The organism is Tuberibacillus calidus DSM 17572 (assembly GCF_000430685.1).
Taxonomy (GTDB): domain Bacteria; phylum Bacillota; class Bacilli; order Bacillales; family Sporolactobacillaceae; genus Tuberibacillus; species Tuberibacillus calidus.
In genome coordinates this window covers 37,037-81,707 of record NZ_KE387195.1, presented here as the reverse complement: position 1 = coordinate 81,707, position 44,671 = coordinate 37,037, and the positions used below count along the sequence as shown (strand labels likewise).

Genomic DNA, 44,671 nt, shown 5'->3' with positions numbered 1-44,671 from the left:
TGGCTCTAAGGTTTTCTGAAATCTCCCAAAGGGAGTCATATTGGCGAAGTTGGGCATCGACGAGAAGTAAAATAGCTTTCCCTGTTAAAAGTTTTTTGGATCCGTGATCGCGGTAAGGATGCCGATAGAGAGCAACATCCAAAATCTTAAGACACTTTTCAATAACGGTTTCTTCTGGTATACTGTTACCCATGTTAATGCTCCTTTTGTAGAGGTTTTTGGGTAACTTGTCTATTATATCTCTACATTAGGAGTTTTTCTTATAAATGTCTAATAAAAAATACCTTTTTTGTAAAATTTTATTTACATTACCGTTTAAAAACATTTATTTGCAAAGTCAGTGTATTTACCGCCGTGTTTCGGGTGTTTACCGTCGGATTTTGATTATTTACCGCCGGATTTCGGCTGTTTACCGTCACTTTTTATAAATTTACCGCCATATGGGAATGATTCGGAATTTTCGAAGTATAACTCGAGAAAAGTTTTCCTATCATTTGTTTCGCCCGGCATAATGATATGTCCTTTTCTACAGGCAATTTACTCCGTTCTCTTTTAAAAAGGATTGTAAGCGCAATCCCTTGCAACGATATTTTTAAACACCGATAATAGGATTGAAAGGTGAAACTCAGCCTGGCCAGGAGATTTAAGCTCATAATTGGGAGGGATCATTATGGGTGAAAACATCGGAAAATGGCTCGGAAAAGGCATTACACCCAAGGCATTCATGGATTGGATGTCCAAAAACCAGGATCAGTTTCAAAGCTATTATCAAGGTTTTACTTGGAAAGAAGACGATGAAAAATTCTTTTCTGACTTTAGCAATACAAAAGAACTGCGTTGTGCGATCATCGCATCGGATTGGTGCGGGGATGTCGTCCATAATATGCCGGTTGTTCTTAGAATCATGGAGACAGCCAAAATCCCCGTTGAGGTTTTCATTCTTGAAGAAAATGAAGAACTCATCAATAAATTTTTGCTGTATGGTGGAAAATCGATTCCGGTCGTCTTACTCGTCACGCCGGACGGCGATGTCATTCATCGGTGGGGACCGCGCCCTGCTTATATTCAAGAACCAATGGCTAAGTTTAAAGCGCTGAATCTTCCGCGCGAATCCGATGAATATAAGGAAAAAGTTCAAGAAGTCTATGCCGAAATACATAAAAGATATGGGGAAGGCATGGCGTATCAGCAGCTAATCGTCGATGAATTTAAAGAAACTTTATCGGGTCTCTAATGGCCCGGTTTTTTTATGTCTGTTAAAAGGTGAGAATCATTTACTTGTAGATGACCAGATGTATGCTCATGTGATGTCGGCCTAGGGATTTATATGTATATAACAGGAGTGACCATAAACGGTTATATCAACCGATCCAAAATAATATTATGAATACGCTTATAAGTTATACGAGTTAAGAGGTCACATTTCCACTCAACGGTCAATAAACTAATGGTCGAAGGAGGGCTTTTGATGATTAGTGTTGAGCCGATGTTTATTGGCGGAAAGCCGTTTACGGCTGTGACCGTCGAGCTTCCGAAGACGAAGCTGATGGCTGTCTATAACGATGTGGGCTATATCATGTGCGGTGCCCTTGACGTTGCTTTACTTAACGAAAAATTAAGAGACCGAAAAATCATTGCAGGGCGGGCGGTCGGCGTTCGCACGATTGAACAGCTTTTAGATGCTCCGCTCGAGTCGGTCACGATTGAGGCCGAAAATATTGGCATAGAAAAAGGGATGACCGGCCGTGACGCGCTTTTAAAAATGGAAGCAAACCAAATCAATTAGGACGCCCTAACCGAAATCTCGCCGGCTAAGACAAGGCCGGCTCATTTTTTTACGGATTGTCGGTGAACGGCGGCTTCAACAGGTGGCATTAAAACAGGAACTCTGTGTGAAAAAACACGCGTAATCCGGGTTCGACAAGCATATACATGCTTATGGGATGCCTGGATGGAGGTGTTGATTTGCCGAAAACGTCGCTGAAACCGCGCCGGAACATACCGTTTCGCCATGTCTTTGTTTTTTCAGTTATAGTGTTTATCGGGGTTACCCTTTGGGGATTGTGGATCATCAACGAAGGCATCAAACCTGTGCTCATGAATATTGCCGAGACGAAAACGAGGCAAATCGCCCAGTATGCCATTAACTATGGTGTTAAAAATAAAGAAGTCAATGAAATGCAAAAATATATTGATAAAAATGGACTTTATAGTTTAGTGGACATCGAAAAAAATGATAACGGAGAAATCACAAACATTAACTTAAATACTTATATTATCAACCGACTGCTGACAGGAACGACGCAGGACGTTCAGGAATATTTAAGGGCCATTGAAGAAGGGGATAGGCCGATCTACACGACAAGCGATCAAATGAAAGTCCCAAGCGGAGAAAAAGGTGTCATTACATACATTCCGCTAGGAGAGGCCACGAATAATGTGCTGCTTGCTAATCTCGGGCCTCAAGTCCCCGTAAAGTTTCAAGTGATCAGTAATACGCGGACAAATATCAAACGGTTTCTGAAACAGGTCGGCATCAATAATGTGTATGTCGAAATTTCTTTGCACGTTGAAGTGGACGTGCAAGTCGTCATCCCCGTTGGCTCAAAACCGATTACTGTCAAATCCGATATACCGTTTGCTTCTTTCTTCTATCCCGGGAAAGTACCTATGTATTGGAGCAACGGCGGTAATAATGCGTCCATTACCTTGCCCGATCAACCGTTAAAGAAAAAATAGTAAGGTAAGAAAATCCGGACGTATTAGTGACTGTCGAATGAAAAGTTTTTTAAATTCAAATACCACTTTGGCAAGCTAAGCACTTAAAAATGGCAATTAGGACACAGATCATGAGAAAATAGCGATCATAACGGTAGTGTGTTTTTCCATTTTGTTCAAGCTAAAAGCCATTTTAAAATTTTTAGTAGCCTGAAATGGCCGATAGAACAGCGCTAAATGCCATTTTCGCACCGCAAGCTCTCCAAAATGGTCATTAGGATACAGATGCTGGAAAACAGCTTTCAAAACAAGCGTATTTTACCAGTAAATTCAAGCTAAAGACCATTTCAAAATTTCTAACAGCCCGAAATGGTCAATAGAACTGTGCTATATGCCATTTTCGCACTGCAAGCTCTCCAAAATGGTCATTAGGATACAGATGCTGGAAAAACAGCTTTCAAAACAGGCGTATTTTACCAGTAAATTCAAGCTAAAGACCATTTCAAAATTTCTAACAGCCCGAAATGGTCAATAGAACTACGCTAAATGCCATTTTCGGACTGCTGGCAAATCATATTGGCACCACGCAAACGTGTCTGGACTCAAGTATCTAGCTTCAATTTTCCTAATATCTGGATGCAGCGCAACGTTTCGACAGCCGCTGAACTAAAAAACGTTGCGATTCCGTTTTTTGCGCAACGTTTTCGCGTATTGGAAGCTCAAAAAAGTTGCGCAAAGACGTCTGGACCCGTGAACCGCGCTTCTTTTTTCCTAATATCTGGCTGCAGCGCGACGTTTCGCACGCCATCGAACCAAAAAATGTTGCGATTCCGCTTTTTACGCAACGTTTTCGTGAATCGAGAGCCTAAAAAAATCGCGCAAATGTGCCTGGACCCAAGAATTACGCCGTACATATGGCTCAATAGTAGCACAAGCTTGGGATCATTCATTATATTCCCTGAAGAGATGGTGATACATCAAGGCTTCTTGGCATCTTTGCGGTGTCAGAAAAATATTTTTCTACAAAAACGGCCGTTTTCCATTTGGGCTTTTAAGGCGGCTTCCTTTTCAAAAAAATATTTTTCAATAAAATTCCATTCCTACTCCCTTATTGTGATAAAAAAGACAGCCTCGGGCTGTCTTTTTCCTTATGAACCGCGACGGCTTCGGTAGGGTTCGCGCCCCAAGGCCTGTAAGTAAGGATAAGGGTAAAAGGATTCTGTGTTGCCGTTATATTTATACACGCCATAATGGGGAGGCGGAAATTTTCCTTATGAACCGCGACGGCTTCGGTAGGGTTCGCGCCCCAAGGCCTGTAAGTAAGGATAAGGGTAAAAGGATTCTGTGTTGCCGTTATATTTATACACGCCATAATGGGGAGGCGGAAATTTTCTTTATGAACCGCGGCAGCTTCGGTAAGCTTCGCGCTCCCAGGCTCGTAAGTAAGGATAAGGGTCAAAGGAATATTCTGTGTTGCCGTCATATTTATACATGCCGTAATGGAGGTGAGGTGGAAATTTTCCTTGAGTGCCCTTAGGACCGTAACCGGAGCTGCCCACATAACCGATGACTTCACCAGGCTTGACGATCGATCCTTTTTTAATGTGTTTTTCATACCCGCTTAAATGCGCATAGTAATGATACACGTTTTTCACATCACGAATGCCGATTCGCCAGCCTCCGAATTTATTCCAACCGATGATTTCAACCACCCCGTATGCCGTCGAGAGAACCGGTGTGCCATAGCCCGCAAAAATATCGGTGCCCTCGTGAATGCGCAAACCTCCCCAGCCGCGCCGTGCCCCCCATGTGGAGCGATAATCGTAGTTATATCTTAATGGAATCGGAAAAGCCCTCTTCTCCAGTTCAATGGTGCCGAAATGTTTATAGAGTTCGGCCATTTCAGTAATCACTTGGATCGTTTTTTCACTTTTATAATAATCCCAAAGGGCGGTTTTATAATCGAGCCAATCAGAACCGTAAGTACTTAAGTATTGAGCCATCGTATAGAGCACATCATCGGGGTCATTCTCATACGCTGCACCGTCACCATTACCGTCCTTACCCATCCCGTCAAATAAAGAAATAAAAAAAGGATCGCGGTCTTTTTGGGCGGGGTTAAGAGCACCGAGCCATTTATGCCTTGGAATCAGGATGGCAACGGGTCCATCAGCGTCCGGCAAATCACGTCGGGTGTTTCTGACATTGCGCTCATATTGATCGATGGCCGCAAGCAAATACCACGGCACATCGGTTAACGCGGCCGTTTTTAAATAATAAGGCATGGGGTTCTCCGCTTTTTGTTCTTTAAAAACAGGATGGGCCTGCTTTTGAAGATCTTTTTTCTGTTGTAGGTTCTGCGCTTCCTCAGCTTTCATCACATTGTCGCCGGCCAACCCGGTCAAGAAAATACTAGAGGCGAGTAAGAGCGAAATCAAGACTTTCACACGGTTCCCTCCTTTCCAAGTGATTTCCCTTGTGCCGTTTTAGCGCCTTTGATGGGTTTTCGGTGACGTCGTCCCTTGCGGTGATTGTTTCATTTGTTTAATCAAATTCTCCAACCATTGGTGGACACGGGGCGTTGAAACGTCTAGGTTTTTAAAATTAGCGATGTCGGTTTGTGCAAAAGGCTTGTCGGAAATGTAAACCTTATAATAATTGGGCACAACCGATAAAGCCGTTCGTTTGACCTGCTCGGCCGCCTCCACGCGATTATCATTTGTCGTTTTATAAGCGATGAGGACATATTGATCGGTGACCAAGGTGCCGACATCGTAAATATCCGGAAGCGACAATTCAACACGCGTGATAATGTCGGAAAGCGCTTGATAGTCGGTTTTCGGGATATGTTGGACATCCAATGCATGATCGCGGCCGGGTTTGCGCGAATAGTGGGTATAGCCGAATTCCCCGCGGGCATTCTCACTTGGGGAGTTGTTTTGAATGTTTTTCGGAGGTCCATTATATGTGACGTCCCGCACAGGATCTTGCATGCGGCTCAGACCTTGGTCATCTTGATTTTCTTTATGATCTAAACCGGCACAACCGGAGAGAAACAATAGTATGGCGACACAAAAAAAGCAAAAAACATTTTTAACCATGTCTTAGCCTCCTGGAAAAAGGTTTCAATCATATCTTTATTTTTTAGAATGACCTCTTCCGAAAATTATTTGCTAGCAAATCTTGCCTTCCCATCCATGGATTCATTTTTCTTTTTGGGATTGTGTGTTAAAATAAAGGGCGGAGGGGGATGTCCATGGACTGGCCGAAGAAAATAGCGGTAAAAGTGAATCATGTGACATATGAGGTTATTGAAAACCATCGCGATGGCTGGAACGAAGAGGCTTTTCTCAAGCGTTACAGCGAGATTTTGGCCAAGTATGATTATATTGTCGGCGATTGGGGCTATGAACAATTGCGACTGCGCGGATTTTACGAAAACAATAATCGCAAAGCCCCGCCGGAATCACGCATCGGCACCCTTCCAGAATATATCTTGGAATATTGCAATTTCGGCTGCCGCTATTTTGTTGTCAAAAAGCTTAAACCAGATGGTATAGATGCGTATACCCCCTGAAAATCAGGGGGTATAATCTTCGTATGGCGGGACTTTTTCCTGGTCGGGGTCATCGTGGGTCGGATGAGCGCCTGGAAACTGCCTTGGCAGATTTTTATGGAGGGTGCGGTCTTCATACGTGAATCCGCTGATATATTTTTGTCCCTCAACCCAAGGTGTATCCTTATTTTTTACGGGACGGTCGTCACCCGTGGCCTGACCATAGGACCCTTCTGGAAATTCTTCGGAAGTGAGAAACTGATTTTGGTCGACGACATTAGCAAAATCACTGTATTGATCTTCTTTTCGTTTTTTTACCATAAAGTCACCACCTTATCGGTTAATATAACCGTAAAATAGTGGGAATATGAAAACAACGGCAGGTGAGAAACATGTATTTTGTCGATCGGGAACGCTTGGCTGAGACGTTAAGCCATATGGAAAACTTGCTGGAAATGTTTGAAGCTCAAAAGAATTGGCAAACCCCAATTGAAAAATTGGCTTTGGAGCGCCTTGTTCATGTGCTCGTGGAATCCTTTTTAGATGTCGGTAACCAAATGATTGACGGCTTTATCATGCGCGACCCAGGCAGCTATGAGGACATTGTCGATATTCTCGTTGATGAAGGCGTTGTATCTAAAGAGAACGAGGAAGGGTTAAAGCGGGTCGTTCAATTAAGAAAAATTTTAGTGCGCGATTATACGCATATCCAACATGACTCGCTTTCGGCGGAACTCAAACGTTTTTATGAGGACTGGAAAGCTTTCCCCGAACAAGTCCGTACATATCTTGACAAAGAACTCGGACCCGTCTCGGCATTTAAACCAACAAAGGAATGACATCGCGTGAAAAAATATCAAGGCTATTTATTTGATTTGGATGGCACGGTTTACCGGGGGAGGGAACCGATTCCGGGGGCTGTCGCCCTTTTAAGACAGTTAAAAGCGAGCGGCATCCCTTACATGTTTGTCACAAATAATTCCACTAAGACGCCTGAGGACGTCGCTCAGACGTTAACCGCAATGGACATCCCTTGCACGGCCGAAGACGTCATTACGTCCAGCATGGCGCTGGCAGGGTATCTGCAGGAGAAACATCCGGAGGCGAAAGTCTATGTCATCGGTGAAAATGGCTTATGGACGGCTGTTCGTGAAGCAGGGTTCACCGTCACGGCGAATAAACCGGATTATGTGGCCGTCGGCATGGACCGCCAGCTGACGTATGAAAAATTAGCGGAAGCCTGCTTGGCCATTCGAGGCGGGGCGACCTTTTTGTCGACGAATCCCGATGTCGCCCTTCCGACCGAGCGGGGGCTTCTTCCCGGAAACGGGTCGATTACCGCGCTACTGCAAGTGGCAACAGGTGTGACCCCCATTTTTATCGGAAAGCCCGAGCCGATCATCATCCGCCAAGCCTTGGAGCGCTTGGGGCTTGCGGCGTCCGATGTGCTCATGGTCGGCGACAATTACCAAACGGATATCTTGGCTGGCCTTCGCGCCGGTGTGGATACATTGTTCGTTCAAACCGGCGTCACAACGGCTGAAGAACTCGCCAAGGTCGACGAGCCGCCGACTTATACGGTTGCTTCACTTGCGGAATGGCGCCTATAAATTAATTTTTTATAAAAAAGCTGGAACAAAACCCAGCAGGCTAATCAGAAAAGAGTGGTACCCAGCAACGTGTTGGTGGAAGTGCGGCTCTATCGCAATGTCAAATGGATGTGGAACCAGTTTTTGGATTTCTGAAGGACCATTTGGCCTTCACTCGTTTGTCAGTGAGTGACAAAAAAAGGATTTGCATTCATGGCGGTGAACTTGAGAATGACCACTACCGTGAAAAGTTATAAGGGAAGATAACACCTGAAAAAGGTTCCGACCATCAAAAAGCGATGATTGGAACCTTTTTTACATTATTTTGGGCTTGTTATGTTCACGGCCTCTTTATTTTTGGTGAAAACGGCTCAAACCGCCGCCTAAAAAGTTCCAATTCATTGGATTGCGTATCATTTTAAGGCCGCCTGTACACAGAAATGATATGCTTTTTCCGATTGCGTATTAAAACGCCGGGCTAGGCGCTCCAACCAAATTAAATTATGGGGCAATGATTAATTCTATTTTATTCGGATCATCGAACGCATCCCCACCATAAAAGACTTGGTCAGGAGATTAATTAAAGACTTTATCTTTAAACTGAATTGCGGATTTCTTGTCTCAAATCGCATTCCATCGGGGGCTTCTTTTTCAAGACTAATCACTAAACTTGCCGAATCTAGGATTATTTTCAACTTAACAATGTTCGTTATCGCACAGGGAAACGGGCTAAAGTTCACTTTGATCTTGACACTTATCTATAATGCTTCAAAACTGGCTTGTGATCGCATCAATCGTTTGTTAAATCAAAAAGTAGTTTAACGAACAACAGAAATCGCCAGATTCGAAACACGAATATACGGGGTGTTCTTTAGCTCCGCTTACTCAACGAGCTGAGCTAGAGTCCTGCCAGACGAACGAAATAGGCAAGACCCAGGCGTTTAAGGGTACGAGCTGGGGAATGTGGATTGTCCGCGGAAAGCGAGTGTATTTCCGCGAACATAGCTAACCGTGTAATTTTTTTAAAGAATACTGAAATTCTGCTTCTATGCTTTTTCTAATCAAAAGCAATTATGAAATTGATTCATATAAAAAATTAAATAAACGTGATTCACTTTTTTATAATAACGAGGAAAATAATATAAACAATTATGCCTACTATCATTCCATAAAACAGATAGCTAAATGTGAGTGAATATGCAAATAAAAAAGATAAAACGATAGTAACTATTCCACCTAGCAGGTAACTTAATATTACCCCATGAAAAATCTTATCGGTAAATTTGTAAATAAATAAACCCACAACAGCACTTAAAATTCCAATTAAAAACAAATAAAGAATAAAAATCAAAATAATCACCCATTTCCCTAAGGCCCAATTTTCACAAATTATATAATATTGTATTGACAATGTAAATAACTGGAGCGTCTGCGCAATTTTAAGGCTGAGGCGGCAAGAAAATGCGCAAAAACCGCATTTATGCTCAATTTTGGGCAGGGAGAGCCACGAAAATGAGCATACGCTCCATAATATGGAAAAATGGGGTCTAAATTTGTAAAAAACTGGAGCGTCTGCGCAATTTTAAGGCGGAACCGTCAAGAAAATGAGCAAAAACGGCATTTATGCTCAATTTTCAGCAGGAAGAGCCACGAAAATGAGCATACGCCCCAATATTTGGAAAACTAAAATTTTGCCGCGTACGCTGGCACACGGCATCCGATAAAAAGGAAAAAGCAACCGGCACCCCTGACAGATGATGGCATTAGCGTCAACGAGGGATGCCACGGGTCGCTTCCATAAATATGAAAAAGTCCAGCAATCTTTAAGTATTCTTCGGAAAGCCTTTCAATCGTCGATATGAGGAGTTGGCGCTTGGCTGTGTGCGAGGTGGTTCGATGTACCTGCCGCGATGCCACTTACAATAAGAACGGAAAGCCCATCAATCATCGATATGAGTTGTCGGCACTTGGCTACAGGCGAGGCGGCTCGATGCACTGGCCGTGATTACCCCGGCAATATCAACAAGATCGGAAAGCCCTTAAATCTCTATATCAGGTGTAAGCGCTTGGCTGTGGACAAGACAGCCCGATGCTCAGCAGCGATTGCCTCGAAACAATAACATCAAGATCGGGAAATCATTCAATCATCGATATGAGGCGTCGGCGCTTGGCTATGAGCGAGTCTGCTTGATGCGCTGGCCGCGATGGCCCCGACAATATCATCAAGGAACGTATGCACTTCTCCAGTCGACTTGTCATTCAGCCGTTTTAAGATGCCGGGTTTCATTTTGTCGATATAGCCGTAATTGGTGAAGCCGATGGAGCCATAGACATTGACGATCGAAAAGGCGATGATTTCATCGACGCCGTATAAACCTTCATCGCGCTTCAACATATCTTGCAGCGGCTCTTCCAACATCCCTTTTTCAGTGAGCCGGTCGATTTGAATGCCGGTTAGTATGGCATTTTGCACTTCGCGTTTGGATAAGACCGCTTCGACGTTTTTCCGGCATTCGTCCAATGTGAGCCCCGGTATGTATTCCGCCTGGAGAAAAAGTACTAACTCTGCTATATCATCAACCGTTACCCCGCGTTCCTTCAACCATTTGCGGGCTGTTTGGGCTATGATGTCTTCCATTTTTCCACCATCCTTTGCCTTATAGCGTGTGTTTGACGTAAAAGGTTTATGCGGGCTCTCATGCCCGCCCTGATTTTTTCATATTATACATCAGAATGCTTTTTCATGTGATATTAAAGGCTCAAATTTGCTGGAAACTTTCGGTATGTTACGGGGTGGGGATAATGTCTTTACGGGATCAACTTTTTGCCGCATATGGATTGGCGTTACAGGAAATTCGCTTTTACGGATGCGAATGGCTAACCGACGGAAACCAGCTTTATCTATTAAAAGACCTTTCCCAATTTCATCATCCGGACCTTGGGGAACTCCAATATTACAGTGAAGTCTTGTTTCGCCGGGGTGAATCCGTCGCTTACATTGTTCCGACAAACACGAATGAGACAACCGTCGAGATCGCGGGCAATTCGGTTGTGCTTTTGTTGCTGAATCATCCCGACCGGCCGCTTCGTGCCGATGGCAAGACACTAGCCCATTTTCATCGGGTAGGTGCTGAACTTCTCAGCGAAAGGCCGAGCCGCACTTATCTTCTTCCCGGTTGGCGCGATTTTTGGGCGAAGCGCATCGACGATTTAAGCGTGCAATGGAATGATGTGGAACAGAAAAACGTGCATAGTGATTATGAAACGTTGTTTTTAGAAGTTTTCCCTTATTTTTCGGGACGCGCGGAAAACGCCATTCAATATGTGACGGATCTTTTCATTGATGTCCCTGTAACCGATCAGCCGGTGATTGCCCATCATCGGTTCAACGAAGAGTGCTGGAGATTGGACGGCTTTTTTCAGGTGACGCCGGACCAATGGGTGATCGACCACCCAGCGCGCGATTTAGCGGAATGGATGCGTCGGGCACTTTTACAAAATCGCCCGACATCGGACATCTTTGCCTTTGTCGATCAATACGTCAGCCAGCGCGAACTTTCCGTTGCCGGACTCGGGCTCGTTTTTAGCCGGCTTTTATATCCGCTTTTGTTTATTGAAAACGCGGAAGCATTTTTTGATGGACGGGCGGACGAACAGAAGGCTCTGGCCACGCTTCATGAGCTTCTGGAACAAGCCGACCGTGAAGAACGATTCCTCGCCGCATTCGGAAAACGTTATATAAAAACATTGCCAAGAATTGACTGGCTGGCCAACACGCTGAAAACTTCGTTATAATGAAGTAAAAAACGAGAAGGTGGAAGTGTGGGCAAGCCGAAAGTGTTTATCACCCGGGAAATACCAGAACATTTACTCAAGCCTTACCATCAGGAGATGGAGATCTCGCTCTGGAATGAAGCATTGGTCCCAGTCCCGCGCGAGCGTTTGTTACAAGAAGTGGAAAAAAATGACGGGATATTAACGATGCTGTCGGATGCTGTGGATCGGCCATTAGTCACGCATGCGAAGCAATTAAAAATCGTCGCCAACCTTGCCGTCGGCTATGACAATATTGACATCGCCGCTTGCACCGAAAAGGGCATCCACGTGACAAACACCCCCGATGTCTTGACGGATACAACAGCGGATTTAGCGATGGCTTTAGTTTTGACTACCGCCCGGCGTGTTGTGGAGGCGGCTGAATTTATCAAAAAGGGCGAATGGAAAGAATGGGGCCCGTTTCTTTTAGCGGGTACAGACGTTCATCATAAAACGATCGGTATTGTCGGCATGGGCCGCATCGGAACGGCTGTGGCCAAGCGGGCGAAAGGTTTTGAGATGAACATCCTTTACCATAATCGCTCGCGGAATGTACAAGCTGAAACCGAGCTAGGTGCGAAATATGTTTCCTTTGAAACCTTGTTGCAAGAAGCGGATTTTGTGATTGATTTGTTGCCGTTAACCGAAGAGACCCGCCAAATCTTTAACGAAAAGGCGTTTCGGATGATGAAAAACGAGGCGATTTTCGTGAATGTCGGCCGGGGAAAAAGCGTGGATGAAAAAGCATTGTACCAGGCTGTCAAAACAGGGGAGATTGCCGGGTGCGGCTTGGATGTCTTTGCGGAAGAACCGATTGGCAAAGACCATCCGTTGCTTGCGCTGCCTCAAGTTGTCTGCCTCCCCCACATCGGCAGCGCGACGACCGAAACGCGCTCCGCCATGGTCAAACTCGCTTTAGAAAATTTGCATGCCGTCCTCGTTCGCGGGCAAAAGCCGCTGACTCCGGTGAACGAACTTGGGCATTAAGTAACAGGCGTCATGATTGGAATTGGCGCTGGTTGGCATGTATGGAATCGGAGCTAGGTGGCATGTATCGGAACGGCTTTGGGCGTCATGTATGGCGTCGGCGTCGTGTAGCATGTATGGGATCCGCGCGGACTGCGCCTTGCCTCACACCCGCTTCGCAGGATTCGCGGCCTAGGCCCTCGGAAACAGGTGTGTAGGTTATAAACTTTAAAAATAACAAAAGCAGCGAGAGCCATGGGTTGTTGCATCGAGTCCTATCTGCCATTTTGGGCCGAAAAATTTTTTGAAATGGCTTTTAGCTTGAATTTAATGGAAAAACAAGCCGGATATGAGGGGTGCTTTACCAATATCTGTATCCAAAAAGCCATTTTGGAATAGGAAGCGATCCAAAATGGCCTTTAGCACGGCTCTATCTGCCATTTTGAGCTGAAAAATTTTTTGAAATGGCCTTTAGCTTGAATATACTGGGAAAACAAGCCGGATTCGAGGGCTGTTTTGCCAACATCTGTATCCAAAAAGCCATTTTGGATTTGGAAGCGGACCAAAATGGCCTTTAGCGCTGTTCTACCTGCCATTTTGGGCTGAAAAATTTTTTGAAATGGCCTATAGCTTGAATATACTGGGAAAACAAGCCGGATTTAAGAGCTGTTTTGCCAATACCAGCTCCTTTTTCAAGAAAGCTTGCGACGGTTTTACACATCCAGTCTCGGAAAGCGATCGCCAAACCCATTTTGATGCGTATCCAGGCTGGGCAGATTCCGCAGACCCTATCATAAAATGAAAAAAAGCCGCCTCGATTAACCGAGCGGCTTTTGCCTTATTTTTAGAATACTTGTTCGAGTTCTTTAAATCCAGGTACTTCTTCCATCAAAGCCCGTTCAATACCGGCTTTAAGTGTAATCGTCGAGCTCGGGCAACTGCCACATGCACCCATGAGACGGACGCTTACAACGCCATCTTCGTCGACGTTCACAAGTTCGACGTCCCCGCCGTCACGGAGCAAAAAAGGGCGGAGTTTGGTGAGTACGGCTTCAACTTGTTCACGCATACAAGGTGCCCCCTTTCCGAAACTACTTTTATTATAAAAAATTTCATTGTAAAAATCTATATTTGTGCAAGGATTTCCGCGAAAATCATTTCTTATTCGTCTTTTCTATTGTAAAATGAAGGTGTGAAAGGATCAAACGAAAAATGCTAACGCGTTTTTCGTAAGTATAGATAAAGCCCAAAAGGCAAAAGCCAAGGATTATTCATCCGTACACCATAAAATATGAAGCACACTTTTCTATTGTAGATTGAAGGTCTGGGACGCTTTTTCGTAAGTATATAAAAAGTCCAAGCACAAGCCAAGGTTAAGTTATACCCTTAAATCATAAAAAAAGAAAACCTCCGGGGAGGGACTGCCATGATTATCACTGTCTATGGAGCGGAGGCGCCATGCCCAAGCTGCCTGCATTCCCCTTCATCAAGGGAAACGAAAGAATGGTTGGATGCGGCGATCCGCAGAAAGTTTCCCAACAGCAACATCCAAGTGCGGTATGTCGATGTTTATCAGTCAGAGACTGAAGAAGATAAAAAGTTTACGGAAAAAATCTTGAATGACGAATATTTTTATCCGCTTGTCGTCTCCAATGGCCAAGTCATCGGCGAGGGCGACCCGAAATTAAAAAACATTTTTTCTTTTATTGAACAACAAGGCTTTTAAAGCGCACCAGCGTTGGATTTGCGCCCCGAAAATACCCCCCCATTCAATAGACCTGACCAAAAGAGGTGAAAGGGGTGCGCGTGACGATTGAAATTTGTACGAGTAACTTTACCGAAGAAGCCGAGCAGGCGCTTGCGGCATTGCGTGATGACCCGGCATTGAATGTCATCGAATACACTTGCCTTGACCAATGTGACCTTTGTTATGAGCGCTGTTTTGCCTACGTCAATGGCGAGCTCATTTTAGGTGAGACGCCGCTTGATGTCATGGAACGGATATTCGACCACTTAAAAAAGATTCGGTAACTGAAAAACACCGCAAGAAGCGGTGTTTTTTGCCAAGGACGGGAGGGAGAGCCGATGTACGATTTGTCTTATTCATGGCCGTACGAACAGATGATGCAAGATGTCTATTTTCAGGAATGCCCGTTCTGCGGGGCATCGAGCATCCTTTTGCCATTTAAAAAAGAAGCATTCGAAGAGGCCAAGGACGGCGTGAAAACCCATATTGTTATGCCTTGTTGCCACGAACGGCTGGACATTGTAAAAATAGACGACGATTATATTTGGTCCGACAGCCCACTAAGAAAAATGGAGCGCTAAATCCAGGGGCGGTCATTGGTGAAATCCAAACTTTCTTGACGAAGGAGTTCGACTTTCATATGTATTGCGACCTCCTGTTTCATTGGTCAAAACCAAATTTTCTTGTTGAAGGAGAGCGGAGATGTCACAAATCCCTTTTGTTAAAATGCACGGATTAGGAAACTGTTATATCTACGTGGATTTAATAAGTCAAAAACTGGAACTGCCTGGTTTGCCGGACCTTGCCCGGAAAGTGTCGAATCCTTTTACCGGCATCGGCTCGGATGGCTTGATTTTAATGGTGCCATCGGACGCAGCCGATCTAAAAATGCGCATTTTTAATAAAGACGGGTCGGAGGGGAAAAATTGCGGAAACGGACTGCGCTGTGTCGCGAAATACGCCTATGAACGGGGCCTTGTTTCCAAGAAAAAATTTCACATCGAAACGCTCGGCGGCATCGTCACGGCCGAAGTGCACGTTACCGGAAACACAGTGGACCAAGTCACCGTGGACATGGGGCAGCCGCATTTGAATCGCGAGGACATCCCCATGGCTGGCGAAGGTGGGGCTCCAGTCATAAACGAACGCGTGACGATCGACGGAAAAAACTACGACTTGACTGCTGTCTCGATGGGCAATCCCCATGCGCTGTTTTTTGTGGACGATATCGAACAAGCACCGATTGCAGAGTTGGGCCCGCGGTTAGCTGATGGCGACCATCCGTTATTTCCCGAAGGCGTGAATGTCGGTTTTATTGAAATGAAAAATCCAAGCGAACTCGTCTACCGCGTCTGGGAGCGCGGATCCGGCATGACCCAAGCTTGTGGCACTGGAGCGACGGCTGCTGCGGTCGCGGCGATTTTAAATCAAAAGGCAGAGAAAGATGCAAACATCACCGTGCACCTTGATGGCGGCGATTTAGTAATTCGCTGGGATGCGCAATCCGGGCACGCGTTTATGACCGGACCCGCCGAAACCGTTTGTGAAGGAAACTTTTTTGTTTGAGGGTTAAAAAAGTCAAAAATGGTTCGATTGTCATGATCCTATTCCAGCTATAAATGCTGTGACAAAGAAAAAGTGAAAAATTCCCATAGACAGATAAATATTCAAAAAAGCTCCGACCATCAAAGTGCGATCATCGGAGCTTTTTCATTAACATGGGTGAGTTATGTACCAGTTTTTTTCTTCATTCCTTCTGAAGCGGTCAAAAGCTTGCGACCAATAGATGTTATTCGGTAGTATGACGGCAACCCAATTATTTCCTCAAGGAATAAACAAACAGCAACAGCACAAATGAAAAAATGACCGTGCAGGCGACCCAGCCCCAGGCGAGAGCGAGGTGATTGGTCTCGACGGCAATATAGATGGCGGTTGGCATGGTTTGTGTTTTTCCGGGGATATTTCCGGCAATCATCAGCGTCGCACCAAATTCCCCAATGGAGCGGGCAAAAGCGAGCAATGTCCCGGTCAGAACGGCGTGTTTAGCGAGCGGCAGATCAATATGCCAAAACAGCCGGCCACGACCTGCCCCATCGATTTTCGCTGCTTCCCGAATGTCCGGATTGACCGCTTCAAAGCCGTTTTTCACCGTTTGAAACATCAGCGGAAAAGCGACGACAAAAGAGGCGATCATCGCCGCCCAAACCGTAAAAACGATCGGCTGATGCAGAAGCCATTCAAAAAAGCGGCCCACCCAGCTGCTCCGCCCAAAGATGACCAATAATCCGAAACCAACGACGGACGGCGGAAGAACAAGCGGAAGCATCAAAAAGGTTTCCGCCGCGGTTTTCCCGATAAAACGGCGATGGCTAAAGAAATAGCCCAGTCCCGTCGCCGTTACCAAACAAAGAAGGGTCGAGACAACCGCGACAATCAGTGAGCGTATGATTGGATCAAGAAAAGCTTCAGTGGTCAACGCGTTACTCATTGGGTTTATTCCTTCACTAATGGTTCAAAACCGTATTTTTTAAACAGCTGCATGGCTGCTTTTGACTGCAGATAATGAAACAGCTTTTCGGCTTCATTTTGGTGATCGCTGTTTTTTATAATCGCGCAAGGGTAAAGAATCGGCTGGTGTGAGGCGTCCGGCAACACTTGTACGGTTTTGACTTTTGTGCTCGTTTTAGCATCGCTTAGGTAGACGAGCCCGACATCGGCATTTCCCGTCTCCACATAACTTAACACTTGGCGGACGTCTTTTCCGTAAACCATTTTCGCTTGGAGCGCTCCCCAGAGATGCAAGCTTGTCAGCGCTTCTTTGGCGTATTCACCGGCGGGAACGAGTTCCGGTGTGCCGATCGCGATGACTTTCGCCGCGGCCAAGTCATCAATGCTGTGAATCTCGTCACTATTTTTAGGAACAATGAGCACAAGCTTATTCGAAACGAGCGGCTTCACCCATTTTTTATCCACAAGCCCTTTGTCAATCAACTGATTTGTGTAATTTTCGGCGGCTGAAAAGAAAAGGTCGGCTGAGGCACCAGCTTCAATTTGTTTTTCCAGCGTCCCGGACGATGCGAAGTTGAGATGTACCAGTATGCCGGTTTCTTTCGTAAATTGGGTCGTCAAGGGGTTCAAGACGTCAGCAAGGCTTGCGGCAGCAGATACCGTTAACGCAGGGCTCTCGTGGCTGCTATCTGCTTTCGAACATCCCGTGATCAGTAAGGCGCTAAAAAGGACGGCCACAAAAATCCGGTACATACAAAAACCCCTTATGAACGTTTTGTCTGCTTGTATTATACAATAAAAAAAGCCTTACCGAACGATCGTGACAGTAGGTTCGTAATTTTGTCAGAAAAAAAACGATCAAAAATGTGGACAATTGGACATGAAGTTGGTTGACTTGTAGCAAGATCCGGATCCCATTATAATGATAAAAAAGGGAGTGAGGTGAAAAGTATGATTACCATTACGGAAGCGGCCAACAGTCGCATTAAAGAAATGATGGCGGAGCAAGAAGCGGATAACCTTGTTCTGCGCCTGGCGGTAAGAGGCGGTGGCTGCTCGGGTTTATCATACGGATTAGGCTTCGACCAAGAAATCAATGATGATGACAAACAGATCGAAACCGATGGCCTTAAGGTCGTGATTGATAAAGACAGCGCGCCGCTTTTGGAAGGCGTCACCATCGATTACAAACAAAACCTCATGGGCGGCGGGTTCATCATCGATAACCCGAACGCCATCGCCACCTGCGGCTGCGGCCAATCCTTTAAAACCGCAACCAATCCAGGCACACCGACGAAGGATTGTTAGTTTTCTTGGACGACTTTATTCGTGTGAATGCATCCATTCACTAGAAGCTCTTAAAGTTTGAAGGCGAATGTCGTTAAGGTTTATGTACAAAAAGCAGGCAAAGTTCCAAAGCTTGGCTACTAATATTGATTTGCCATTGGGACTTTAAGGATAAGGGGCTTCACTCTTATTTATTCCGCGTTACAACGCAATGGTCGCTCACTTTAATCGCGCAGGCAAATGACACGGTTTTCCGGAAAATGTCTATGTGCGGTGTCATAGAGGTGCCCGTGGCAAGACAAGAAATCCAAAAGGTTGTCTCCTTATGATTTGGCTACATTTCATTTTCCTAAGCCTTTCGAAAGCCAATCATAGAGTCAACCTTTCTTTTTTTTAGAACCCCAATTGTTTTTTTTGGTCGCATCCATTCGTGCGATAACTGAATGGACTTAAGTCAATAATTGATAGATACTATAGCATAAAGTCACGACCCAAAACGTCATGCAAACGAAATACGTGGTACGAATCGACCAGCGGGTGTTGCTGCGGAATGTCGATTTCGGCCATGTGACAAACATTTTGACGTCTATCTCTAATTGTTTTTCAATGTTGGCGGCGACTTTTTCCAAATGGGTGTAATACTCTAAGATGCGTTCTTCAATTGTCCAAAAAACATAAGTGGATAAAATCCCGATTAAAGCGTAAATAGCGAGCGGCAGATGGCTTTTATCAAAAGCCGCCTGGATGATCCAGCCTTGAATGGCAAAGTAAAATGGCAAAAGGGCAAAACGCAGGCTGCTATAATGCCGGCGGTTATTGCTGACCTCTTTGTATTTCTCTAAAATAAAGGTCTTATTCGACTCATTCGTCTCCATATTCTCCCCCCTGAGTAAAATATAGCCGTAAGCTTCTTTAACAAGCAAGCTTTTTTTCATGAAAACCAAACTTCAGTAAGGGCTTTTAGTATTAGCAAGATAACGTGACCAAGGCCGCCCCCGCCATAAGGGAAACGGTGTTCCTATTTGTTTTTACTCAAAAATTGAATTTATGTTGGGCTTTCGGCCAACAGGGGTGTGATAGATTAACCACGCCAGCTGTTCCATTTTTAGGACAGCTCATTTGCTAATTTAATATATAGTAAGGAAACTGCGAAATCTGTATACTTAAAGTGAGAGAATTATAGGGGGAATTAGATTGATAACAGGTGAAATTAAGAATAAAGTGGATAAAATATGGGAGACCTTTTGGACGGGAGGAATTACGAACCCACTTACCGTCATTGAACAATTTACCTATTTATTATTTATTAAAGGATTAGATGAAAAGGAAACAACGAAGGAAAAAGAAGCGGAAGTTCTAAGTATCCCATTTGAAGGAATCTTTCCGAAAGATAAGCAACATTTACGCTGGCATCGTTTTAAACAACTCGGGTCACCGGAAGAAATGTATCGGGTTGTTTCTGACGAGGTCTTTCCTTTTATTAAAAGCTTACATGGCAAAGATGATTCAGCATATTCCAAGTACATGAGTGATGCCATGTTTTTAATTCCAACTCCCAATATGTTAGCAAAAATTGTTGATGGAATTGATCATCTTCCATTAAAAGATCGAGATGTCCAAGGTGATTTATACGAATATCTCCTGTCAAAATTATCAACCTCTGGCACAAACGGACAATTTCGAACACCACGGCACATTATAAAAATGATGGTCGAACTGATGAAACCAACACCGGAAGATATCATTATCGACCCTGCAATGGGAACTGCCGGTTTTTTAGTAGCCGCGAGTGAATATTTGAGTGAACATCACAATGATTTATTCCTTATCCAAGGCTTAAAAGAACATTTTCATAACACCATGTTCTACGGCAATGATATGGATCGGACCATGCTTCGGATTGGTGCCATGAATATGATGCTCCATGGTGTGGATAATCCAAATATTGAATATCGAGATTCACTTTCCGAGGTTAACAAGGATAAAGAAAAATATACGTTGGTTCTGGCCAATCCTCCATTTAAAGGATCATTGGACTATGAAGCGGTATCAAATGATTTATTAAAAATCGCCAAGACTAAGAAAACGGAATTATTATTTTTATCTTTATTCATTCGTATATTGAAGCCAGGCGGACGTGCCGCTGTCATTGTTCCAGATGGGGTTTTATTTGGAAGTTCCAAAGCACATAAAACCATTCGTAAGGAGATAATTGAAAATCATAAACTTGAAGCTGTGATCTCGATGCCAAGTGGAGTGTTTAAACCTTATGCAGGAGTATCAACGGCTATCATGATTTTCACAAAAACCGGTGCAGGTGGAACAGACAATGTCTGGTTCTATGATATGAAGGCTGACGGATTCTCATTGGATGATAAACGCAACCCGATTGAAGAAAACGACATACCGGATATTATTGCCCGATTTAATAATTTAGAAGCAGAAAAACAACGGAAACGGACAGAACAATCTTTCTTTGTAACTATAGAAGAACTAAGGGAAAATGACTATGACTTGTCAATTAATAAGTATAAAGAGATTGAGTATGAAGAAGTTGAGTATGAGGAACCATTAGTGATTTTAAACAAAATAGAAATATTGGAAGGTGAAGTCATTAATGGTATTAAAGAATTAAAAGATTTAATTAGGGGTTAGACAAATGAAAAGGATAAAGATAAAGGATATATTTGAAATAAAAAAAGGGAAAAAGGTTGAACCAGTTGATGAATCTACTCCTAATAAAGTAAGGTACATTCAAATTGAAGATTTAAGAAATGACAGTGATCTAAAATATTGCCTACCTAATGATAATTATGTATATGCAAACAAAGAAAGTATTATTATTGCTTGGGACGGGGCAAATGCTGGAACGATTTCTTATGGTTTAGAAGGTGCTATAGGAAGTACATTAGCAGTTTTGGTAACAGACAAAAAAGATATATATATACCGTATATAGGTAAATATTTACAATCTAAATTTAATTATTTTCAAGCTACTTGTACTGGCGCTACAATCCCACATATATCGAGAAAAGCACTGGAGGATTTGCTAGTACCTATTCCTTCATTAGAGAAACAAAGGTACATTTCGAAAACATTAGACAAAGTAATTTCTTTAATAGACAAACGAAAAGCTCAAATCGAAGCTTTAGACCAATTAACGCAAAGTGTGTTTTTGGAGATGTTCGGGGATCCTATTAAGAACCCTAAAAATTGGAATACTACTATTTGTAAAAAAGTAACTGAAAAGATTGGTTCTGGGGCAACTCCTAAAGGTGGTAATGCAAGTTATAAGCAAAAAGGAATTAGTTTAATTAGAAGTATGAATGTTTACAATAACAATTTTAATTATACTGATTTAGCTTTTATAGATGAAGAACAAGCAGATAAACTAAAAAATGTAATTGTTTATAAAGATGACATATTACTTAATATTACTGGTGCTTCAGTTGCAAGAAGTTGTATTGTTCCTAACGATGTTTTACCAGCAAGAGTCAATCAGCATGTATCTATCATCAGAGTAATCAAACAAATAATTAATCCTATTTTTCTAAGTTATATGTTTACAAATGAAATTTATCAAAATTATTTATTAAGATTATCTACAAGTGGTGGGGCAACTAGAGAAGCAATAACTAAAAAACAAATTGAAAATTTACCTATTATTACACCTCCAATAGATTTACAAGAAAAATTTGCAAACATAGTGAAACAAATTGAACAACAAAAATCTTTCATACAGAAAAGTATTGGAGAAATTGAAATTCTTTTTAACTCATTAATGCAAAAATCATTCAAAGGTGAATTATTCACAGAAGAAAGGTTTCAAACATTTAATCAAAGGAGGTGGCTACGTGTCAAACTTCAGCTTTCTCAAAGATAAAAAACAGTATCAAAGTTTTGCCAATGCTTGCTTTGAAGCGGAAAAAGGTTTAGTGGTTAGCCCAGCTGTCAGCGCCATTCAGTCTCGTCGGGCGCTGGAGCTTGCGGTAAAGTGGGTTTATAGTTATGACAGTGCGCTGAAAGTTCCTTATCAAGATAATCTTTCTAGTTTGATTCATGATCGGAATTTTTTAGGGATTATTGATGAAGAATTATTGCCGATGATGAAATATGTAGTAAAACTTGGCAACCATGCCGTTCATACAAATGCTCATATAACTCGGGATCAAGCGGTATTGTCCCTCCATCACCTGTTCCAATTTATTGCATGGATTGATTATTGTTATTCTGATGAATTTACGGCTGGGGCATTTGATGAATCCTTACTTCCGGTTGGAGAAGAAAAGAAAGTACGTCCAAAAGAATTACAAGATTTATATGAACAATTAAGTGCAAAAGACCGGAAACTTGAAGAAATTATTAAAGAAAATGAACATCTTCGGAAAAAGGTAACAGAAAAACGGGTACACAATACAAAAGAAAATCATTTCCACGTTGATGAATTAAATGAATTTGAAACAAGACTTAAATATATTGATTTAGATTTGGAACTCGCCGGTTGGGAATTTAATAAAGATATCATTCGAGAATACCCAGTTGTTGGTATGCCGAACAAGGAAGGCAAAGGTTTTGTTGATTACGTTTTATTAGGAGATAATGGCAAACCTCTTGCTGTAATTGAAGCTAAAAGAACATCAAAAGATCCCAAAATCGGTCGCCAACAAGCTAAACTGTATGCTGATTGTATTGAAAAAATGTCAGGCACTCGTCCTGTCATATTCTATACGAACGGTTTTGAAACATACATTTGGCATGATCCATATCCACCTCGAAAAGTTTCTGGCTTCTACAATAAGGAAGAACTAAGCTTGTTAATGGAACGCAAGACGATGAAACGACCGTTAACAGATATCGAAATTAATGATGAGATCAGTAATCGATATTATCAAAAAGAAGCTATTTTAGCGGTTTGTGACGCTTTAAGTCGTGGTCAAAGACGAGCTCTTCTCGTTATGGCAACAGGTAGTGGGAAAACAAGAACAGCAATTTCGATTGTAGATGTTTTGACCCGACATAATTGGGTGAAAAATATTCTCTTTTTGGCAGACCGAAGAATATTGGTCAAACAAGCATATCAGAACTTTAACAAATTATTACCTGGTATAACTCTATGTAATCTTTTAAAAAACAAGGAAAATCCAGAGGATAGCCGGATGGTCTTCTCAACTTATCCAACGATGATGAATGCAATTGATGAGGCCAAAAGAAAAGACGGGAAAAAACTATTTACAATCGGTCATTTTGATCTCATCATTATTGATGAATCGCATCGCAGTATTTATAAAAAATACGGTAGTATCTTTGAATATTTTGATGGGATTTTATTAGGACTGACGGCAACGCCAAAGGATGAAGTGGATAAAAATACGTATTCGATATTCAATCTTGAAACAGGGGTTCCAACATACGCATACGAACTTGACCAAGCTGTAAAAGACCACTATCTTGTAGATTATCGAACAATCGAAACGAAGACTAAGTTTTTAGAAGAAGGTATTCATTACGATGAGTTATCAGAAGAAGATAAAGAAAAATTTGAAGAAACCTTTGACGGAGATGATTTCATCGAAGACATTGATAGCTCTGCTTTAAATGAATGGTTATTTAACGACAATACCATTGATATGGTTTTACGTGACTTGATGGAAAAAGGCATTCATGTAGAAGGCGGCGACAAGCTGGGGAAAACGATAATCTTTGCGAAAAACCATCGCCATGCAGAGCGAATTGTTGAAAGATTTGATGCACTATATCCTGAATATAAAGGGGATTTTGCGAGAGTCATCGATTATAGCGTTAACTACAATCAGTCATTAATTGATGATTTTTCAGAAGGGAAAAAGCTTCCGAATATTGCTGTTACTGTGGATATGCTCGATACAGGGGTAGATATACCAGAAGTTGTCAATCTTGTATTCTTTAAAAAGGTCCGTTCAAAATCTAAGTTTTGGCAAATGATTGGACGTGGAACACGGCTTTGTCCGGACTTATTTGGTATAGGACAGGACAAGACGCACTTCCTAATCTTTGATTATTGCGGAAACTTTGAGTTTTTCCGGGAAAATCCAAAGGGAATGGATGCAAAAGTCGGTAAAAGTCTAACAGAGAAGCTGTTCAATAGCAAAGTGGATATTATCCGAGAATTACAAGGCATCGATTATCAAACGGAAGAATATATCGGTCATCGTAATGAATTAATTAAAGAAGTTACAAGAGATATTCTCGCTCTTAACAGTGAAAACTTCCGTGTCAGACAGCATCTTCAATATATTGAGAAATTTAAAAGCAAGGACAATTGGGTGTCTTTATCAGTTCTTGATACGAATGAAATTAAAGAACATATCTCACCAATCATTTTCCCGGTTCAAGATGATGAATTTGCCAAACGGTTTGATTTACTTATGTATACCATCGAACTGGCAAAATTACAATCCAATAATGCGACCAAACCCATTCGCAGTGTGATTCAAACGGCTGAATCTTTATCGAAGCTAGGTACGATTCCTCAAGTTATGGAACAAAAACATATTATAGATAAGGTACTGACAGAAGAATTTTGGGAAAGTGCAGATATCTTCGAGCTGGACGAAGTGCGAGAGGCGTTAAGGGACTTAATCAAGTTTATTGAAAAAGAAGCACAACCAATTTATTACACAAACTTCCAAGATGAAGTGATCGAAGTAAAAGAAAACGGTCCAATGTTCCATGTGAATGATCTTCAAAGTTACCGGAAAAAGGTTGAACATTACCTCATCCAACATAAAGATCAAATTGCTATTTACAAGCTGAACCATAATAAACCACTAACAGCCCAAGACGTAAAAACTCTTGAAGACATTCTCTGGAAGGAACTCGGGACAAGGGAAGATTACGAAAAAGACTATGGCGACACACCAATTACCAAGCTCGTTCGCCAAATAGTCGGCTTGGACCCGCAAGCTGCCAATGAAGCATTCTCCGAGTTTCTTTCGGAAGAACGTTTAAACTTAAAGCAAATTCGTTTTGTCAAACATATAGTGGATTACGTTATAAAAAATGGGACACTTGATAAGAAGGTTTTACAGCAAGAACCGTTCAGATCAGTCGGAAGCATTGTCGAACTGTTTAAAGATAACATGGATGATGCAAAAAAAATCATTGATATCATCGATGAGATTAATCGAAACGCTGAAGATATCGTAGGGGCGTAGAACAGCTTGGAAAGGCACCTTTGATAGTTATTAAGGTGCCTTTTCAAATGGCCACAAAAGTGAGGTTGTTGTATTGGTTAGAATGAATATAGATATAGAGGAACAATTGATCAAATATGGTTATATTTCCGAACATATACCATCTTGTTTTAATACAGAGTTACTTTATAAACATTATCAATCATTAAAAGCATCAACCAAGTTAACTCATAGTGAACCCTTATCATTAACTATTTCAAAAAATGATGGTTTTAGAAGGACAATTAAAATACCTAATCCTGAACAACAGATAAAATTATTTGATTATATAATTAGTAATGTCGAGGAGATAAAAGATATTTTAGAAAATAATAAACATACTCTATCAAATCCTTTTAAGAATAGATTTTTAAATTATGATGAGTTTGATTTTTTTGATATACCAAATTTTAAAGAAAAGCACAATCTAGGTTCTGATTATATACAAAATATGGTGAAAAAAGTAAAAGATTCAATGGGTTATAAATATGTTTACAAATTAGATCTAGCTAATTTCTATGATAATATTTATACACATACTTTAGAATGGGCAATTATTGGTAAAGAGGCAGCTAAAGAAAATTTTGCAAAAAAAACTTTTAAAAATAATTTAGGCGAGAAATTAGACCGTCTAGTTAGAAATACAAATAATAAGGAAACCGCTGGTATACCAACTGGTCCTTTTTCTTCAAGAATATTGTCTGAGTTATTACTTAATAGAATTGATCATGAAATAGAGAAATTGATGGATGATGTGGATTTTAAATTTTTGCATTATGTTGATGACTATGAATTTTATTTTAGAAATGAAGCAGATTTTAATATTATAAGAAATAAGTTAAGACAAGTATTTGAGAAATATCGTTTAAAAATTAATGAAAGTAAAACACAGTTTATGGTATACCCATATCATCATAATACAGATTTAAAATTTGAATTTAAAACTCAAATAGATAAATTCAGAAACAGTAAAAAAATCCAAGATGCAATGTTAATATTTTTTAAAGCCGATGAACTATATGAAATAGGTGAAAAAGGGGCTTATAAATATTTGTATAAGCAATTAAAGGATGAAGATTTTTCATCAGCATGGAAAGAAATAGAATCATTTTTTATTGGACATTTATTGGTAAAACCTTCTTTAGCTCCATATATAATTAAATTGATTATTAATCATAAAAATTTGATCACTGATGAATTTATTAATGAATTAAAAATCAACATAAAAACTAGTGTTGAAAATGGATTAGACAATGAAGCTGAGTGGTTATTCTGGATATTAACCAAATTAAATGTCAAGTTTAATGTTAAAGAAATGGTTTATCTTTTAGAAAAAACACATGATGATTTACTTCGAATTATGTTAATCGATTATATTCATAAATGGAATAAAATTAAATCTAAAAAAATAAGGTTAGCTTTAGATAATTTAATAAATACATTATCAAATTATAATCTGAGGAGTGAACATTGGTTAATTATATATGAATGGGTCTATCATAAATGGCATAATTATAATAGATTAGAAAATAAAATTAATGAAATAGACTTTTTTAAAGCTTTAAAAAAAAGAAATGTAAGTTTTTATAATCCTTACTATAAAAATAACTAATTTCAATCGGTAGAATAGTTATACATGTATATTTTCAGTAAGGTCATCATTGAACAATCTTTCAGTTATAAATTTCAATTTAAGAATCTTTTTATATGACTGATGGTAAATGCTTGTCCCTATTATGCTCACCTCTTACAATAGTTTTGAGAAGTTGGGAATTGTCAAATAAAAGTTCCAAAAAGAAAAACTTGGGAACTCATAGGTTCTTTTTAGACTTGCATTGTATTTCTTTTTCGCTGTCTCTTGGAAAGGCTGCATATAGTCCTTTAAAATCGTTTTACCTCCCATGTAGCCCTGTTGTCGAATTTTAAAAAACAATTTTTCGCTATTGAACACCCCATCTTCTAATATCCGTTTTTGAAGATATGGTTTAAATGGATCCAACTTGCTTTTTCTTGGTTTTCGTTTGATTTTGGAAGAGGGATTGGGGGAGTGAATATATTTTCGGACGGTTTACCGATCGATTCCCAATTCCCTCGCAATATCGGAAATACTCATTTCCCTTTCATACATCTTTTTGATCAAAAAAAATTCCATACACGCATAGCTCCTCTCGTAGACACTATGGTTCTATTGTAAGTGAGGAATTTTATTCCGGCTATATTGGGGATTTTAACATCGACTTTAACACTTCTAGAGATATCAGCATATCGCCTATCATTTACAGATGCAAGAAATTCCGAACATTAGGAGGAAATTTTTGGTGTATTGAAATTATTAGTTAAAAAGGAGGGGTAAAATGGGCTTTTTTAAAAGTTTTAGAAAAGATATCGTATTTCTTGTTGAACTAAAGACAAAAGGAAGGCTTTCAATAATTGGACATAAACTGATTTTTAAGGATAATAAAGATTCTTATAATATGGAAATTGAGTTAGGAGAAAAATACTTTTTAGAAAGGATTCCAATCCCTAAAGCGGAATTTGATTTTAAAGTAGCAATTAATTTTCGAAAAAATAATACCGCTGAGATAAAGAATGTTGCTACTTTTCTAATGAACGCAGAAAAGTATAATGAAATAATTTCTTTATTAGAGAATATTAAAAGAGAAAGTTCGAAAAGAGAAGTTGCGCTAGTAGAATTTGACCAAAAAAACAATATAAATAATTACACCTATGGAAAAATAAAAGTAGATGGGGAAAAATTATATTTCCATAGTAATGATGGTAATGATATCACTTTAGATTTAAGCGATTTCTATGATATACATGTAAAAAATTCTGAAGATGAAAAATTTGGTTATCAATATTGGGTTGCATTATTCAAAAAGGATGAAAAAAATGAATTCAAAAATATAACTTTTCTTACCAAAGAAGATAAAATGATTGAATTGAAGAATGCATTTCAAGAAATTAAAAATAAAAGAATCGAAGAATATATAAACACTTTATCGGAATTTAAAAAGACAGCAGTAAATACAGCAAAAAAAATTCTGGATGCAGAACTTTTTAACCTTGTGTACAAATTCTTATATCAGACAAATAAAACAATTTTTCTTGACTTTAAATACTTTATGGTATGCGAGAGGTTTATACATGAGGTAGACGATAGGGGTCAGTTCACACTTACAACATACGATTTTAATAAGGATATTTTAAGTCTTCCAATGGAAGAAATAATGAAATTGTTTAGTGATGTAAATTTAGAAGAAATAAAAAAATTTTTAAATGAAGATTTATCTATGTTTCATAAGATTTTAATAAAGAAAACCGGTTTAGACAATACCATTTTTGTTACATGGTTAGTATTAAGAATGGTTGCGCAAAATTACTTTTATGAATTTTTTAATAACAGATATGGAATATATTTTAACGATTTAACTGATGATTCTTCTATCCATGAATATGCAAAAGTATATGTGGATTTAGATATAATAAATACTAATTCAGCACAAAATTTAGCAATATTTACATACTTCCTAATGAATAAAAATAAGTTTGAAGATAGTAGTAATTTTTTAACTTGTAATAATGTCCTGGTTAAAAAAATTGACGAACTACTAGAAAATAAAAAGTTAGACAGGTTCGAAAGGAACTTATTAACATTTGACACTGAAGGGTCGAAAGTAATTACAATTGAGGAAATTGACCTTATGTCTGGTCTAGAATTTGAACAGTTTATTGGTAACTTATTTAGTCATATGGGGTTTTCTGTTGTAGTTACAAAATCATCGGGGGATCAAGGAATTGATATTATTATTGAAAAAAACGGACTGAAATTTGGAGTGCAAACTAAATGCTACTCAAAACCAGTTACAAATAAAGCAATACAAGAAGTTGTAGCCGGATTAAAATATTATAATTTGATGGAAGGAATTGTGGTGACAAATAATTATTTCACTGATTCAGCCATTGAATTAGCAAAATCAAATGGGATAATTCTTTGGGATCGTAATATGTTAAAAGAAAAACTTAATGAAATTTTTGTTTAAAAATCTTACTATGTGAAAACAAATATAGATAATTCAATTGCCATTAGTAGAGGGATTATAACGCGATAGGATATCATTACGATCCAATAAAATCATTTTATACCCCTTTATTTTAATGTATTTCCCACGAACTCATTCACTTTAAGTACAGCAACCACGGCGAAAACTTCTACCGAATGCTATATGCATTGATGCCGGATTGGGAAAAGCGAAAGACAATTTTGGATGAAGAGGTAGTAGTGATTTGTAAAGGCGAACTACCCGGTATTAAACATAACAGAATGAACAACGGAAGGCAGTTCCTATGTAACAAGGGACTGCCTTTTCTCTACTGTTATGGTATATAATGATAGGTAGGAGCAATATTATTACAATTTTGATTTCCTAATGTGTTAATAAAAATCAAAATAAGGTAGGTGAAAAAATGAATATGAAAGATGTCATTAAAACACTTAAGGATGAATTCCCGAATAAAACGATTGACATATCCGAAAGTCTAGAGCTATTAAAAGAAACGATCAATGACACTATGGATAGCATTAGTGTTGAGCTAAAGTTGGCTTATTCAAAAAGGGATTTTACTCGGGTCAGACTTTTTACGAAATTAGGTGAGGAAATTAATCAATACGAACAAAAGTTAGAGCAAATCATAGAGTTGTTGGAAATAGAGGATCCTATTGAAAATAGAGAAGATCTTGAGCCTGAGGGCAAGAAGACAGTGAATTCCCCGGATTATTCAATTTATTACGTTGATCCAAATATAGAGCATACACTTTATGAAAACTTTACATATAAAAGACCATTTGGTTTTCGAATCAGCAATCAAGAGATAATAGAAGTCAAAACTTGGCAGGAAATGCTAATTAAAATATGCGAAATTCTCATAGCTGTTGATGAAAATAAATTTATGAGTTTCGAGCATAACCCAAATATGAATGGTAAAAAGCGCAAATATTTCTCAAAAAATGATAAAGGCATGAATAAACCGAAGTTAATTGGCGATAAGATTTTTATTGAGACTAATATAAGTGCAAACAGCATTCGAAATTTAGTGCTTAAATTATTAAAAGAGTATGGTTCTAAATCGAGTGAATTCAAAGTGTATTTAAGGGCAGATTATACTGAAATGCATCGATAAATGGTGAGAGCAAAGATAATTCTATAAAAATGGAGTATATTGGAAAGGTGTCAAAAAACCCCAAATATACCAGGTAAAAAGGGTAAGAGGAGGTTTATATGAAATGGCCCATTAACCTTGCCATTGGATTATTACTATTATTTATCGGCGTATCCTTTTGGTACCCAAAAATGAATATGGTTAATAAAATTATATATTTTCTCATGGCAGCGTGGATGATCTTCTTGTTTATTCTATTTTTCTATCAAAAGAGAAAAAGGAGATGATCCATTTTTTCGGCTTTTCAACAAAACGTGGTTACTGAAGCAATCCGAGCATAAACGCTTTTCCCACCGCTCCCGACCGTGATTTGACATGCAGCTTTCGCAAAATGGACGATACGTGGTGCTCTACAGTTCGTTTGCTGATGTTAAGTTGTTCGCCGATTTCACTGTTCGTTTTGTCTTTGGCAATGAGATCGAGAACTGCCAATTCTATTTCGGTTAGGGGCGAATAATCATAGGAATCAAGATACGCCGGAAACGATTTCGCCCTGCGGTGGCTTTCCCGAATAGCGTGAATCAGCGTTTCGGCGGAGTCTTTTTTCGATACAAAGGCGTAGGCGCCTGCCGCGTGGGCAGCATGTATATATTCTGCGCTATCATATCCAGATAAAATGACAACTTTGCTTATAGGGGATCGTGATGTGATGTCCTTCGTCCAAATGAGATCATTTTCCTTTTTGATCGGAGCATCGATGACAATGATATCAGGTTGGTGTTCAGCGATCTTCTTTTCCAGCTCGGCTAAGGAGGAGAGGGCGCCCACCACTTCCAAGTCGGGCTCGCGTTCCAAAAGTTGTCGAATCCCCTTGCAGACAAGGTTATGATCCCCAACAATCAGGAATTTGATCTTCGTCATTGCTTTCCCTCCTGTAAAACACGGCCAGAAGCGGGACTTGGTTGGAACACGCGTTGCGATGAAAAATGGAATATGATAAGGGATGAGTGATGTGCTGTTTTGACCAATAAGATTATTTCTCTCAGCTTCATTCATCAAGAATTTTACAATATAGAATAATATATGTAAACAAAATTTCAAAAAATAGGTATTTTCCGCAATGAAATTAGCGGAAAATACGGATGTTTTTTTGATTCTATTCTGGTACAGTAAGAGGGAAACCGGCCGGTTGATTCGTATGTTATCAATCATTGATGACGTGTTTTGGTTCAAAGCATAAACTACTAAGAGGGGGGGTTACTTTTGTCTGGAATTCTTACTTCGTCTAAAACCGTCCATGTTTTTCTGCGAAAGGTGATGACATTGGTTGGAGTGTTGGTGCTTTCCATCATCGCTTTTGGCTTAGCGAACCCCAATCATGCTGCTGCGTGGCTGCATCCAGGTTCTACCGTCCAATACCCAAGTGAGGGAGGAAAATGGACATATGGCTTCTGGAATGCTATGGTGCGCTCCTATTACTATCATCCGACTTCGTGCCACGGTTCAACAGTTGTATACAACGGTGAAATGCTAAGAAGTGTTGATACTCCACCAGGTCTGACCTCTGCTGCTGAGAAAGGGGCGCTTAATTTTCCTTGGTCCGACGACGCCTATTATTACCGAACTTGCAAATAGTCAATACATTTAATGGGCGAATTCTTTCCCCTCCCTAAAAGGGGGGGGCTTTCTTTTCTTAACAAGAAGGTAGGACAAGGAAGTGACGCACATGCATAAAAAAATAGTGATGGTCGTTTCTGCTGTACAGTTTTTCCTCTTAGCTTTCGCAGCGGTCGTTGTTTCGGACGTCCATGACCGATTTTTTCCAGAACTGCTGGATGTGAAAGCGAAAGTGACATTGGATTTTAGTCAATCTGACTTGCAGAAAGAAGATGTGTTTCAACAGTTGGGAGCGATGGGCGATCAATGGGAATTAGGTTTAATGAAAGTCTCGCCAGATTTACGCGGGGATCAGTCAGGACAAATCTTTATTCAGGTGGGGCAGAAAGGGGAATTTCCAAAGAGAATTCAACGTTTTGGCCGTGAGCCTGATGCCGAGATTCGCGACCACCGCGCGTTGTCCCATTCGTTCACTGATGGCGATTATTTGGTGACAGGGAAAACAGAACATCTAAATGAATGGAAAGATTGGTTAACATCACATCGAGTCGATCAGAAATGGAGCGAAGAGACACTGTTCACCATTCTCCAATTTTTAATTGTGCAAAGCGACTTCGGTGTAGCGCTATTGGCCGTTTCGATGCTGATGGTGTCATTAGCTTTATACTGGCTAGCAGTCAAGGCGAAAGGGCGTGCGTTGCGTGTGCTGGCTGGAGTTCCGAAATGGCGCATCCAATGCGAGGATTTCGGTCAATTTGTGCTGGCTATGGTTCTCGCCGCTGCTATATTGGACGTCTTAGCAGCCCTTTATGTTGGTTTTGTCCATGGATGGGTATTTGTTCCATACTATAGTAAAGTATTGCTTTTGGCTGAGACAATGGTTATCTTTTTGACACTGATTTGCGCATGGATATTTTCTGTCGCCTCTTGGCCGAATCCAGAGATGTTGGCGATGCGCGAACCCGTTGTCAAGCGTTTGGCTAGAAGTTCGGCTGTGTTAAAGCTGGTTGTATTTGCCTTCGTCCTTTCCGCTGTTTCACCGGCGGTTTCAGCTTATACGAATGCCAGAAAAACGGCACAGGAACAAGTCATGTGGAAGTCGTTAGCTGATCAAGTGGTGTTGGTGTTCCCGTCCCGTCCAGGGAGTACTGGGAGAGCAGAAATCGAACATTTGTTTCAGACGTTGCAACCGTCGGTAGGGGACATCGTTCGACAAGCAGAGACCGCCCATCGCGTAGTGTTATCGAAAGCATGGAAAGGAGACGATTTGTCCATCGATGGCATGACCATTGCACCATACCGTTACATGATTATAGTGAATGAGCAATGGTTGGATATCGTTCGCAGAAAGAACAAAAGGTTATCTCTCGTTCCTCTTACGCTAGAGCAAATTCCAAAGGATGCGAAACAATTTCTAGAACTCTCAATCCCGTTATTTGTAAGAAAACAACAGCAGGCCAAAAACATATGGCATGAGGTCAAGATGTATCGTTTGACCGGGTCGTCCCCTTTTCCATTCGTTGGCTCTGGTGGACAGCTTGAGTTTGCTCGGCCGAAGGATGTGCTATTGTTGGTTGCCCCTCATGTCCATGCTTTGTTTAACGACAACTTTTTGATCTCTGTTGCTTCCTCGGCGGAATTGAGTTTTATCGGTTTAGAGGAAACACAGAAACTCGTATCTGAGCGCGGCCATCAAAATCGGATCCGCGTCAACTATATGGCGGAAGAAGGAATTTTACGCGCCCAACTTTATGCCTATTTTGTGTGGCTTAGAATTGGATCGATCGTTGCTCTTTTGGCAGCCTTGGCCATTGCTGCGACCATTAGTGCGTTTATTATAGCGGTGTTAAAAGCAAAGCGCGATTTCCCCCTTCGCCTTGCTGGGGCATCTTGGTGGAACGTGTCGTGTGGGCGAATCGTGAAGGAGTGGGTTTTAGGAGGGATCGTGGTCATGCTGATTATGCTATTTCAAGGAATAAACAGCTTGTTGCCGGTCGGTTTAACCGGGTTGCTTGTGCTGGCAGTTTTGCCGTTCGTACATATTGGTGCGACTTCTTGGGTGTTTGCGAAAAATTCCTTGCGTCAGCTGTAGAAAAAGGAGGGTTTGGCTGTAGTGAGAATGGAAGCCAATCAAGTGACCATGATCATCAATGAGAGAACGATTATGGAGAATGAGAGTGTCATATGTGATCCTGGAGCGTTGACCGCGCTTGTCGGTCCAAGTGGAGCAGGCAAAACGACGCTTCTCCATGTGCTTGGCTTGCTTTTGCGGCCGACAAGCGGGCGGGTATTGATGGATGGTGTCGACACAACCAGTTGGGAAGCGAAGCAACGCCGTCTGTTTTGGAAAAAACATGCGGCCTTCGTTCTCCAAGATTACGGAATCGTTGAGGAAGAATCGGTTGCGTTTAATGTCACAATGACTTCGAGTTTGTTTCGTTCTAAAGTCGTTGGCGACAAGGAGAGGGTGCGCAAAGTGTTAGCGGAAACAGGATTGAATGGAAGAGAACGGGAATTTGCTGCTCGTCTAAGTGGAGGAGAAAAGCGACGTTTGGCAATTGCGCGCGCTCTCTATAAAGATGCACAAATCATTTTTGCCGATGAGCCGACGGCTTCTCTTGATGAGGCCAACGGCGATCGAGTCATTGAGCTGCTTCAATTATTGGCGAAGCAAGGAAGAACGGTTATCGTCGCCACCCATGATGAGAAAATGATGCAAGCTGCTCATGCCATGCATACGCTAAAGGGGATTCGCTGTGGTAAATGATAAGGGGGGAGGACAAACCAAGATGACGAAAAAACGATGGTGGGCCATTGGCATTGCCATAGTGTTGGGCGGGGGGCTTTTAGTAGCGGAAGGAGGGATAGGTTTATCGCTCATCCCGTTTCCAGGCAAACAGGAATTCGCTCGACCTCAATGTGGAAAACTGCCGAGCCAATCTGAAGTGAAACGTGCATTGAGTCAGCACAAAGACCTTGTCGCTCGCTTGGAGAACGTAGGGAAGGGAGTAAGCGTGAAGGTGGGGGCACCGTGCGGAGATCAGACAGATAAAGCGCTTATCCGCATTGTTTATCATACAAAGGAGGAACGGGATGCGGTTTCTTCCATTTTGGCTAACCACAGTTTCGGGGTTCCGGTTGAGCTGATTAAAAGATGAGAGGGCTTGTGGGTATGGTTGTTAAGTCTATTTTGTGGTGAATAATCTTTCCGGCTCTTCACCACAAAATGGACTTGATGCAGAAAGACGTTCATGATACACAAAGTTACAAATGATTTTGCCTGTACAGTACGGCTGTCATATTCGCTCATGGCATGATCGCCATTCGGTTGTGACGCCGCTGTGGCTGTCATGGATCTCACATAACGCGCCCATCATTCCAACTTGGAAGCGCCGGGCGAAGGATCCTGTCAGGAAACTTAACGCCAAGCGAAAGTTAGAGGTGTTCAGATTCGCAACCAAGCGAGACTCATTCAACAACAGGAAGGTTATCGATCCATTCAAGCCCTTCGCACGCATTGCGAGCGTGTGTTCGCCGAAGGGAAGGAATGTCATGGGCTGGACTGGGTCCGAAGCTGGGGCTTGGACGCCATGTAAGAACAGGCGTTATTGATCGTCGTGGTTCAAAATCTGAAGCGATTGTGCCGATTTCGAAAAAAACGAGGGGAGACAGGCTCTTTGGCGTTCGCAAAACCAGAATTTGGAGTAGGAAGTCCTGCTTGTCCTCCCGTCCTTTGGCGCCAAAAGGCTGGGAAAATAGTCTCCAAAATTCGACATGGGGAAGTCTATGCCCCATTAATTCACCGGCCTTCTAGCTAATCGCCTAGTGTTTACGAGCGATTTCAAAGGCTTTCAACCCCTGACACAATGGATAAACCATTTGAAGGGGCGTCATCAGAAGCATAAGGTTCTTGAAAGGAAAATGAATAATATGGGATTCTATATAATGATCCTGTCATTCATTCTTGGCATATTCTTCGCCATTCTTGGTATTTCTCGTAGTAAACGGAATTTTTTATACAAGTTTTTCATAGCGCTAGGAATCGTTCTCATTCTTTTTGCAGTTTATCTAGCAAGGCCTCATTAGAAATCATAGTTATATATAGAGGGCATACCAACAAAACGCAGAAAACAAACAAAATTCAACACTAGAAAGGCTGATATCCCCTACGTTAAGGAATGCATTAGAATTACGTAAATCTATACTTTTTACAAACGCTGTAACCGTCAAGTAAAAATGAACACTTTTTTCGCAAAAATGGAAGAACGATGTTTCATACGATAACTAGAATCGTCAAATTGAATGACTTCCACACGGTGGATTAAACGATCTAATATCGCGGTTGTTATACCCGGCTCACCTATTATTTCACCCCATTCCCTTGGGCTTTTATTGGAGGTTAAAATAATAGAGGTTTTATCATGTATTTGGCATTTAAAAAATGCATCAAATGGCAATATATATTTGTGCTTTTTTCCAAATTTCGATGTTGGATATTGGTGGCTTGAATGGAGCCTCTACGGATGTAATTCCTCCTTAAAAGGGTCATAATAAAGGGACTTTAATGGCCGATTAGGCTATCACATCCGCCACTTCATGTAAAGCCGTGCTTTAGCATTATTTCCAATTGCTTAACTGCCAAACACTGCATTTATTGATTGCCACCAACACCGTTTAGCGGACTAGCCCCTGTCAACGTGGAAATGATCAAAAAAGGCTGTCATTAATCTAAAAATGAAGGCACCTCCGTCGTTTTTTCCAGCCACTGCTCTCCAATCTTTTAAGGAAAGGAAAAAGCCTTGCAGTTGTCAAAGAAATAAAAAAACGAAACTGGATCAAGGATCCGATCAGGTTTCATCTTTATGTGCGCCCGGCATCGATGTGGTGCCGAAAGGTGAATGTTATGAACGGGAGCGCTGAGCGCCAACCGTTCGCCGGAAATAAAGGCGTGCCGCCATTGGCCGGAATCGGGATAACGCCGGTGGCCTTGTGGCATGTATAAGACGCCGCAAGACAAAAAAACGTGGGTAATGAGAACCTGACAAGAAACGGTTTTGGCCGCCGTCATGGGATTAGCACTCTCTTGTGCCGAGTGAAGGGCAAACCGCCGGTTCGTCTAAGCCGGTCCCCCTCATTCCAAACGCGCACAGATATGCATCGTTCAACTGTCCTCTTAGCTGTTGTTACGGCGGGTACGCAGGAGCTGAGCGAGACTGAAAACTAAAATGAAGAAAAGGACCGTGATCAGAAAAACGCACAAGAATCCGCTGCTGACGGTCAGATCAAACGACGGGTGCTTTTTATGAACGGTGATGCTGTACACCCCGCCGATGTCATAAGAATGGTACGTAAACAGCGCATATAACATCAGCCCGCCGAAGAAAATGGTCACTAAAAAGAGTGCCAATAGAATCGACCATATAAAGATGCTGATCCAATTCTTGTTCATTGAACTATCTCCTTCGAAATGGGCCCTTCATTTTGCCCCAGGATTATTCCTGCTATTTATCGGTATATCCTTTTGGTACCCACATATGAACTTGGTTAACAAAATATTCACTATCTAATGACAGCGTGGATTATCTTCGTGTTTATTCTATTTTTCTATCAAAAGAGAAAAAGGAGATGATCCACTTTTTCGCACTCTACAGCTGCATGTAAACAGCCAATCAGATGAGCTTTCTTTAAAATGGAGGGATCCAGCTATACATGTCAATATCCTGATTCACACTCCATACCTGCGCGTGTTTAGGATCCGATCTGACAATTGATAGAGTCTTAAAGTTTTGCCACTCCAAACAATACAGTAGTAGCACGTTTTAGTTTAATTCATAACTCGTCTCTATTAATTTCTTTGCCTTATCCAGATCTGTTTGATTTTTGATTGTAATCTCCAAATCCCCAGTGCCGTAATGGCCGATATTACGGACATCTCTAGAAAAGCCTTGCTCAAGTTCGACGGTCTCTGGGTTAACTTTTACATAAACCAGCAATTTTTCGGAATGGGGATGTACTTCCACACATGCAAAGTTTTTAATGCGTTTAAATGCTATATAATGTTTTAGTTGTTTTACTTGGACATCATCTCCGAGTGCCGTAATGAATGATTTGAGGTTTTCAAATAGATCCGTTAATGATGTCGATGCTTTTGTTAAATAATCGGAAACAGTGTTATTTCTAATCGTTTGGTTATGGTTTTCTTTAGAATCAGTCACTTGCCCTGTCGTGGCGTTAACCAAATCGAGTAATAGGAATTCATTATCGTAATATTTATATTGATATAATTCAATGTTTCTGTTAATCTGTTGCACGGCATGCTCATCATATCTTGTAAATCCACCAGCAATACATAATAAACGTGGTGTGCTCCAATCGATTTGGTTGGCCATCTCCATACCGTATTTTTCCATGACTAGCAATTTAAATTCGGCTCGATGATCTAACAACCAATCGAGGTAAAAAAGCCCTTGGTTAATCACATTTTCGTTTAAAGACCGTTTGTATTCAATGATAACAGGACAATAGTTTTCATCAATGCCGAGTGTATCAATACGCCCACTGTGAGATTTACCCGTTGAGTATTCTGATGCGAGAAATTTTACGCCGAGGAATACCTCTAAATGACGCTCCATTAATGTTTGTAAAGATTTCTCAATCGTCATGGATTTTCCGGTCAATTCAGTCACTGTATTATTATGTATATGAAACAATTTAATATCGCCCACATCGGCCACTCCCATCATTCTGAATTTCAAAGGATAGATGGTTTCATTTTGAAGATCAATTTAAAGGGATAATTCAGGAAGTTGATCATGAAGCTCTCCCCAAAATTTTGAATAGCATGTTATAACATTTCACACAATAATTTATTGATATTTATTAATTATCATAACATAAGATTGATTTTTCTAACTTTTTTGTTTCAATAACGACTTTTCAAAAACGCATTGGCTTTTAACGAGGTATCCCATTTTCGGGATACCCTTTTTTATATACTGAATGTAGTTCTTAATCAGGGGGGATCACTTTTGAAAAAGTTCATCATGATGGGAATGGCTGTGTTGTTATTGCTGGGGGTTTTGGCAGGTTGTTCAGACACCAAAACCGATGCGACAGGGTCAAAAGAAAATAAGAAGGCCGCATCCGCAAAACCGGCGAAAATGTTGACGAAGGAAGAGTTTGACAAGATGCTTTCGAATCCTAAGAAATATAAAGGAGCGAAAGTGGATTTCTATGCACAAGTTTTTGTAGATCCTGAAAAAGATGATAAGGGGACATATCTTCAGGCTTTCACCAAGCCGGAAAACGGGGAAGGGAATGTGATTATCGGGATTGACGATCCGAATCTAGATGTCAAAGTGGACGATGTCATTCATGTGGTCGGTAAAGTTAAAGATTCTTTCTCCGGTGAAAATGCGTTTGGTGGCAAAATTGAGGCACCCGTCATTGTTGCCGATAAAATCGAAAAAAGCGACTATGTGACAGCCTTTGCACCGGCCTTGAAAACAGTCGACATCAATAAAGAACAGGATCAGCATGGCTACAAAATGAAACTGACGAAGCTTGAAATCGCGGAAAACGAAACGCGCATTTACTATGAAATTAACAACACGACGAAGGATAAAGTGGAGTTCTATGATTTTAATGCCAAACTCGTAGCTGGAAATAAACAATATGATATAAAAGATGATACGCTCAACTATCCGGAAAACCAGTCGGAAATTCTCCCGGGGGTCAAGACGCAAGGCATGCTTGTTTACCCGAAACTGGACCAAACCTCTGGCACCTTAAAACTGAACATGGAAGTGTCATCAGAAAACTATGATCTTGAGTTTCATCCGTTCCAGTTTGAAATTAAGTATTAAACAGGAATAGGCGAAAGGTTCTTCCACGGCGGAAGAGCCTTTTTTCTTGTGCGCCAGGCATGCGCACATTCTATAGGGTTCAAGTCCCGAACTACGAAGGCAGTAGTAGTAGTTAACTTAAGACAAGGGTGTCCTGGGTGACCTGGAATCTGAAGGAAGTCGGAGGCAAATCTCCGCCCCAAGGAACACGAACTTCATATAAGGCTAGGTATGCTTGGGAAAGGCTGCAAGACAAGTCAAAGACCATACTGCCGAAGGGCATACACAGTAAATGGAGTGGGGACATGGAGAGGAAGAATGTGCGCTTACCCTGGGAGATCTGATAGATACGCACAACACATTGCGTAACCGGGCATGCGAATGCCCGCTGAACTATGCTGTATAAGAGTTTACGCCTACCGGCTCTCTATATGTTACTAGTGGCTCTAAAACATGACAAGAGTGGTATTTTTCTTTGTCTTTATTTAGAAACTACGGAACAACTCTTGGGTTTGTATTTTCCAATAGAATAAACCTATTGACGATCATTTAGTCCCCCTTCCATCTTACTCCGACGATATTGAGGGAAAACACTCAATAGTGGTGTTTGTTATATTCTTTTTAATTTTATATTAGATGATAATACCTTTTTTATTGGTGTTTATCATGAAAGTCTAATGTCTATAAAATTTCTTGCATTACATTAAACCTATTACTATGCCATTAAAATTGTTGAAATATGTCGTAAAAAATAATATATTTGTTTTATTTTATTTATTAACATTTCTGTAAATAATGGTATAATTAAGGTCACAGAAAGGAAGGGCTGGTAAAATGAAGGATTTAAAAAAATGGGAAAATGTTAATCTTTATTTATTGAGTGCGGTATTTTTGTCAGTTGCTTTGATTTGGTTATTAGTGTTTGTTTACTCATTACACCAGGCATTACCTTATAATCCACTAAAATTGCCATTTGAAAAAAAAGTGAATACTATTAGTTGGTTTCCACAGGGGTGGGGTTTTTTTACTAAAGATCCTAGATCAGAAGATGATTACGTATATGATATACAAACGAAAGCAGAAGCAGTTGCATGGCCTAACAATACTCCTGAAAACCTCTTTGGTATAAGTAGATACGGAAGGGCACAAGGGATAGAGGTTGGATTAATTGAGTATGAAATACCAAAGAGTGATTGGGAAAATTATCAAGGAAATATGTGGACATACTTTAATAATAAAAGCCCAGTATTAACGATAAACAACACCACGCCTCACGCGACAATTTGTGGAAAAATTGGGTTGGTAAAAAAAGAACCAACAGTATGGGCATGGAGTAAATTAAAGAATGTGAAACACCCCTATAAAATAACAGTGGTGAATGTAAAATGCTCAAAAAACTAGGTGAAAGTATTTTAATATGGTCAACTTCTATAAACCCATGGACAAATGTTTATGGGTTAGCTAGAACTATTATAGCTCTGTCTACAGCTATTACTTTGGCGGTTAATCCTTCTTGGATATTTTTTAGACCAGCTGCAGGTATTGACGCAAGCCGGACTTGTACAACGCCTATCAACTATTTTTGTACAGTGCCTTTTAATTACACATATTTAGAGATTCTTCGATGGTTAGCTGTTGTCATCTTGATAGTTGTTGCTTCCGGATGGCGTCCTCGATATACAGGTATTTTACATTGGTGGATAGTATTTAGTTTACAAACATCTGCTAAAACACTAGATGGTGGTGAACAAGTTGCAACTATATTAACCCTTATGTTAATACCTATTACACTCACGGACTCTCGTAAGTGGCATTGGCAAAGGGAGAAAAAATTTCAAATCACCAATATGTCTGTAATTAATAGAACAATAGCTTTAGTTTGTTTCGTAGCAATTAGAATACAAGTTGCGATAATTTATTTAAACGCTTCGATGGCTAAAACTTCAGTCAGCGATTGGATGAATGGGACAGCTGTTTATTATTATATGAAAACCAATATGCTTGGGTTGCCACCTTTGTTATCAAAGATTTTTGAGCCCTTCTTAACTAGTATATGGGTTTTAATCCCGACATGGGGAACAATAATTGCGGAGTTATTGTTATTTGCGGGTTTCTTTATAAAAAAGAAACACAGAAAATGGTTTCTAATATTAGGTATATCTTTACATACCATATTTGCTGTCATGTTAGGACTTTACAGCTTTTCACTAATAATGATTGGTGCTTTAATTTTATATTTAAGACCAGTAGAGAAAGAATTTAAGTTTATAAAGATACCGCTTTTCCGAGGTCTTTTCACTAATTTTCACACCTTAAAAAGCGAAAAAATTAAGGAAAAAAAGGTGCATAACACAACACTTTTTGAAAGGAGGTGATATAGATGCTGGGTCGAGGAAAAGGTCACTCTACTAAAGTTTTTGTTTCTTTATTAGCATTGTGCCTGTGTTTAAGCTTCTCATTTTCGCCATTTGCAAACGCAAAAACAACAGATAAAAAGATTGTTCCCACACAATCGGAAAAAAGTCAAAAGTATAGTGGCGAAGAGTTATTTCGAGGTTTAGTTTTTGGTCAAGGTGACGTTGCAAAACTTTTCCCCGAAATGTGGGGCAAAAGTCAACTAGAATTAACAAATAGTAAAGAATCACTAAAGGCTGTTGATTTAGTGATTAGCCAGATTAATAAGAATTCCCCTAATTTCTTCAATCACTTTAAAACTGTAATCGAAAGTGGGAACCCGTACTTAATTGACCAAGAGGGACAAGAAGTAAAAAAAGTAATTAAAGAAGCTTTCAAAGATATTAATGGAAAATACCCAGAATTAAAATATCCTGAAATTGGCACGGATTGCGTCATAGTAACTTTTGTTTATGCATATGCTGGTGTAGTTCATACTGCTGGTGCTGCAATCAATGTTGCTGCTGCAGTAGACGTATGGCTATGGGCAGGTTTTTGGATGTATCCGAAAAATACAAAAAACACATCAAGTGATCTAGCAAAAGAAGAATTCATTTCTGAAATCTCTGAGAGATTAGCAAGCAACTAAAAAGGGAATCATATGGACGCGGTCACATTGCGTCCATATGATTCTAGGTAAAGGTGACAATATGGTTGTTTCAAGAATAGAAGTTTATTATGATGGTTGGTGTCCAGTATGTACTTCAATTATGAAGAAGATTAATAAGTTAGATTGGTTTAATCTTATTCAAATGCAATCCTTTAGAGAGGATACACATTTACAGGGTATTGAGATATCAAAAAGTAATTTAGAAAAAAGGATACACGTCAGAAATATGAAAACAGAGAAAATATATTCTGGCATAGATGCTTTTGCAGTAATGCTTATAAGGATACCTGTTTTATGTTTGCTATGGTTTCCATTAAAATTCTTAAGCATTGTGGGATTGGGTAACTATATATACGATTTTATAGCTAAGAGAAGAATTGTAATACCGGTTGGTCATTGTAATGTTGATTGTCAGATTGACAAAGATACTAGGCAACAAAAGCATTAAGATAGGTAACTTTATAATCCGATAATAATACAATTTATGGATAACTATACAATTGTAGATTCTATCTTTTTAACCTTGAATAAAAGTTAGAAAGGCGTATGATTATTGTGTGATTTATTTAGTAAAGATGGGAGTGTAACTATGGGAAAAAAGGATCCGGCTGGAGTACTTTTCCATGAGAGCCAAAGATTAAAACAATGGTGGGTGTGGGTTTTAATAATTTTACTAGCAATGTGTTTTTGGTATGGATTTATTAAACAAGTGTTTTTTAATGAGCCTTTTGGTTCCAAACCTGCCCCCGACGGAATGCTTATTGTGGCATTTATTATTTTTGGACTTCTCTTTCCTCTGTTTATAGCTTCACTAAACATAAAATTAATAGTAAACCAGGATGGCCTTTTCCTTCGTTATTTCCCTATGCATCGCCACTATATAAAATTTTCTTTTAATGATATTATTGACTACAGTGAAACCAATCATCGTCCCATTCGACAGTTTGGTGGTTGGGGTATTAGGTTTAATATAAAGGGAGAAAAGGCATACACCATCCACGGAAAAAAGGCTATAAAAATAAAAATGAAGTCAGGACAAACTATAGTAATAGGAACAAAGAATCCTAAAGGTTTAATAAAAGCTCTTAATATCGCCAAACAAAATAAATGAGAATAAGACGCGAAAACGAAGGTTTAACACCAAAAAATAATATTATGTTCCCAATCTCTCAAAACAAAAATGCTCATGTATGTGATGAGATCTTTCCTTTTAAACCACTATTTTCTTTTCGACGCTTAAATTTGAATAGTTCCATAAAAATCTGGGTTACCATGATAATGACCTCCAATCCTACAATGACATTGCGGTCCCATGAATTTCGATGACAGACTCGTTATCCCTCTTCGCCCGGAATACAAAACCTCTATTCACTTGTCAATGTGTAAAAATGAACTGGAAATAGACATCAACTATGGATTTGAAACTTATTATACGAGGGGGATCACTTTTGAAAAAGTTCATCATGAGGGGAATGGCTGTGTTGTTATTGCTTGGGGTTTTGGCAGGTTGTTCAGACACCAAAACCGATGCGACAGGGTCAAAAGAAAATAAGAAGGCCGCATCCGCAAAACCGGCGAAAATGTTGAC

Annotated in this window: 42 protein-coding genes and 5 pseudogenes; 33 read left to right on the top strand and 14 right to left on the bottom strand. The window is 40.4% G+C overall.

The features are described 5' to 3' along the window. On the bottom strand, positions 1-193 hold a 193-nt coding region (locus H532_RS0116250), incomplete at its 3' end, for a hypothetical protein (RefSeq protein WP_027726338.1). A gap of 477 nt (positions 194-670) precedes the next feature. On the opposite strand from H532_RS0116250, the gene H532_RS0116240 reads away from it, so the two are divergent. The 3 genes from H532_RS0116240 (at position 671) to yunB (ending at position 2,739) form a co-directional block, all read left to right on the top strand. Beyond that, positions 671-1,234, top strand: coding sequence for a thioredoxin family protein (locus H532_RS0116240; protein ID WP_027726337.1), 564 nt, complete (start codon positions 671-673; stop codon positions 1,232-1,234). Between the two features lie 234 nt (positions 1,235-1,468). Then, entirely contained in the window at positions 1,469-1,786 is a 318-nt protein-coding gene (locus H532_RS0116235; protein WP_027726336.1) for a YunC family protein, read from the top strand. Positions 1,787-1,965: 179 nt separating this feature from the next. Further along, positions 1,966-2,739, top strand: coding sequence for a sporulation protein YunB (gene yunB / locus H532_RS0116230; RefSeq protein WP_027726335.1), 774 nt, complete (start codon positions 1,966-1,968; stop codon positions 2,737-2,739). A 1,373-nt stretch (positions 2,740-4,112) separates the two neighbouring features. Here the strand turns inward: yunB and H532_RS19225 are convergent. Both H532_RS19225 and H532_RS19710 read right to left on the bottom strand, forming a co-directional pair. Next, a complete protein-coding gene (locus H532_RS19225; protein WP_425426316.1) occupies positions 4,113-5,165 on the bottom strand; it encodes a M23 family metallopeptidase in 1,053 nt (350 codons plus the stop codon). Positions 5,166-5,204: 39 nt separating this feature from the next. Then, entirely contained in the window at positions 5,205-5,819 is a 615-nt protein-coding gene (locus tag H532_RS19710; RefSeq protein ID WP_051263389.1) for a YhcN/YlaJ family sporulation lipoprotein, read from the bottom strand. 155 nt (positions 5,820-5,974) lie between these two features. Between H532_RS19710 and H532_RS0116210 the strand changes: the two genes are divergently transcribed. Continuing rightward, entirely contained in the window at positions 5,975-6,295 is a 321-nt protein-coding gene (locus H532_RS0116210; protein ID WP_027726334.1) for a YutD family protein, read from the top strand. A gap of 3 nt (positions 6,296-6,298) precedes the next feature. On the opposite strand, the gene H532_RS0116205 is transcribed toward H532_RS0116210, so the two are convergent. Next, positions 6,299-6,595 (bottom strand): hypothetical protein, encoded by a 297-nt coding sequence (locus tag H532_RS0116205; protein WP_027726333.1) that lies wholly within the window; start codon positions 6,593-6,595, stop codon positions 6,299-6,301. Between the two features lie 71 nt (positions 6,596-6,666). Between H532_RS0116205 and H532_RS0116200 the strand changes: the two genes are divergently transcribed. The 4 genes and pseudogenes from H532_RS0116200 to H532_RS21145 all read left to right on the top strand — a co-directional run. Further along, positions 6,667-7,113: a DUF86 domain-containing protein gene (locus tag H532_RS0116200; RefSeq protein ID WP_027726332.1), complete on the top strand. Its 447-nt coding sequence runs from the start codon at positions 6,667-6,669 to the stop codon at positions 7,111-7,113. Positions 7,114-7,119: 6 nt separating this feature from the next. Beyond that, positions 7,120-7,884 carry a TIGR01457 family HAD-type hydrolase gene (locus H532_RS0116195; protein WP_027726331.1) on the top strand — a complete coding sequence of 255 codons (765 nt, stop codon included), beginning with the start codon at positions 7,120-7,122 and terminating at the stop codon, positions 7,882-7,884. Positions 7,885-8,335: 451 nt separating this feature from the next. Further along, positions 8,336-8,545 (top strand): annotated as a pseudogene (locus tag H532_RS20885) (transposase); the annotation flags it as partial. Position 8,546: 1 nt separating this feature from the next. Beyond that, positions 8,547-8,685: pseudogene (locus tag H532_RS21145) on the top strand (IS5/IS1182 family transposase); the annotation flags it as partial. A 1,318-nt stretch (positions 8,686-10,003) separates the two neighbouring features. Here the strand turns inward: H532_RS21145 and H532_RS0116185 are convergent. Beyond that, entirely contained in the window at positions 10,004-10,501 is a 498-nt protein-coding gene (locus H532_RS0116185; protein ID WP_027726329.1) for a phosphatidylglycerophosphatase A family protein, read from the bottom strand. A 164-nt stretch (positions 10,502-10,665) separates the two neighbouring features. Between H532_RS0116185 and H532_RS0116180 the strand changes: the two genes are divergently transcribed. Both H532_RS0116180 and H532_RS0116175 read left to right on the top strand, forming a co-directional pair. After that, the gene (locus H532_RS0116180) at positions 10,666-11,658 is read left to right on the top strand and encodes a protein kinase family protein (protein ID WP_027726328.1); all 993 of its coding nucleotides are present in this window, start codon (positions 10,666-10,668) and stop codon (positions 11,656-11,658) included. 27 nt (positions 11,659-11,685) lie between these two features. Further along, on the top strand, positions 11,686-12,666 hold the full coding sequence (locus H532_RS0116175; RefSeq protein WP_027726327.1) for a 2-hydroxyacid dehydrogenase: 981 nt from the start codon (positions 11,686-11,688) through the stop codon (positions 12,664-12,666). Between the two features lie 823 nt (positions 12,667-13,489). On the opposite strand, the gene H532_RS0116155 is transcribed toward H532_RS0116175, so the two are convergent. Then, the gene (locus H532_RS0116155) at positions 13,490-13,714 is read right to left on the bottom strand and encodes a NifU family protein (protein ID WP_027726326.1); all 225 of its coding nucleotides are present in this window, start codon (positions 13,712-13,714) and stop codon (positions 13,490-13,492) included. 357 nt (positions 13,715-14,071) lie between these two features. On the opposite strand from H532_RS0116155, the gene H532_RS0116150 reads away from it, so the two are divergent. The 4 genes from H532_RS0116150 (at position 14,072) to dapF (ending at position 15,958) form a co-directional block, all read left to right on the top strand. After that, on the top strand, positions 14,072-14,371 hold the full coding sequence (locus H532_RS0116150) for a DUF1462 family protein (protein ID WP_027726325.1): 300 nt from the start codon (positions 14,072-14,074) through the stop codon (positions 14,369-14,371). A gap of 74 nt (positions 14,372-14,445) precedes the next feature. After that, positions 14,446-14,676 (top strand): DUF1450 domain-containing protein, encoded by a 231-nt coding sequence (locus tag H532_RS0116145; RefSeq protein ID WP_038112775.1) that lies wholly within the window; start codon positions 14,446-14,448, stop codon positions 14,674-14,676. A gap of 54 nt (positions 14,677-14,730) precedes the next feature. Further along, positions 14,731-14,973: a hypothetical protein gene (locus H532_RS0116140; RefSeq protein ID WP_027726323.1), complete on the top strand. Its 243-nt coding sequence runs from the start codon at positions 14,731-14,733 to the stop codon at positions 14,971-14,973. A 121-nt stretch (positions 14,974-15,094) separates the two neighbouring features. Beyond that, complete coding sequence (gene dapF, locus H532_RS0116135; RefSeq protein WP_027726322.1) at positions 15,095-15,958, top strand: diaminopimelate epimerase; 864 nt, start codon at positions 15,095-15,097, stop codon at positions 15,956-15,958. Positions 15,959-16,208: 250 nt separating this feature from the next. Here dapF and modB read toward each other — a convergent pair whose 3' ends face one another. Then, positions 16,209-16,880, bottom strand: coding sequence for a molybdate ABC transporter permease subunit (gene modB / locus H532_RS0116130; RefSeq protein ID WP_038112773.1), 672 nt, complete (start codon positions 16,878-16,880; stop codon positions 16,209-16,211). A 5-nt stretch (positions 16,881-16,885) separates the two neighbouring features. Next, complete coding sequence (modA, locus tag H532_RS0116125) at positions 16,886-17,653, bottom strand: molybdate ABC transporter substrate-binding protein (RefSeq protein WP_038112771.1); 768 nt, start codon at positions 17,651-17,653, stop codon at positions 16,886-16,888. A 189-nt stretch (positions 17,654-17,842) separates the two neighbouring features. Between modA and erpA the strand changes: the two genes are divergently transcribed. Then, positions 17,843-18,208: an iron-sulfur cluster insertion protein ErpA gene (erpA, locus tag H532_RS0116120; protein WP_281169053.1), complete on the top strand. Its 366-nt coding sequence runs from the start codon at positions 17,843-17,845 to the stop codon at positions 18,206-18,208. Positions 18,209-18,636: 428 nt separating this feature from the next. Here erpA and H532_RS0116115 read toward each other — a convergent pair whose 3' ends face one another. After that, positions 18,637-19,122 (bottom strand): hypothetical protein, encoded by a 486-nt coding sequence (locus H532_RS0116115; protein ID WP_027726318.1) that lies wholly within the window; start codon positions 19,120-19,122, stop codon positions 18,637-18,639. Positions 19,123-19,381: 259 nt separating this feature from the next. Between H532_RS0116115 and H532_RS0116110 the strand changes: the two genes are divergently transcribed. The 4 genes from H532_RS0116110 (at position 19,382) to H532_RS0116095 (ending at position 27,010) form a co-directional block, all read left to right on the top strand. Then, positions 19,382-20,842: a type I restriction-modification system subunit M gene (locus H532_RS0116110; RefSeq protein ID WP_027726317.1), complete on the top strand. Its 1,461-nt coding sequence runs from the start codon at positions 19,382-19,384 to the stop codon at positions 20,840-20,842. Positions 20,843-20,846: 4 nt separating this feature from the next. Further along, positions 20,847-22,070, top strand: coding sequence for a restriction endonuclease subunit S (locus H532_RS20120; RefSeq protein ID WP_081412512.1), 1,224 nt, complete (start codon positions 20,847-20,849; stop codon positions 22,068-22,070). Further along, entirely contained in the window at positions 22,042-25,380 is a 3,339-nt protein-coding gene (locus H532_RS0116100; RefSeq protein WP_027726316.1) for a DEAD/DEAH box helicase family protein, read from the top strand. The genes H532_RS20120 and H532_RS0116100 overlap by 29 nt, the downstream gene beginning before the upstream one ends. A gap of 82 nt (positions 25,381-25,462) precedes the next feature. Next, positions 25,463-27,010 carry an RNA-directed DNA polymerase gene (locus H532_RS0116095; RefSeq protein ID WP_081412511.1) on the top strand — a complete coding sequence of 516 codons (1,548 nt, stop codon included), beginning with the start codon at positions 25,463-25,465 and terminating at the stop codon, positions 27,008-27,010. 225 nt (positions 27,011-27,235) lie between these two features. On the opposite strand, the pseudogene H532_RS20115 reads toward H532_RS0116095, so the two are convergent. Then, positions 27,236-27,550, bottom strand: a pseudogene (locus H532_RS20115) (IS21-like element IS5376 family transposase); the annotation flags it as partial. Between the two features lie 202 nt (positions 27,551-27,752). Between H532_RS20115 and H532_RS20750 the strand changes: the two are divergent. From H532_RS20750 to H532_RS0116075, 3 genes are all read left to right on the top strand, one after another. Continuing rightward, on the top strand, positions 27,753-29,441 hold the full coding sequence (locus tag H532_RS20750; protein WP_211231985.1) for a restriction endonuclease: 1,689 nt from the start codon (positions 27,753-27,755) through the stop codon (positions 29,439-29,441). 119 nt (positions 29,442-29,560) lie between these two features. Then, entirely contained in the window at positions 29,561-29,788 is a 228-nt protein-coding gene (locus H532_RS20110; protein WP_081412510.1) for a YgjP-like metallopeptidase domain-containing protein, read from the top strand. Between the two features lie 83 nt (positions 29,789-29,871). Next, positions 29,872-30,579, top strand: coding sequence for a hypothetical protein (locus H532_RS0116075; RefSeq protein ID WP_245566490.1), 708 nt, complete (start codon positions 29,872-29,874; stop codon positions 30,577-30,579). Between the two features lie 297 nt (positions 30,580-30,876). On the opposite strand, the gene H532_RS0116065 is transcribed toward H532_RS0116075, so the two are convergent. Then, positions 30,877-31,479, bottom strand: a complete 603-nt coding sequence (locus tag H532_RS0116065; RefSeq protein ID WP_027726312.1) for a response regulator transcription factor — start codon at positions 31,477-31,479, stop codon at positions 30,877-30,879. A gap of 342 nt (positions 31,480-31,821) precedes the next feature. Here H532_RS0116065 and H532_RS0116055 point away from each other — a divergent pair, with 342 nt between their 5' ends. The 5 genes and pseudogenes from H532_RS0116055 to H532_RS20105 all read left to right on the top strand — a co-directional run. Next, on the top strand, positions 31,822-32,193 hold the full coding sequence (locus H532_RS0116055) for a lactococcin 972 family bacteriocin (protein ID WP_027726311.1): 372 nt from the start codon (positions 31,822-31,824) through the stop codon (positions 32,191-32,193). A 91-nt stretch (positions 32,194-32,284) separates the two neighbouring features. Next, positions 32,285-34,267 carry a hypothetical protein gene (locus tag H532_RS0116050; RefSeq protein WP_027726310.1) on the top strand — a complete coding sequence of 661 codons (1,983 nt, stop codon included), beginning with the start codon at positions 32,285-32,287 and terminating at the stop codon, positions 34,265-34,267. Positions 34,268-34,288: 21 nt separating this feature from the next. Beyond that, a complete protein-coding gene (locus H532_RS0116045) occupies positions 34,289-34,942 on the top strand; it encodes an ABC transporter ATP-binding protein (protein ID WP_027726309.1) in 654 nt (217 codons plus the stop codon). Between the two features lie 22 nt (positions 34,943-34,964). Then, on the top strand, positions 34,965-35,333 hold the full coding sequence (locus H532_RS0116040) for a hypothetical protein (protein ID WP_027726308.1): 369 nt from the start codon (positions 34,965-34,967) through the stop codon (positions 35,331-35,333). Positions 35,334-35,550: 217 nt separating this feature from the next. Then, positions 35,551-35,989, top strand: a pseudogene (locus H532_RS20105) (transposase); the annotation flags it as partial. 412 nt (positions 35,990-36,401) lie between these two features. On the opposite strand, the pseudogene H532_RS21140 reads toward H532_RS20105, so the two are convergent. The 3 genes and pseudogenes from H532_RS21140 to H532_RS0116015 all read right to left on the bottom strand — a co-directional run. Beyond that, positions 36,402-36,590 (bottom strand): annotated as a pseudogene (locus H532_RS21140) (ATP-binding protein); the annotation flags it as partial. Positions 36,591-37,348: 758 nt separating this feature from the next. Beyond that, positions 37,349-37,624 (bottom strand): hypothetical protein, encoded by a 276-nt coding sequence (locus tag H532_RS0116020; protein ID WP_027726305.1) that lies wholly within the window; start codon positions 37,622-37,624, stop codon positions 37,349-37,351. 370 nt (positions 37,625-37,994) lie between these two features. Continuing rightward, positions 37,995-38,900 carry a DUF5655 domain-containing protein gene (locus tag H532_RS0116015; RefSeq protein WP_027726304.1) on the bottom strand — a complete coding sequence of 302 codons (906 nt, stop codon included), beginning with the start codon at positions 38,898-38,900 and terminating at the stop codon, positions 37,995-37,997. 303 nt (positions 38,901-39,203) lie between these two features. On the opposite strand from H532_RS0116015, the gene H532_RS0116010 reads away from it, so the two are divergent. The 6 genes from H532_RS0116010 (at position 39,204) to H532_RS0115980 (ending at position 44,194) form a co-directional block, all read left to right on the top strand. Further along, entirely contained in the window at positions 39,204-40,040 is an 837-nt protein-coding gene (locus H532_RS0116010; RefSeq protein ID WP_027726303.1) for a hypothetical protein, read from the top strand. Between the two features lie 813 nt (positions 40,041-40,853). Next, entirely contained in the window at positions 40,854-41,420 is a 567-nt protein-coding gene (locus H532_RS0116000; protein ID WP_027726301.1) for an SdpA family antimicrobial peptide system protein, read from the top strand. Beyond that, positions 41,405-42,394, top strand: coding sequence for a sporulation-delaying protein SdpB family protein (locus H532_RS19200; protein WP_081412508.1), 990 nt, complete (start codon positions 41,405-41,407; stop codon positions 42,392-42,394). The genes H532_RS0116000 and H532_RS19200 overlap by 16 nt, the downstream gene beginning before the upstream one ends. A 5-nt stretch (positions 42,395-42,399) precedes the next feature. Then, complete coding sequence (locus H532_RS19700; protein ID WP_051263387.1) at positions 42,400-43,062, top strand: sporulation delaying protein family toxin; 663 nt, start codon at positions 42,400-42,402, stop codon at positions 43,060-43,062. Between the two features lie 61 nt (positions 43,063-43,123). Continuing rightward, positions 43,124-43,531, top strand: coding sequence for a thiol-disulfide oxidoreductase DCC family protein (locus H532_RS0115985; RefSeq protein ID WP_038112767.1), 408 nt, complete (start codon positions 43,124-43,126; stop codon positions 43,529-43,531). A 141-nt stretch (positions 43,532-43,672) separates the two neighbouring features. Further along, complete coding sequence (locus tag H532_RS0115980; RefSeq protein WP_027726299.1) at positions 43,673-44,194, top strand: DUF6141 family protein; 522 nt, start codon at positions 43,673-43,675, stop codon at positions 44,192-44,194. The last annotated feature ends 477 nt before the right edge of the window (positions 44,195-44,671 follow it).

Coding starts and splice junctions, on each gene's coding strand:
- H532_RS0116140 (WP_027726323.1), top strand. CDS start 14,731: ATGTACGATTTGTCTTATTCATGGCCGTACGAACAGATGATGCAAGAT.
- H532_RS0116050 (WP_027726310.1), top strand. CDS start 32,285: ATGCATAAAAAAATAGTGATGGTCGTTTCTGCTGTACAGTTTTTCCTC.
- H532_RS0116020 (WP_027726305.1), bottom strand. CDS start 37,624: ATGAACAAGAATTGGATCAGCATCTTTATATGGTCGATTCTATTGGCA.
- H532_RS0116040 (WP_027726308.1), top strand. CDS start 34,965: ATGACGAAAAAACGATGGTGGGCCATTGGCATTGCCATAGTGTTGGGC.
- H532_RS19700 (WP_051263387.1), top strand. CDS start 42,400: ATGCTGGGTCGAGGAAAAGGTCACTCTACTAAAGTTTTTGTTTCTTTA.
- H532_RS20750 (WP_211231985.1), top strand. CDS start 27,753: ATGGGCTTTTTTAAAAGTTTTAGAAAAGATATCGTATTTCTTGTTGAA.
- H532_RS0116240 (WP_027726337.1), top strand. CDS start 671: ATGGGTGAAAACATCGGAAAATGGCTCGGAAAAGGCATTACACCCAAG.
- H532_RS0116235 (WP_027726336.1), top strand. CDS start 1,469: ATGATTAGTGTTGAGCCGATGTTTATTGGCGGAAAGCCGTTTACGGCT.
- H532_RS0116095 (WP_081412511.1), top strand. CDS start 25,463: ATGAATATAGATATAGAGGAACAATTGATCAAATATGGTTATATTTCC.
- H532_RS19200 (WP_081412508.1), top strand. CDS start 41,405: ATGCTCAAAAAACTAGGTGAAAGTATTTTAATATGGTCAACTTCTATA.
- H532_RS0116185 (WP_027726329.1), bottom strand. CDS start 10,501: ATGGAAGACATCATAGCCCAAACAGCCCGCAAATGGTTGAAGGAACGC.
- H532_RS0116205 (WP_027726333.1), bottom strand. CDS start 6,595: ATGGTAAAAAAACGAAAAGAAGATCAATACAGTGATTTTGCTAATGTC.
- H532_RS0115985 (WP_038112767.1), top strand. CDS start 43,124: ATGGTTGTTTCAAGAATAGAAGTTTATTATGATGGTTGGTGTCCAGTA.
- H532_RS0116155 (WP_027726326.1), bottom strand. CDS start 13,714: ATGCGTGAACAAGTTGAAGCCGTACTCACCAAACTCCGCCCTTTTTTG.
- modA (WP_038112771.1), bottom strand. CDS start 17,653: ATGTACCGGATTTTTGTGGCCGTCCTTTTTAGCGCCTTACTGATCACG.
- modB (WP_038112773.1), bottom strand. CDS start 16,880: ATGAGTAACGCGTTGACCACTGAAGCTTTTCTTGATCCAATCATACGC.
- H532_RS0116200 (WP_027726332.1), top strand. CDS start 6,667: ATGTATTTTGTCGATCGGGAACGCTTGGCTGAGACGTTAAGCCATATG.
- dapF (WP_027726322.1), top strand. CDS start 15,095: ATGTCACAAATCCCTTTTGTTAAAATGCACGGATTAGGAAACTGTTAT.
- H532_RS0116210 (WP_027726334.1), top strand. CDS start 5,975: ATGGACTGGCCGAAGAAAATAGCGGTAAAAGTGAATCATGTGACATAT.
- H532_RS0115980 (WP_027726299.1), top strand. CDS start 43,673: ATGGGAAAAAAGGATCCGGCTGGAGTACTTTTCCATGAGAGCCAAAGA.
- H532_RS20120 (WP_081412512.1), top strand. CDS start 20,847: ATGAAAAGGATAAAGATAAAGGATATATTTGAAATAAAAAAAGGGAAA.
- H532_RS0116115 (WP_027726318.1), bottom strand. CDS start 19,122: ATGAAAAAAAGCTTGCTTGTTAAAGAAGCTTACGGCTATATTTTACTC.
- H532_RS0116000 (WP_027726301.1), top strand. CDS start 40,854: ATGAAGGATTTAAAAAAATGGGAAAATGTTAATCTTTATTTATTGAGT.
- H532_RS0116065 (WP_027726312.1), bottom strand. CDS start 31,479: ATGACGAAGATCAAATTCCTGATTGTTGGGGATCATAACCTTGTCTGC.
- H532_RS0116180 (WP_027726328.1), top strand. CDS start 10,666: ATGTCTTTACGGGATCAACTTTTTGCCGCATATGGATTGGCGTTACAG.
- H532_RS19710 (WP_051263389.1), bottom strand. CDS start 5,819: ATGGTTAAAAATGTTTTTTGCTTTTTTTGTGTCGCCATACTATTGTTT.
- H532_RS0116075 (WP_245566490.1), top strand. CDS start 29,872: ATGAAAGATGTCATTAAAACACTTAAGGATGAATTCCCGAATAAAACG.
- H532_RS0116150 (WP_027726325.1), top strand. CDS start 14,072: ATGATTATCACTGTCTATGGAGCGGAGGCGCCATGCCCAAGCTGCCTG.